The organism is Frisingicoccus sp. (assembly GCF_048388605.1).
GTDB lineage: Bacteria > Bacillota > Clostridia > Lachnospirales > Lachnospiraceae > Frisingicoccus.
Map to the genome: position 1 here is coordinate 1 of NZ_DBGCTU010000024.1, position 57,671 is coordinate 57,671.

Below are 57,671 nucleotides of genomic sequence, written 5' to 3' on the forward strand. Positions count from 1 at the left end.
GACAACTAGCTGTTATCTTCCCGTTTTACTGTTTTGGAGTGCCTTTCGGCACCGTTCATTGAAAATGTTTCTCTTTGAAACTTTTCGGGATTGTTTTATTGTTTAATTGTCAATGTTCATCTTTTTTGATGTTGCTTTTTTCTCTCGTGCAACTTTAATAGGATAACACGCTTTCATGCTTTTGTCAACATCTTTTTTAATTTATTTTGAATATTTCTAAAATATTCAAAGCGGAGAAGGAGGGATTTGAACCCTCGCGCCGCGTTAGCGACCTATACCCTTAGCAGGGGCACCTCTTCGGCCTCTTGAGTACTTCTCCGAATTGTTAAAAATTATGAAATTTTTAACGCACTTTTTCAGTGCTTGTCTATTATAATACATTTTTACCAGTATTGTCAACTTATTTCTCTGATATTTTTTATTTAATTTTTACGATACAAGATATGCCCTTTTTCTCTTTTTTTACATTATATATAGGTGTTAGAATCAAAAATTTCTGACCCTGGCATATATATAGTACTAATTAAATACGACGATACTCTTTTACAACCGTTTCATAAAGGTTATTTCCCTCCGAATCAATAACTACGATCGCCGGAAGATTTTCTACCTCTAATTTCCGTATAGCCTCCGTCCCCAGATCGTCATAAGCAATTACGGTAGATTTTTTTATAGCTTTTGACAACAATGCGCCGGCGCCGCCGACTGCAGCAAAGTAAACCGCCTTATTGCGAATAATGGCCTCTACAACTTCTTTGGAACGTTTTCCCTTTCCGATCATCCCCTTCAATCCGCAATCCATTAATTTAGGCGCATATTTATCCATTCGGCTGCTTGTTGTCGGGCCTGCTGAACCAATCGGCCGTCCCTCCCTGGCCGGTGACGGCCCCATATAATAGATAATATTATTCTCCAGATTCATCGGAATGGCTTCATTGGCCAGCATGGATTCATACATTCTCTTATGCGCCGCATCTCTGGCAGTATAAATTGTGCCGGAAATATAAACATAATCTCCGGATCTTAATTCTTTGATGGTTTCATCCTTTAAGGGTGCATTAATATGTTTTTCCATTCTGCTCTCTCCTTAAATTTTATAATTCACGTGTCACATGTCGATTCACATGACAGCATATATTTATAGCCACCGGAAGACCGGCAATATGTGTCGGATAGGTTTCAATATTTACAGCCATCGCTGTCACTGTACCGCCAAGTCCGCCGGGTCCGATCCCAAGCTGATTGATTTTATCAAGCATTTCTATTTCTAATTCTCTGACATAAGGAATTTCTGAATGTTTACCGGCCTCTCTTGTCAACGCATGCTTGGACATTAAAGCGGATTTTTCAAAATCTCCGCCGATGCCAACGCCGACAACCAACGGCGGGCAGGCATTTGGACCTGCTGCATCTACGGTTTCAAGAATCGCTTTTTTTACACCCTCAATGCCATCCGCCGGTTTAAGCATGCAGATCCGGCTCATATTTTCACTTCCAAATCCTTTTGGCGCCAAAGTTATTTTAAAAATTTCTCCCGGAACTATCTGATAATGAATAACAGCCGGTGTATTATCCTTTGTATTTACACGGTAAATTGGGTCCTCAACCACGGATTTACGCAAAAATCCTTCCGTATATCCCCGCCGGACACCCTCATTGATCGCCTCTTCCAATACGCCGTCCACTATATGTACTTCCTGTCCCATTTCCACAAATAAAACAGCCATCCCTGTATCCTGGCAAATCGGAATCATTTCTTCTCCCGCAATTTTCAGATTATCCTCAAGCTGTTTTAATACCTGCTTACCTAAAGGGGATTTTTCTGTCTCTATCGCATGATTCATTGCCGCCGCCATATCTTCTGATAAAAAATGAGTCGCCTGAATACACATGTCACAGACAGTATCGCAGATTTTATAGCAAGATATATCTCTCATCTCTAAACCTCCATTTATATATATACAGAAAAATTATAATGTACATCTCATTAAAAATCAATGAGGGCTGCCGTATTATTAACAACAACCCTCTCGAATTATGATGGTAAAGGAAGAAAATCACTCAAATATTCTAATAGCCTTTTTTTCCTCCCGGCTGACCATAAGTCATAAATTTTTCAAGCACCTGATTCATATCTTCATCATTTAAAACAACCGGAGTTCCTATACTCATGCTCCGATACTGAAGTTCAGCCACAAATTCCATATTACATGTCAGGCTATACGCTTTTTCCAGATCTGTTCCACAGGTTATAAGCCCATGATTTGCCAGTATAACCGCTTTACTGTCTCCGCATACTTTAATCGCTTCTTCAGCCAATTCCGCAGTTCCAAACAAATGATAAGGTGCACATGGTACTTCAGCCACTCCGGCATCCGCAATTGCATAATGTACTGCTTTTAATGGCTTATTCAAAATTGCAAAAATTGTTGAATAAATCGGATGAGTATGAACAACCGCACGAATATCCGGTTTATTTTTATAAAATACAGTGTGTAATGCCCATTCGCTGGACGGTTTTCTTTGACTGTCCACAATATGATTTTCCAAATCCATGACAACAATATCTTCCGGAGAAATTTCAAAATAATCCATTCCCGACGGAGTAATTGCCATTAATCCCTGTTCCGCATTATATATACTCAGATTTCCACCGGTTCCTGCAGTCAGTTTTTCTCTGCTCATTCTTTTTCCGTATTCTACCAAAAGTTCCCTTTCAGAATGTAATATCATTAAAAAGCCTCCTTTATTATCGTTTTCCTTTATCGAAAAATTCACCTGTTGCCTTTGGAGGATGATTATATTTTGAGAAAAATACAAGCAATACTAAGGTCAATATATATGGTATCGTTTGAAATAAAAACGAATAGTTACTTGATAATCCCATAACCAGACATAATTGATATCCCCCGGCTCTGGCAATACCGAAAAACAGACATACTGCCAATGTTTTCCAGATATCCCAGTTTCCAAAAATCAATGCGGCAATCGCCAGATACCCGTATCCTGAATAAATGCTGGCAGAAAAATTTCCGGCCATGGAGTAAGCAAAAAACATACCGCCGATTCCTGATAATCCGCCGCATATAATAACTGAAATAAAACGTACCTTTGTGACGCTTCCCCCGGCCGCATCCACCGATTGAGGATTCTCTCCACATGCTCTGAGACGCAGTCCGAATTTCGTCTTATACATTAAATAACTCATAATACATGCAACGATCAAAATAATGATTTCATAAGGATAGACATCTTTAAATAATGCGCCGATCACAGGAATCTGAGAAATTCCCGGAACTGTATATTTTTGTGACACACCGATATTAAACAAATTTGAAGGTTTATTAAAAATCACTTCATTGATAATACTTGTTGCAAAGATTGTCACTGCGGAAGCCAGAATATTTACAACAACACCGCTGATGACCTGATTTGCGCGAAGAAAGATACATAAAACCGCATGAATCACAGAAAACAGCATGCCGCCGAGAATCGCCGCCGCCAAAGCAATATAAATAAGCCATGGTGATGAAGCTCCGATACTCTGCTGCGCGATGATCACTGCAAATGCTCCGCAGAAGGCGCCAAAACCCTGAAAGCCTTCAATACATAACATCGTAACGCCGCTTTTTTCTGAATAAATTCCACCAACTGCCATAATAAACAGCGGCAACGCAAAAGATAACCCATTAATAATAATTGTATTTATCATTACATTGCCTCCTTTTCTGAATCATTCCACTTTGCCTTTTGACGTTTTGCGATATAAATTAAAAATCCGCCGCAGGCACTGAAAAGAAGAATAATTCCCGTTATTACCGAAGCAATTTCTTTACTTACTCCAATCGTTGAACTCATATATACACTGCCGGCCTGGAGTATCGTTATAAGAAATGAAGCAAATATACATCCGATCGGATTATTGTTTCCAAGCAATGCAACCGCAATACAATCATAGCCCATGCTGGATAACTCATTCGGATAAATCGTATTATAATATCCAAGATAATAGGTAACTCCGGCAAGACCGGCAAAAGCCCCGGATAATCCCATAGCAACAAGAATACTCCGGTTAACGTTTACACCGGCATATTGGGAACACTCTTTATTCAAACCGACATTTTTTAATTCAAATCCCAGGACTGTTTTCTCCAGGAATATTTTTATACCGATAACAGCAGCAACAGCGATAATAATTCCAAGTGGGATCGATATGGAATATCCCCCAATATTCACGTCCGGCAGCATCAATCTTGCCGCATTGGAACATCTCCTCGTTGTCCGTGTCACCGGATCCGAATAGTAGGAATTGATAAAAAATGCCGTGACCAAACTGATAATATAGTTGATAATAATTGTTGAGACAACTTCATGAATATTAAACTTATATTTTAATACTCCCACAAACATCCCAAGAAGTCCGCCCACAACAATACCTATGATCACGGCAAGCGGTTTTGCAATATAAGGATTTAAATCACTATATCCGACAATCACTGTTGCAATAAATCCCGAAGCCAGCATTTGCCCGGAAACACCGATATTAAAAAGATTCGCCCGCATTGCTATGACAACACCGATAGATGCAATAAGCATCGGCGACATAATACCTAAAAACGAAAAGATATCCGTGATCATACCCTTTCCGCTGGCATAAGATGGTTTTGGCAAAAATCCACATCCTCTGATAAAGCTCGCAAAAGCTTCAATTGGATTTTTTCCAAGGGCAATTAAAAGAATCGCCGCCACGATCAGACTCAAAATAATGCTGACAAATGGTATAGCAATAGAACTTGTTTTATCATTCGATAAAAAATCCCAGAATATCATAAGAATATTTTTCTTTTTCTTCTTTTGTTCTTTCAATGTTCCTTCACTCCCATCATATAACTGCCAACTTCATTTGTCGTCAATTCCGAAGCATCCGCAATTTTTAAAATTTCACCATTATAGATAACCCCTATCGTATCCGCAAGCTGCATAACTTCATCCAGTTCCAGCGAAATGAGTAATATTGCTCTGCCCTTTTCCCGCTCTTCCAATATCTGTTTATGTATATTTTCGATTGCCCCGATATCCAGTCCACGGGTTGGCTGAACAAAAATCATAAACGGCGCTTCCTGTTCAATTTCACGTCCTACGATCGCCTTCTGCTGATTTCCTCCACTCATAGAACGCACAGTTGTTTTTGCTCCCGAACCACTTCGAATATCATACTTATCTATCAATTCAGCAGCATAATCATCAAAAACTTTAAAATTTAAAAATCCGGATTTTGCAAAAGGTTCTTTATAATAATTTTTTATCGCCAGATTATCTCTTAATGTTGCGTCCAATATGACACCATATTTTTGACGGTCCTCCGGAATGTAAGACATTCCGGCCAGAGTTCTGGAACGGATATCCATCTCCGTAATATCCACGCCATTAAGTACAATTTTTCCTTCACTGATCGGAATCAAACCGGCAATAGCATCGGCAAGTTCCGTCTGCCCGTTTCCGGATACGCCCGCAATGGCCAGAATCTCTCCGCCCCGGATATTAAAGCTGACATGCTTAACAACGTCGATTTTATTTTCGTCCTTTACAGACAAATCCCTGACCTCAAGCACTACATCCCTGTAATTCTTGCCCGATTTCGTGATATTAAATAAAACATTCCGGCCAACCATCATATTCGCCATTTCTTTTGTAGAAGTTGTTTTTACATCCAGAATATCAATTAATTTTCCACGTCTTAAAATAGCGCATCTGTCTGCAATCTGCTTGATTTCCTCCAGCTTATGAGTAATCAAAATAATCGTTTTTCCCGAATCCGAAAGCTGACGCATAATCTTTAACAGATATTCAATTTCCTGAGGTGTCAATATGGCTGTCGGCTCATCAAAAATTAATATTTCCGCATCCCGATATAACATTTTCAAAATTTCGACACGCTGCTGTATCGAAACATTGACCTCATCGATTCGCTTTGTCGGATCCACTTCAAGTCCATACTTCATTGAAAGATCCCGAATTTTTTCGTTGGCTGTTTTAATATCCACATATGGAAAAATTCCGAATTTCTTCTTCATCGGTTCAACGCCAAGGACAATATTTTCTGCAATCGTATAATTTGAAACCAGCTTAAAATGCTGATGAACCATTCCTATTTTTAAAGCCGCCGCTTCATTCGAAGAATGAAGTACTGTTTTTTCACCCCGAATATAAATTTCACCCTCATCCGGCTCATACATGCCAAATAACATACTCATCAGTGTGGATTTTCCGGCACCATTTTCGCCTAACAGGGCATAAATCTCACCTTTTCTAATTTTAATTGTCACATCATCATTGGCAACAATTCCGGGAAAGCGTTTTGTTATATGTCTCATTTCAACAACATAATCATTTTCTTTCATACGACCCGCCTCTTTAAAATTGGAAGTGTTTCATAAAAATTTATGAAACACTTCCTTTTTACTCATCAATCAATCGTTTTCCAGGCTGTATCTAATGCAATTTCCATCATCTCATTGAAAGATTCCTGTCTTTCCATAACCGACAACTCCGCACCTGTAAATACATTATCAGAAATTGTCAGCATGCTCAGAGCCTTTTTATGAAGATAAGATGCTGTCCAATATAATCCAGCCGTTTCCATTTCAACACATAACAAATTTAAATCTTTAGCCTTCTGATTCATATTTTCATTGGCATTATAAAATGTATCTGTTGTAAAAACGGAACCAACTTTGACACTTGCTCCTTTTTCCTTGGCTGAGTCCACCGCATAGCTTAACATCTCATAATCGGCAGTCGGCGCCAGAGTTCCCTGAAAGCCAAATTGCGAATCAAAATTTGAATTTGTTGAAGCGCTCATTGCAATAACAACATCTCTCAAATTTACGCCATCCGCAATAGCTCCCGCAGAACCGACACGGATAATTGCTTCCACATCAAAAAATTTGTATAAATCCATCGCGTACAAAGTAATTGAAGGAATACCCATTCCGCTTCCCATTACAGAAATCTTTTTTCCTTTATAGGTACCGGTATATCCAAACATATTTCGTACACTGTTAAATAACACAGGATTTTCAAGGTATGTCTCTGCAATATATTTAGCGCGCAGAGGGTCTCCCGGCATAAGAACAACTTTTGCTACATTTTCTTTTTCAGCCTGAATACAGGCTGTAGGCGTTGTTACCATACAGATTCCTCCCTATTTATTTTATAATTTCAGGATAAAAATATTTTTTTCCCTTTTCTTTTTTCTTTTTATCCCACTCTGTCAAAATACGAATGGCCTCCGCACCAACAAGGCAGGCCCTTTCTTCACCACCGTCTTCTCTGACTTCTCCTGTCACACGCTGCACCACAACGGATGCGCACATACCGGCCCGAAGTCCGAAGAGACGCGATAATGTGAACAAAGCAGCGCCTTCCATATCATAATTTAAAACCTTAGCTGCCTGCAAATCTTTATAATCAGCTTCCGCTTTCTGTTGAATATAGCCGCCAAAGCTCGGTCTCGACTGTCCCGCATAAAATGAAGCCGTCGTACATCCGACACCGACATGATATGTAAACCCGAGATTTTCACAAGCCTGAATTAACGCCATAACCACTTCCGGAGAGGCTGCCGAAGGATATTCATCCCGCACATACTGATGGGAAGTTCCATCCAGGCGGACATTGCAGTCATTGATGATAATATCTCCGATATTGATATTTTCCTGAATAGCCCCCGTCGTACCAACACGTATAAATGTATTTACGCCGGCTGACGCCATCGTTGTCAATGGAAGTTCGAGATTCGGTCCGCCCATACCTGTGGACATGGCTGTAATCTGTGTTCCCTTAAAAGTCCCTGTTGCCGCGCAATACCCGCGATTTAAACTGTACTCTTTAACACTTCCTTCATCCCACTGGCTTGCCATCAAATGAATTCTTCTCGGATTTCCCGGCAAAAGCGCATATTCTCCCATATTCGGAACAGTAAAACCTTCCGTGACAGCGCCTCCTGTTTCAGCCTCGCTCAAATTTCTTCTAGCTTCTTCTACACCTTCTGCCATATATAAAACCCCTTACTTAGTTTAATCCCGGGAAATCATCCGGCAGATATCCGTTAAAGTTAGAAGCCGGAGCGATATCTCCGTTTTTAATGGATTCATAAACTTCATTTAATGTTCCGATCGTTTCTTCAGATAACTGCTGTCTGCCTTCTTCGGTAACGATGCCGATAGAATCCTGAGCTGCACCCAAAACTTCATTCAAGCCTTTAAATTCACCGCTGTTAATAAGAGTCAACTGTTTATAAACGTTGGTATCCATAATCTTCAGAGAAGATGTTAAAATAATATTGGCATCTCCGTTAACACCGTCATCAAACTGGTCAACATCACAACCGATACAGAAAACATCTCCCGCTTCCTTTGCTGCGGTAAATACGCCGTTTCCGCTGGAACCTGCGGCAACATAAATGATATCAACGCCCATATCAATTAAAGCATTTCCTAAAATCTTACCGGTTTCCACATCATCAAAAGCGCCGACATAGTTTCCGCCAACATTAGTACCTGTTACATCTGTACCGGAATAAGAAGCAATTTCAACACACTCTGCTGTTGCTCCAAGATGTTTTACTGCATAATTAACGCCGCTCTCAAAACCATACTGATAATTTACATTTGAAGGATAAGCAACACCGTTAACAACCGCAACCTTTCCTGTCTTTGTTTCAAGTGCAGCGGCAACTCCGGCTAAAAATCCAGGTTCCTGCTCGGAGAATGTCATCGAATAAATATTATCTACAGTCACTTCTTCACCCTCGGAATCTGTCGGAGCAGAGTCTACCAATATAATATGTTTATCCGGATTGGCCGTAGCGATATCTGCACATGCCGCATAGTTAAATCCAGGCAAAACCAAAACATCATAATCTGCGATCGTATCTTCGACAGCCTGAATGGATTTACTCAAATCCGGCTCTTTAATCGCATTCACAGAAGCGCCTTCATTTTCATCAACAAACTTTGTAATACCGTCATAGCAGTTTTCATTAAAAGAACCATCATCCACGCCGGAGGATGTGATGATTGCAACCTTAATACCCGCGGCATCTGCGGCCTGAGTTTCACCCTTTGTTTCGGTTGAGCTGGATGGATTTCCCGCGCAGGCGGCCAGGGATGCAACCATAATTGCTGAAATTAACAACGACAGACATTTTTTTGCTTTTTTCATTTTTTTGATCTCCTTTTCTTTTATTATTTAAATAGATTTGCTAAACTATCCGTATATGGAGGATAGCAAATACCTTTTTCAGTAACAATTCCGGTAATCAATTCATGATCTGTCACATCAAACGCCGGGTTATAACATTTCACTTCTTTTAAAGCCATCGGTTCCGAATAGAACTTTTCTTTGATTTCCTCAGGCTTTCTCAACTCAATTTTAATATCATCTCCTGTTTTGCAATTCATATCGATAGTTGACGTTGGTCCCAATACATAAAATGGAATATGATAATACTTAGCCAGGATCGCCACACCGCTTGTACCGATCTTATTTGCCGTATCGCCGTTTGCCGCAACCCGGTCACAGCCCACAAAACAGGCCTGAACCCAGCCATTCTTCATAACAATACTTGCCATATTGTCACAAATAAGCGTTACATCAATTCCTGCTTTACACAACTCAAAGGATGTCAGACGCGCTCCCTGCAGAAGCGGACGTGTTTCATCGGAAAATACCTTAAAGTTCATGCCCTTTTCTTTTCCCAAAAACAGCGGACCCAACGCTGTTCCATAACGGGATGTCGCCAAAGGTCCCGCATTGCAGTGGGTCAAAATGCCGTCCCCGTCTTTAATCAGAGTTAAACCATACTCGGATATCGCCCTGCACATGGCAATATCTTCTTCATGAATCGCTTTACACTCCTGCTTCAGCAATTCAAGAATCTTTTCTACAGATTGTCCCTTATTCGACAAAACAACCTTTTCCATGCGATTTAATGCCCAGCTTAAATTCACTGCCGTCGGCCGTGACGAATTTAAATACTCTTTCTTTTCATGGAATTCTTTTGCAAAAGTCTCATAATCCTTACTTTCAATCTGCAAAGCCAGACAGTAAATACCATAGCCGGCACAAATGCCAATAGCCGGCGCTCCCCGGACCTGAAGCAGATAAATTGCATCCCATATTTCTTTTGCCGTAGATAATGTGATATATTCCATCCGATTCGGCAGCTGTGTCTGATCGATAATAACGACACTTCTTCCATCTTCACTTAATTTCACATTATCCATGTGAGTAACGTTTCTGATACTTTCGTCCAATATTTTCTCCCCCTGACTTAATATTTTTTATAAAAATTATTTTGCAATAATCAACTTTGTGTGAGTCTGACTTAAAAACTGTTCCCATACATCTCTCTGCTCATCCGTATAAAATCCGTCAATAACTATTTTGTCGATCATCTCAAACCCGCTGATCTTATAAAATTTTTTCAGATTTAATTTTGTTTTATCGATAACGAGAATTTTTTCCGCCGCCTGCCCGATAATACACTTTCTGACACGTCCGTTTTTTTCATTTCCATCTGTTATACCAATATTCATATCCACACCTCTGCAGGATATAAAACATTTATCGACATAATAATTTTTGAGGAAATCCGTCACCTCATCGCCGACAAAACACTGATTTTTTCGGTCGAATTCTCCTCCGGTAAGAATTAATTTTATATTTTCGCATGCTTCCAATATTCGAATAATCTTATAAGAATTTGTAAATACGGTAATTGCTTCAATTGTTTTCAGTTCCCTTGCAATAGCGCAGCATGTTGTACTTTCATCCAGAAAAATCGTATCCCCCGCGCAGATCATAGAGCGGCAGCTTTTTCCGATGGCAGCCTTTTCTTCCGTATATACATTTTCTCTTAAATTTGCATGAACTTCATTTTGTACACCGCCGATAATATAGGCCCCGCCGTAGGCCCTCATGATTTTTCCTTCGTTTTCCAACTCTATTAAATCTTTTCTGACGGTTTCATTTGTAACGTTAAACTTTTTACATAAATCTTTTGATAAAATGCTTTTTTCCTGTAAGATCATTTCCCAAATAAGTTTTTTCCGTTCTTTTGCAAGCATTTTTATTTTCCTCTTTTTAAAAAGTTGTTCTTTATTGGAATTATATCATTCTATTTTGCAGTATTCAACAATTATGTTCTGTTTTTTCAGATATTTTTATTGATTTTTTATATTTTTATGTTGGATTTTATATCTGATTTCCACCAAATTCCAATTTTATTTAAAAAAAGGATTGAATCCCAATTTGAAAATTCAATCCTTTTTAATATATTTTATTTCAAAGTTTTTTTCTTAACCTCTGCTTCCTGCAGTTTCATTGCTCTTCGATTAATAACTTCCGCACTCTTCGGCTGAATATCTCCGGTTTTCTTCAAAGCCCACTTTGTCATCGAAGGGCCGACAAGCTCGTAAACAAGTACAGAGAAAAGAACAATATTCCGAATCATCGCGCCCTCCGCGCCAAATTTCGCGGCAGCGGTAATACACATTCCTAAGGCAACTCCGGCCTGTGGAAAAAGAGTAATTCCAAGATATTTTTGAACGACCGGGTCGCATCCGGCCGCTTTTGCGCTGGACCATGCACCCAGATATTTTCCAATACAGCGGAAAATAATATAAACAACACCGATAACAACAATACTTATATCAGAGAACACACTCAATTCAAGCTCTGCGCCGCTGATCACAAAGAACAATGCGAATAACGGCGCCGTCCACCGGTCCGACTTTTCCATCAGATCCTCAGACAACGGACATATATTACAGAAAATAGTTCCAAGCATCATGCATACTAAAAGAGAGGAAAATGCAATATGAATACCGCCAATGTCAAATTCCAGCATAGAAATTCCGACCGTCAGAAACACAAAGGCAATAGTCAGCGACAAACGATTACTGTTGGAATTAAACAAAGTTTCCAGTTGAGTTAAAAGCCATCCCATAAATGCCCCGACGATCAAAGAGAGAACAATTTCCAGAAGAGGCTCGACCAAAATTGAAGTCATATTAAATGCGCCGTCTTTTAAAGCGGTAGCCACACCAAAGGAAACGGCAAAAACCATTAAGGCAACCGCATCATCCAAAGCAACGACCGGCAGAAGTATATCCGTTAATTTTCCCTTTGCCTTATACTGGCGCACAACCATCAGTGTTGCCGCCGGAGCTGTCGCCGTTGCAATAGCGCCCAATGTGATCGCTGTCGTAATCGGCAGCTTATCTCCAAGAATCATATGTAAAGCCAGCATAGCCACATTGACACATAAAGAAGCAACCAAACCCTCAGCAATTCCGACGATCATCGCCTGACGGCCAATATTTTTCAACTGGGATAAGCGAAATTCATTACCGATAGTAAAGGCAATGAAACCCAATGCCACATTGGAGATCAAGGCATACTGCTCAACATCGGCAGTCGATATAAATCCCACACCCTGTATACTTAAACGTCCCAAAAAATAAGGTCCAATTAAAACACCGGCAATCAAATAAGCCGTAACATCCGGTAATTTTAAAGATTTTAACACACGAGTCATTAATAAACCCATAATTAATGCTACTGAAATTGCTAATATTGCTGTCATTTTTCTTCCTCTTTTCATTTGATGAAAAAATATATTTTAAAACAGTTTTCTATATTATCACTGTATACCCCGTTTGTCAAATAAAAAGAGGATGCCGTAACATCCCCTTTTCATACATTTTACATAAACTTTAAAGTTCAAAAATCTGTCCCTCTGAATCAATTGAAACGATTTTTTCTTTATAATTTTTTGCAGACTCGCCGTCTTTAAATTTTTGAATCAGTTTATAATCTTTCCAGAAGTGCATCGGAAAAACCTTATCCGCTTCAGCTGTCCTCATAAACTCATTCATTCCCCACCAGTAATGTTCCTCCTGACGCGGGTCAAGCACAACAAAAGCCGCGTCAAAATGACGTCCTTTTATTTTACTCATTTCATGCTTATACTCTTTTTCTCTGCGCTCTCTATCTTCTTCGCTTTCTCCCGGCCATGACCACCAATGCAGATCTCCGGCAAAATAGATCGTTTTTCCCGCATACTCAATGATAAATGCTACACCTTCATCTGTGGATTTCAATGTTTCTATCTTTATATCATGAAAACCCGGATCTTTTTTTGAAACTCCCCGGTTATCCACATTCAGATATAATAATTTATCGTTATCCACAAAAATGGTATTTTCTCCACCGGTGCCGAGCCGCACAGCAAAACTCAGACTCTGGCGCACATCATCCGAAACAACATAGGTGACATAAGGATTGTATTCCGCATACTGATAAATAGCCGGATTAAAATGATCGCCATGGGCATGACTCACAAAGAAAATAATCCTTTTATCTTTATCAAACTCCGGCAGTTCTCCCTTATAATAATCAAATACAAAAATACAATCTTCCAGTTCAACAACAAAACAACTGTGATGAATATAGGTTATCTTCATTCTGTCTCTCCGCCCGTCTCTTCAATTTCTTCAGATGCCGTCTCCTCAGGTCCTTTTTCATCTGCTTCCCGGACTTTTGCAATGCTCGCAACTTTAATGTCGTTTTCCACATCAATATCCATAAGTTTGACTCCGGAGGTATATCTTCCTATCTTTGAAATGCCATTGACCGGCATACGGATAATAATTCCGCCGGATGTGATCATCATGATCTCATGACTGTCATTGACGGCTTTTGCTCCGATAACATTGCCTGTTTTTTCCGTAATATTATAGCAAAGAACACCCTTGCCGCCGCGATGCTGACAATTAAATTCAGACAGATCCGTCCGTTTGCCCATACCCTTTTCGGAGGCGATCAACAAGGAATCTCCCTGACTGTCGAGCTGCATGCCGATAATTTCATCATCGCCATCCAGAGTCATGCCGATCACGCCCATGGAAGTCCTTCCTGTCGGACGTACATCATTTTCATTAAAACGGATACATTTTCCATGTTTGGTGATAAGGAAAACATCATTTTCATTATTTGTTGTTTTAACTTCAATCAATTCATCGTCTTCCCTTAAATTAATTGAAATGATACCCGTCTTTCTTATATGATCATACTCTTTAATCGATGTTTTCTTTACGATTCCCTTCTTTGTTGCCATGAACAGATAAACATCATGATCAAAATCCCGAATCGGAATCATCGCCGTAATTTTTTCTCCCGGCTCCAATTGAAGAATATTCACAATAGCCGTTCCCCGGGCTACTCTGGAGGATTCAGGAATCTGATAAGCCTTGATCCGATAAGCCTTACCTTTATTTGTAAAGAACATAATAAAGTGATGAGTGCTTGTCATCAAAAGGTCTTCAATATAATCATCATCCAGAGTGGACATACCTTTGATTCCCTTACCGCCCCGATTCTGGCTGCGGAAATTATCAACCGTCATTCGTTTGATATAACCAAGTTTTGTCATAGCAATAACGGTATTTTCTTTTTTGATCAAATCTTCGATGGTAATTTCATCATCATCAATGCCAATCGATGTTCTCCGGTCATCACCGTATTTATTCCGAATGACCGTGATCTCATCGCGAATGACACCAAGAAGCCGTTTTTCATCGCCGAGAATTGCTTTCAACTCGGCAATTTTTGCTTCCAGATCCGCATATTCCGATTCCAGTTTTTCTCTCTCCAAACCGGTCAGAGCACGCAGACGCATATCGACGATCGCCTGGGCCTGAACATCCGTCAGACCAAAGCTCTGAATTAACTTTTCCTTTGCCTCAGCCACATTTTTAGATGAGCGGATAATATGGATCACTTCATCGATATTATCCAGGGCGATCAGTAACCCCTCCAAAATATGAGCCCGCTCTTCAGCCTTATTCAGTTCATATTTGGAACGCCGTGTGATAACTTCTTCCTGATGTTTTAAGTATAATTCAAGAATCTGTTTCAGATTCAGAATCATCGGTTCATTATTCACCAGCGCAAGAAGAATCACGCCAAATGTATCCTGAAGCTGAGTATGTTTATACAAATGATTCAAAATAATATTCGGATTGGCGTCCTTTTTCAATTCAATAACGACCCGCATACCTTCACGGCTGGATTCATCTCTCAGATCCGAAATGCCGTCAACCCTTTTATCCCTAACCAGTTCTGCAATCTTTTCAATTAATTTTGCCTTGTTGACCATATACGGAAGTTCAGTCACAACAATGCGCTGACGATTATTGCCCATAGGTTCAATTTCCGTCACAGCCCGCACTTTAATTTTGCCGCGGCCGGTTCGATAGGCTTCATTAATGCCATTCTTTCCAAGAATCATAGCGCCGGTTGGAAAATCCGGTCCCTTAACTATATCCAGAAGTTCCTCGATTTCCGTATCCCGGTCATTATTGATCTTATTCTCGATAATCTTTAAAACGCCGTCAATAGTTTCCCGGAGATTATGCGGCGGAATATTTGTCGCCATTCCCACGGCAATCCCCGTTGTTCCATTGACCAGAAGATTCGGAAACCTTGAAGGAAGGACCATCGGCTCCTTCTCAGTCTCATCAAAGTTCGGCCCGAAATCGACGGTATCTTTATTAATATCCGCAAGCATTTCCATGGAAATCTTACTCAATCTTGCCTCTGTATAACGCATGGCCGCCGCGCCGTCTCCATCAACGGAACCGAAATTGCCATGACCGTCCACCAGCGGATATCTGGTCGACCACTCCTGAGCAAGATTAACAAGGGCGCCGTAAATCGAAGAATCGCCATGCGGGTGATATTTACCCATTGTATCACCGACAATACGCGCGCATTTACGATGCGGCTTGTCAGGCCCATTGTTCAGCTCGATCATTGCATAAAGTATACGCCTCTGCACAGGCTTCAAACCGTCTCTTACATCCGGCAATGCTCTGGAGGCGATAACACTCATGGCATATTCGATATAAGATTGCTCCATTGTTTCCTGAAGGTCCACTTCCTGGACCTTGTCAAAAACATTACTTAAATCATCCATTCACTATTTCCTCCATCTGTTAAATATCAAGATTCCGTGCATACTTTGCATGTGTCTCAATAAATTCACGCCGCGGCTCTACCTTATCTCCCATCAAAACATTAAATGTATCATTGAGGGCGGCCAGCTTCGCGTCATCCATAGTTACTTTTAAAAGAATTCTTTTATCCGGATCCATAGTTGTTTCCCACAACTGTTCCGGGTCCATCTCGCCAAGACCTTTATACCGCTGAATCCGGTTATTCTGATCCCGGCCGATCTCCGAAAGAATATTGTTCATCTCAATATCATCATAGGCATACCATACTTTTTTATTTTTCTCTATCTTATATAATGGCGGCTGTGCCAGATATACATATCCCTGTTTGATAAGTTCAGGCATAAAACGATAGAAGAAGGTCAATAATAAAGTTGCAATATGAGCGCCGTCCACATCCGCATCGGTCATAATAATAATCTTATGATAACGAAGTTTTGAAATGTCGAACTCCTCATGAATCCCTGTGCCAAAAGCCGTGATCATTGCCTTAATCTCGTTATTGACCAGAATTTTGTCCAAACGGGATTTCTCCACGTTCAAAATCTTACCTCGCAGCGGCAAGATTGCCTGAGTAGCGCGGGAACGGGCTGTTTTCGCCGAACCTCCGGCAGAATCTCCCTCGACAATATAGATTTCACAGTTGGCCGGATCTTTATCCGAACAATCGGCCAGCTTGCCCGGAAGACTCATTGTCTCCAATGCGGTCTTACGGCGTGTTAAATCTCTGGCTTTTCTGGCGGCATCTCTGGCTCTCTGGGCTAAAACAGCCTTCTCTGCGATCGTTTTTCCAACCGAAGGATTCTGCTCCAGGAAAATCATGAGCCTTTCACTGACAATGCTGTCCACCGCGCCTCTGGCCTCACTGTTTCCAAGCTTCTGCTTCGTCTGCCCTTCAAACTGAGGCTCGCCGATCTTAATACTGATAATTGTTGTCAATCCCTCCCGGATATCCTCACCGGAAAGATTCGGCTCACTGTCCTTAAGTAATTTATTTTTTCTCGCATAATCATTAAATGTTTTCGTCAATGCATTCCGGAAACCGATCAGATGCGTACCGCCCTCCGGAGTGATAATATTATTAACAAAACTATAGCAGCTTTCCGTATAAGAATTGTTATGCTGCATCGCCACTTCCACGTAAACGCCGTCTTTTGTGCCTTCACAGTAAATAATCTCCGGATACAGTACATCATGAGGACGATTCAGATATTCCACATATTCCTTAATACCGCCTTCATAATGGAAGATTCGTTCCACCGGCTCCTCCGCCCGGTCATCAATTAAAATAATCTTTAACCCTTTTGTCAAAAAAGCAGTCTCACGCAAACGTTCTTTTAAAACTTCAAAATCATATACCGTTTCTTCAAAAATCTGCGAATCCGGCTTAAAGGTTACTTTTGTTCCTCTCTTCTCCGTATCACCGAGAACCTGCATATCCGTGACAACTTTTCCACGCTCATACCGTTGTTTATACTTCTTTCCTTCTTTATAAACGACAACCTCCAGCCATTCTGAAAGTGCATTGACAACAGAAGCTCCAACACCATGAAGACCGCCGGAAACCTTATATCCGCCGCCGCCGAACTTTCCGCCGGCGTGAAGAATGGTAAAAACGACTTCCAAAGCAGGTCTTCCGGCCTTTTCCTGAATATCTACAGGGATTCCGCGGCCATTATCAACAACAGTCACTGAATTATCTTTATTCACAGTCACTGTAATTGTATCACAGTAGCCGGCCAAAGCCTCATCAACTGAATTATCAACAATTTCATAAACAAGGTGATGGAGGCCTTTTGAGGAAGTGCTTCCAATATACATACCCGGTCTTTTTCGAACTGCCTCCAGGCCCTCTAAAATCTGAATTTGATCCGCACTGTAATTATCACTCATCTTTAACCTCCCGCTGCTGGTTTTCAACTATTCCATCTTTTACTTTAAAAATTTTGTCTATATTAAATCGATTTTGTATAAATTCATCCAATCCTGTGCATGTGATCACTGTCTGGATCTGACGGATGCTCTCCAATAAATAGTTTTGCCGAAAACTGTCCAGTTCAGACAAAACATCATCCAATAATAAAATCGGTGTATCTTTGATAAGTAATTTGACCAAATCAATTTCCGCCAATTTTAAGGAAAGAGCTGCCGTTCTCTGCTGTCCCTGAGAACCGAATTTCCGAACATTGATATCATTGATATAAAAACCCATATCATCTCTGTGAGGACCGACGGTGGTTGTTTTTAATTTCAGATCATTTTCACGGCGCAAAAATAATTCTTCCTCAAAACCCAATTCATCAACACTCGGTTCATACCGGATACGCAGATTTTCCCTGTTTCCACTCAACTTTCTGTGAATCGGACAGATCAATTCATTCAGAGTCTCAATAAATTTCTCCCGTTCTCTGATCACCTTCATGCCGTAACGCACCAGCTGTTCATCCCAAACATCCAGCGTCTCCTTCAGAGATTCCTGATAATAAGCCTGTTTCAAAAGATTGTTTCTCTGATTTACGACTTTATTATAATTCGATATATCATGGAGATATACTTTATTCAGCTGGCACAATTCCATATCCATAAAACGCCGGCGCTCCGCAGGACCGTTCTTAATGATTGCCAGATCCTCCGGTGAAAAAAAGACAACATTGACCATCCCCATAAGTTCACTGGATTTTTTGATGGGAATACAGTCAATGGCAGCCCCCTTCGTCTTATTTCTCTTCAAATGAATGTCTATCCTGTGTTCAATTTCATTTTTCTCAATATACAAACGGATATGGGAATCCTCTTTGTCAAAGCGAATCATCTCTTTATCTTTGCTTCCACGATGAGACTTTGTCGTCGCACATACATAGATGGATTCCAATATATTTGTCTTTCCCTGAGCATTTTCGCCATAAAGAATATTGATTCCTTTATCAAAATTCATTTGAAGACTTTCATAATTTCGATAATCGAGTAATTCAAGAGATTTTATAATCATTATTTTTCAATCTTTATTGTTTCGCCGTCAAAGGTGACTATATCGCCTTCATGGAGTTTCTTTCCTCTCTGATATTCCACTTCACCATTAACGCAAACCTGTCCTTCTTTAATTACAATTTTAGCTTCCAGGCCGGAATCCACACATCCGGCGGCTTTCAGTGCCTGACCAAGCTTTATAAACTCATCTTTTAATTTAATAACTTCCATAATCTCTCCTATATTCCCGGATTAAAGTTTACCGGAAGAATCAGATAGATATACTTCTTTTCTTCATCTCTGATAAAGCATGGCGCCTTAGGGTTGATCATATAAATGTCGATCATTTCATCATCAATCACCCGAAGAGCATCAAGAATAAACTTCGGATTAAAACCAATCATTAAATCCCTGCCTGTCTTCACGATATCGATGTCCTCATTCATAGAACCGATGAAGGAATTAATTTTTAATTCCATGGAATCATCCAGGATATTCATGATGATCGGTTTTTTATCACCTTCTTTGACAAGAAGAGACGCGCGCTCAATACAGCTTTGAAGCTCTTTTTTATTGATAGAAATTTTTGTTTCATAATCGCTGGAAAGCATCTGCTCAATTCGGAAATACTCTCCCTCAATAAGCCTTGAAACAACAACTGTATCATCAAATTCAAATACAATATGTCTTCCGGTGAAGAAGATATGTACGTCATCCTCAATGCCGCCGGTAAGAATTTTACTGACTTCATTCAGCGTTTTTCCCGGAACAACAACTTTAATATGATTATATTCTTCCTTAAGTTCAATCTTACGGATGGATATCCGATGACCGTCCAGAGATACGACTTTTAATTCATTCCCATTGATCTCAAAAAGTTCTCCCGTCATTAAACGGTTATTTTCATTATCCGCAATTGAAAAGATCGTTTGACGGATAATTTCTTTTAATGAAAACTGAGATAAAACAACCATCTGATTTTTCTCTATTTCCGGCAGATAAGAAAAATCTTCCCCGGATTTTCCGGCGATATTAAATTTGGCTTTTTCACATTTTATGAAAGCGCGGAAATTATCATCCGTTTGAATAGTTACTTCACTCTCGGGAAGTTTACGAACAATCTCCGAAAATAACTTGGCTTCCAGGGCAATCTTTCCTTTATCGAGAATATCGCCGTTGATTTTTGTTTCAATACCGAGTTCCATATCATTTGCGGTTAATTTGATCTGACCTTCGGTTGTGTCAATAAGAATACATTCCAAAATAGGCATTGTTGTTTTCGCAGGAACCGCTTTAAGGACAGTGTTGACGCCTTTCAGAAGTTCGGATTTGCTACAAATAATTTTCATGTTAAAAATCAACCTTTCTCAGTCTGCATGGAAATTGTGAATAACTTCCGGGCAGCCGCATATAAATATATAAATAATAATTTTATAGTAGTTGTAGTAGTAGGGGAGGTGGATATGTGGATATGCCATGTTCCCCCTGATTTTTACTGAATTTTTCCGTTGGATAAGTCTGTTAAAATGGATTGAACAGGCTATGAATAACTTAAAAATTATCCACAGTATAAAATTCATTAAATTTATTTTTTATTTTTCGGATAAAATTTATCCCCTTGTAACCCACTGTTGAATCACCGTTCATCCACATAGAAAAAGACATTTATCCACAATCAGGCCGGAGGGTTTATCTTCTTTATTAATATGTCGATGGTATTTTTCAGATTTTCATCGTGTTTTAGATCATCGGATATTTTTTTCTCTCCATGAATAATGGTTGTATGGTCTTTCTTTCCGAGAGAATTTCCAACAGCCTGCAGGGAATCGGCGGTCATCTTGCGGCATAGGTACATACAGATTTGCCGCGGATAGGCGATTTCTTTATTTCTTTTGCTGCTTTTTATATCATCCGGAGAGATATGATAATGTTCGGCCACCGTTTCAATAATTAATTCACAGGTAACAGGGCGCCGTTCTTCCGGAGAAATAATATTTTCGAGGGCTTCTTTCGTTAATTCGAAATTGATCATTTTTTTGCGAAGTCTTGAAAAATTATAAATCTGCTTCAGGGCGCCTTCCAACTCACGGATACTGGATTTTATATTTGTGGCGATATAATTTAAGGATTCATCATCCACCTGAATATTATCCAGTTCAGCCCGCTTTTTTAAAATAGCCATACGGGTTTCATAGTTTGGAGGCTGCACATCGACGGTTAATCCGGCTTTAAATCGCGTGATCAGACGGTCTTCCAAACCGTTGATATCCTTTGGCGGTTTATCGGATGAAATAACAATCTGTTTTTTGCTTTCATATAAAGTAGTAAATGTGTGGAAGAATTCTTCCTGAGTACTTTCTTTATTTACAATAAACTGAATATCATCGATGAGGAGCATATCAATATTCCTGTATTTATTTTTAAAATTCTCTATCTGCTTATGCTGGATAGAATGGACGAGTTCATTGGTAAACTCTTCGGATGTTACATATATAATGCGGTAATCCGGATGATTGCCGAGAACATAGTGGGCGATGGAATGGAGTAAATGAGTTTTTCCAAGACCGGCGCCACCATAGATAAATAACGGGTTTCCATAGATACCGGGATCCTCGGCGACAGCCAGAGCGGTTGCATGGGCAATATCGTTATTTTTTCCAACGACAAAGGTTTCAAATGTATATCTCGGATTCAAATGAGCATTCACCAATGATTTTGAATCTGTTTTCCTGTTTTCTTCATCAATATGTTTTTTTTCAGATAAATCAGGAATAATAAACTGAACATCGAATTCGGTTTCAAGTACTTCAGCAATCGTGATAATTAAAGGCATACGATATTTTTTTGAAAACCAGCTGGAATCCAGGACAAGGTTTTCTTTTTCTATAGAAACAGTGATCATATTGCCTTCAACCCGATAAGGTTTAAAATATTTGACCCAGGTAGTAAAAGCGACTTCGCTTATATCGTTTTCAATTTTCATTTGTTCGAGAATATCATTCCATTTTTCTTTTATTAAAGATAACACAGCATAAAATCCCCCTGAGCATAAATTCACATATATATTTTATTACAAAAATCAAGAGATATCAACATTAAAATTGTGGATAACCCTGTGGATAAATTTTGTTGACAACTTAACATAAAGTGTTTTTTATTTGAATTTATTATGTTAATGTTGACAGGATAATTGGATTTTAATCACACTATCAACACGTGATTTTTTGCGAAAATACTGGATTTTGCTGAGTTTAAGAGGATTTATGAACACTTATCCACAAGTTATTCACATTATGTGGATAGATTTATGTAAATGTGGGGATAATTGTGTTGATAATCAAGTTATCCACAATTGCAAAAAAATAATCAGGTTTTGCTTGACGAGGTTTGGTGAAATGACTATAATATAGTAGATATTTTATCTCATTTTTAAAGAGGGAGGTGTTTATAAATGAAGATGACATTTCAGCCTAAAAAGAGACAGAGAAGTAAAGTTCATGGTTTCAGAAAGAGAATGAGCACTGCTAACGGCAGAAAAGTTTTAGCAGCAAGAAGAGCTAAAGGTAGAAATAAATTATCAGCTTAGGCCGCAAATTTGTGGCCTTTTTCTTTAGGAAGAATAGGATGAGATTTTCGGAATCATTGAAGAAGAATCAACAGTTCAGAGCCGTTTATGAGAAGGGAATATCCTGTGCCGGTCGGCATTTGGTTGTATATAAGTTGGAAAACGGCCTGAAAAGGAATCGTTTGGGGATTTCTGTCAGTAAGAAGGTAGGGAACAGCGTTGTAAGACATCATCTGGCAAGGCTCATTCGTGAAAATTATCGTTTGAGTGAGGAACTATATAAAGAAGGATACGACATTGTCGTTATTGCCAGAGTTGCTGCAAAAAAAGCGGATTATCACGTTATTGGAAAAAATCTCAGTCAGTTATCAAAAAAACTGGATTTATTAAAGGACAGCGATATATAATGAAAAAAGTTTTGATAGGATGCGTTCGTTTTTACAGAAAATATATTTCGCCATTAAAGCGGCCATGCTGCATTTATGTGCCGACATGCTCACAGTATGCGATCGAAGCACTGGAAAAGTACGGCGCTGTCAAGGGAAGTTATTTGGCTATAAGAAGAATACTGAGATGCCATCCGTTTCATGAGGGTGGTTATGATCCGGTTCCCTGAATTAAGGAGGAAATAGAACATGGATGTAATTGTTCTTACAAAAGTTGGAGGTATCCTAGGACCATTCGCATTGATTTTTGGTCTAGTCATGAATGCGATTTATGAGCTTCTTGATTTGGTGGGGATACCAAATGTTGCGTTGACGATCATTTTATTTACATTGATCGCAAATATTTTAATGCTGCCGCTGACGATCAAACAGCAGCGTTATTCAAGAGTATCTGCTCTTGTCACACCTGAAATTCAGAAAATAAACAAGAAATATAAAGGAAAGACCGATGAGGTTTCTCAGCGCCGTATGCAGGCTGAAACAATGGAAGTCTATAAAAAATACGGTGCGAGCCCATCTTCCGGCTGTCTTCCGTTATTAATTTCTTTTCCGATTTTGTTAGCATTGTATCGGATTATTTATAATATTCCGTCCTATGTTAATTCGATCCATGATCTGTTTATGACCATTGCCGAGCCGATTCAGACGACCACGAATGGTGCGGCGATCATGGAAACTCTGATGGATGAGCTGAACATCGTTGTCAGCAAATTTGACTTTGAGAATGTTGAGAAGATTATTGATGCGTTAAATGGTGTAAAGACCACCGGATGGGATACGGTAGCCAATGCTTTTGCATCTAATCCGGATGTGGTTCAGGCCATTGATAAAGTGAAAGATACGATCATCAGTATTAACTCTATGCCGGGCGGATTGAATGTCATGGATGCGCCGGTACATTTTTCTCAGGGTGTTGCCGGAATCTTTCCGGGAATCCTGATTCCGATCCTGGCCGGAGTGACTCAGTATGTCAGCGTTAAGATTACAACGCCGAAAACAAATAATACGGCTCAGGAGAATGACATGGGTCAGTCCATGAAGATGATGAATAACATTATGCCGTTGATTTCTGTGTGGATCTGTTTCACGCTGCCGGTCGGTGTCGGACTTTACTGGGTATGCAACTCCGTATTCCGTACATTGATGGTTGTGATCGTCAATCGTTTCTTTAATAATAAAGATATTGATGAGCTGGTAAAGGAAAATGCGGAAAAAGTGGCGGAACGCAAGGGCAAACCGACATTCACTGAAAAGCTTATGGCGAGCAGCGCTTCGGCCGCTCAGCAGGAAGAAACAAAGAAATATCAGTCGATGAGCGATATAGCCAAGGCAAACCGTTCCAAAAAAGATTATACGCCAAAGAACTATAAGCCGGTGGATAAAGATGCACCTGTAAATACAGACAGTATTTCATCGATTGCCCATATGTTGGACAGAAATAAAAATGATGATTAATTTGCTGTTTTTATTGGAGGAATAAAAGATGGATTATATAGAAGTTACAGGGAAAACAGTGGATGATGCGATTACGAATGCGTTAATTCAGTTAGAAACAACCAGTGATAAGATTGAATATGAAATTATTGAAAAGGGAAGCAATGGTTTTCTCGGATTGATCGGCAAACAAGATGCAGTGATTAAAGTTCGTAAAAAAAGTAATCTTATAGATGATACATACGAATTTTTAAATAAACTGTTTGCCGCAATGAATATGGAAGTTAAATCAGAAATTGATTATAATGAAGAGAATCGGACAATGAATATTGATTTTTCCGGTGATGAGATGGGGATTTTGATTGGAAAAAGAGGACAGACTCTGGATTCTCTTCAGTATTTGATCAGCCTTGTAGTCAATAAAGAGAGCGACGCTTATATTAAAGTAAAGGTGGATACCGAAGATTATAGAGAGCGCCGTAAACAGACACTTGAAAATCTGGCAAAGAACCTGTCTTATAAGGTAAAAAGGACGCGTCGGCCGGTGACATTGGAACCGATGAATCCTTATGAGCGCCGGATTATTCATTCCGCTCTGCAGAATGACCGTTATGTGGAGACCCACAGCGAGGGTGACGAGCCTTACCGCAAGGTAGTCATTACATTGAAACGGCGGGAAAACAGAGAGTATCGTAAGGACTACAATAAAAATTATAAAGAGAAAAACGATTAATACGGATTGCCCCCTTCTTTGAATGAAAGACGGGGGCAATTTTTGGAAAGGAGTTTATCATGGTTGCAGATACCATAGCTGCAATATCTTCGGGAATGACCCCTTCAGGTATCGGGAAGGTGCGTTTGAGCGGAGATTCCGCGATTGAAATTGCAGATCGTATTTATAAAAGTCCAAAGGGAAAAAAATCATTGAAAAATGTACCGTCCCACACGATACATTATGGATATATATATGATGGCGGTCAAATGATTGACGAGGTACTTGTTTTGATCATGAAGGCTCCAAATAGTTATACAAGGGAAGATGTCGTTGAAATTGACTGTCATGGCGGCGTTGTGGTTATGAAAAAAATTTTGGAAACAGCCATAAAATACGGCGCCCGTCCGGCGGAACCGGGCGAATTTACAAAGCGGGCCTTTTTAAACGGACGTATTGATTTATCACAGGCAGAAGCTGTTATTGATATTATTAATTCAAAAAATGAGTATGCTTTGAACAGTTCAGTTCATCAGCTTCAGGGTAATCTGTTAAATCAGATTAAAGAAGTGAGGAAAAGTATCATCGGGAGCATTGCTTTTATTGAAGCGGCCCTGGATGATCCGGAGCATATCAATGCAGATGATTATGGGATAACATTAAAAAAACAAATTGATGTTCATATTGACGTTTTGCAGAAGTTATTGAAATCCTGCGATGATGGCCGTCTTTTAAAAGAGGGTATAAAAACGGTTATTTTAGGAAAGCCAAATGCAGGAAAGTCTTCTCTGTTGAATTATCTTTCCGGCGAAGAGAGAGCTATCGTTACAGAGATTGCCGGGACAACGAGGGATGTTCTTGAGGAAACTGTGCAGGTGGACGGTATATTGCTTAATGTGATCGATACGGCAGGAATAAGGGATACAGAGGACAGGGTAGAAAAAATTGGCGTTGAGAAGGCAAAGAAATATGCCGCCGAAGCCGATTTGATCATCTATATTGTGGATGGTTCTACAATAATAGATGAAAACGACCTGGAAATTCTGGAATTGATTCGTGACAGAAAGACAATTATACTGTTAAATAAAATTGACCTGGATTTAAAAACGACAAAATCAGCCATTGAGAAAGTGACTGATCATCCGATTGTGGAAGTATCCGTTAAAAACAGACAGGGATTGGAAGATTTTTCTGAACTCATTCGTCAAATGTTTTTTGACGGTAAGCTGACATTTAATGATCAGATATATATAACGAATGTCCGGCATAAAGCGGCGATTCAGGAAGCTGTGGACAGTTTGAATATGGTGCTTCAAAGTATTGAAGACGGCATGCCGGAGGATTTCTTCTCTATTGATTTAATGAATGCTTATGAAGCTCTTGGAAAAATTATCGGGGAATCTGTTGGGGAAGATTTGATAAATACCATATTCAGTGATTTCTGTATGGGAAAATAGGAGGCTTTTTATGTCTTATACTTATGAAGATTATGATGTTGCAGTGATCGGCGCCGGACATGCCGGCTGCGAGGCAGCTTTGGCCTGCGCGCGTCTTGGATTAAAAACCATTGTATTTACGGTAAGCGTTGAAAGTATTGCCTTGATGCCGTGTAATCCAAATATCGGCGGAAGTTCAAAGGGACATCTTGTGCGTGAGATCGATGCTCTCGGCGGTCAGATGGGAAAGACGATTGATCAGACTTTTATACAATCGAAAATGCTTAATAAATCAAAAGGACCTGCGGTTCATTCTTTGCGAGCTCAGGCAGATAAGCAGGATTATACAGCCTTCATGCGCCGTACACTGGAAAATCAGGAGAATTTGACGGTGAAACAGGCGGAGATTATTGATATTCTGACAGAGGATGGGCATGTGTCCGGCGTAGTAACACATACAGGAGGAATTTATCCGTGCAGAGCGGTAATTCTTGCTACTGGTGTTTATTTAAAAGCAAGATGCCTTTGCGGTGAATCTATTACTTATACCGGCCCGAACGGGCTTCAGGCGGCGACTCATCTTTCAGAAAGTTTAAAACGTCTCGGCATCGAACTTGTGCGGTTTAAGACGGGAACTCCGGCACGTATTGATAAACGGAGTATTGATTTTAGTAAAATGGAAGAACAGTTTGGTGATGAAACAGTTGTACCATTTTCCTTTACAACCAATCCTGAGGATGTTCAGAAGGAACAGGTATCCTGCTGGCTGACTTATACAAATGAGAAGACGCATGAAATTATCCGTTCAAATCTGGATCGTTCGCCGATTTATGCGGGAGTGATCGAGGGAGTTGGACCGCGATACTGTCCTTCTATTGAAGATAAGGTGGTTAAATTTGCGGATAAAAACCGGCATCAGGTGTTTATTGAGCCGGAAGGAAATTATACAAATGAAATGTATATCGGCGGCATGTCTAGTTCTCTCCCTGAAGATGTTCAGTATCGGATGTATCGAACGGTGCCGGGCCTTGAAAATGCCCGGATCGTGCGGAATGCTTATGCCATTGAATATGATTGTATTCCGGCGACACAGCTTAAATCCACATTGGAATTTAAGCAGGTGGAAGGACTTTTTTCCGGCGGTCAGTTTAATGGCAGTTCGGGCTATGAGGAGGCTGCAGCTCAGGGATTGATGGCCGGAATCAACGCATCCATGAAGCTTCTCGGAAAAGAGCAGATTGTATTAAAACGTTCAGAAGCTTATATCGGTGTTCTGATCGATGATTTAGTGACAAAAGAAACCCATGAACCTTATCGAATGATGACTTCAAGGGCCGAATACAGGCTGCTTCTGCGCCAGGATAATGCAGATATGCGGTTAACGCCGATCGGACATCAGGTTGGATTGATTTCGGATGAACGATATGAAGCTCTTTTGAGTAAGAAAGCAATGATTGAGAAAGAAATAGAACGGGTGAATCATGTGATGATCGGAGGTTCAAAAGAGGTACAGGAATTCCTTGAGGAACATCACAGTACAGCCTTAAAGACCGCCCTTTCTCTGGCTGAATTGATTCGGCGGCCGGAACTTTCTTATGAGATTTTGGAGCCTTTGGATAAGGAGAGAAAACCTTTGCCTGCAGGAGTTATTGAACAGGTAAATATTAATGTTAAGTATGAGGGATATATCACCCGGCAACTGAGACAAGTGGAACAGTTTAAAAAAATGGAAGTTAAATTAATCCCGGAGGCGTTGGATTATAATGATATCAGCGGTTTAAGAATTGAAGCCCGGCAGAAATTATCTGCTGTACGTCCTCATTCAGTGGGTCAGGCTTCCCGTATTTCCGGTGTTACCCCAGCGGATATCTCCGTGTTATTAATTTACATGGAACAGTTTAATCGGTCTCATCGAAAGGATTCCATATGAATAAATTTGAAAAATCATTAGAAAAATTAAATATTCATCTTAATGAGAAACAAATGTATCAATTTATGCAATATTATGAAATGCTGATTGAAACAAATAAAGTAATGAATCTGACAGCGATTACAGAGTATGATGAAGTTGTTGATAAGCACTTTGTTGATAGTCTTTCTCTGATTCAGGCTATTGATCTGAATCAGCCATTAAAAGTTATTGATGTGGGTACCGGGGCAGGATTTCCCGGAATACCTTTAAAAATTGCTTTTCCTCAATTAAAGATTGTTTTGCTGGATTCTTTGAATAAGAGGATCAATTTTCTCAATCGGGTTATAGAGACTTTGAAATTGACAGATATGGAGACAATTCATGGACGGGCCGAAGATTTTGGCAGAAATCCACGGTATAGAGAACAGTTTGATCTGTGTGTATCACGGGCGGTAGCTAATTTATCCACATTATCCGAATATTGTCTTCCATTTGTTCAGATCGGCGGACGCTTTATTTCATATAAATCAGGAAGGATAAAGGAAGAGATGGAAGCTTCACAGAAAGCCGTGACTCTGCTTGGCGGCCATATCGACCAATGTTTGTCTTACACTCTGGCCGATACAGATATAGAAAGATCTCTTGTGATTATTGAAAAAGTGAAGCTTACAAAAAAGGCTTACCCACGAAAAGCGGGTAAGCCTTCGAAAGAGCCTTTATAAATTATTGTTTTCATTAATCATGGCAGCTTTCATAATTTCCACAGGAGCATCCAATCCTGTCCAAAGTTTAAAGCTGACTGCAGCCTGATTAATCAGCATGGAAAATCCATCAAGTGTTTTACATCCGCAGGCCTGTGCTCTGGCCATAAACCGTGTGTGCAGTGGATTTGGAATGATGTCGCAGACAACGGTACTGGATTTTAATGTATAATAATTAATATCTGGTACATTTGTATCAGGATATAAACCGATGGATGTACAATTAACAAGAATATCTGTATCTTCATCGACATCATAACAGCCTTCCCAGAGTGCAAATTCTGCGTGGGCTGTTGTTTTTTCATTGATCAAGCGAACCAGAGTTTCTCCGCGGGATTTTGTCCGATTAACGATAATAATCTTTTCTGCTCCTGCCAGGGCCAGTTCTACTGCGATAGCTCTTGCTGCTCCGCCGGCGCCAAGTATTACGGCTTTTTTTCCGGAAATTTCAATGTGATCATCTATGAGAGATTTGATAAATCCCTTTCCATCCGTATTTTCTCCGATCATTTTTCCATGGTCTTCATACACAGTGTTTACAGCGCCAATAAGAGCTGCCGTATCCGTTAAGCGGTCAAGATATGGAATAACGGCTACTTTATGGGGAATTGTAATATGGGTTCCTTTCATATGAAGCGCCTTCAGTGCTTTTACGGCTGTTTCCAAATCTTCAGGATATACAAGTATTGTATTATACCTATAATTTAATCCGAGTGCCTTAAAAGCTGCTTCAATGATAACAACTGTTGGATTTTCATCCACCGGGCAGCCAAAGAGACCGATTAATTCACTTCGATAGCATTTTTCAGACATTTTCAGACTCCTTTCAGGATAAATAAATGGAACAAAGGGAAGCGAAAGATTCAGTTTGTTCAATATGAGGATATTGTTTACAATTATCGATTAATTCTGCTTCGATTGAAGGATTAAATGTTATATAATCATGCAGTGTATTTTCAATATCTTTTAAATCTTTTCCTCCGATAATATATATTGAGTGATTTAATTTTTTTAATGCGTGGAGCATATTAATATTGGTAAAATGGCTGCGTTCGCTGGCAAAGAAATATCTGGCCGACGGGCCGCCAAGATGGCTGGCTTCATACATTGTATCCACATCCTTTTGCATGTGGATATCCGGATAAAGTATTTTATTCTTATAATCCTTAAATATTCGGCCATAGGATGTAACCATATTGTAAATAGTTGTTCCAATCAGCGGAAGTTCAATTAAATATTTGAGCGTTTTCTGATTAGTTTTTGGATATTTGGCCATTTCTTTCATCGAAGAAGGATTTACCATTATTATACGATGGTACAGATCCGGTTCGCTATAGCATCCCATAATGGCGATATTTGATGATGAACCGCTTGTAATTACATCTGTTTTGGCGCCAATAACATCTTTAATGAAATTATTAACCAACTGGACATAGATATAATTTGTATATGTCATTTTAGGTTTTTCCGAACGGCCGCAGCCGATCAGATCAAGGGCATAAACCGTATGATTTTTGGATAAATGATTGATTAAAAACTTCCATTCGGCGGCGGAGGCAGTACATTTTAATTCATGAATTAAAAGAATAGGTGATCCGCAGCCTTTTTTTGTATAGAAAATATTTCCGAATCTCCAGGAATATTGATATTTGTTTTCGCAGAACAGCATATCCTTCATTCCGGCCCGGAGAAAAGTAATTTTATTAATACCCCATGTTGTAAGAAGTACGGTGGAGGAAATTATTCCTGCATTCAGGAGTTTTTTATATTTTTTCATGTCATTAAATCTCCTTTAAATAAATGTTTTGGTTACTTACTATTATAAAGTAAATATTATGCATATACAAATATTTTTTAATGGATATTTTTCCAAATATGTTGTACAATATTTGTATCTGTCTAAAATAGCAGGAAAAATACTTATTTCCTTTATATTTTTTAATGTTAGAATAATATAACAAAAGGGGTAAATTATAAAATGAAAACTAAAATCGTTGAATTGCTCAATGCTCAGATTGAGTGTATGGATAGTGAGGAGATTAATAGCCTTTTAGAAATCCCTCCAAAAGTTGAAATGGGTGATTTCGCTTTTCCTTGTTTTAAACTTGCAAAGGTATTTCGAAAAGCGCCGCCAATGATCGCAGCGGACTTGAAAGATAAAATCGGATGTCCTGATTTTTTGAGTAAAGTAGAATGTCTTGGTGGATATTTAAACTTTTTTGTGGATAAATCCATGTATGCAAAACAAATTGTGGATAATTATCTTTCGAATGAAAATTATGGCGGTTCGGATGAAGGAAAGGGAAAGACAATTTGTATTGATTATTCCTCGCCGAATGTGGCTAAAAATTTTCATGTCGGACATCTTCGTACAACTATTATCGGTAATTCTTTAAATAAAATATTTACAAAACTGGGATATCATGTAGAGCGAATTAATCATTTAGGCGATTGGGGCACCCAGTTTGGCAAATTAATTGTTGCTTATAAAAATTGGGGAAGCAAGGAAGCTGTTGAGGAGAAAGGCATTGAGGAATTAATGCGGATTTATGTGAAATTCCATGAAGAAGCTGAAAAGGATGATTCTTTAAATGATGAGGCCAGAGCCTGGTTCACAAAGATGGAACATGGAGATGAAGAAGCTTTAAGTATTTGGAAGTGGTTTCGGGAAATCAGCTTAAATGAATTTATGCGTGTTTATAAACTTCTTGGCATGGAATTTGATTCTTTCGCCGGTGAAAGCTTTTATAATGATAAGATGCAGCCGGTTATTGATGAATTAAAACAAAAAGGATTGATTAAGGTCAGCGACGGTGCGCAGATTGTTGATTTGGAAGAATATAATATGCCTCCGTGTCTGATTACAAAAAAGGATGGAAGTTCTCTTTATGCGACAAGAGATATTGCGGCAGCTATGTATCGTAAGAAAACCTATGATTTTTCAAAATGTATTTATGTTACCGGTCTGGAACAAAAACTCCATTTTGCTCAGTGGTTTAAGGTTATTGAGTTAATGGGATACGATTGGTCAAAAAATTTAATGCATGTTCCATATGGGTTGGTTAGCTTAAAAGGCGGTAAATTATCTACGCGTAAAGGCCACGTTATTTATGCGGAGGATATTCTTCATGAGGCTATTCAAAAAACACGCAGTATTATTGAAGAGAAGAATCCTGATATTCCAAACAAAGAGGAAGTTGCAAAGCAGGTTGGTATCGGTGCAATTCTTTTCAATGATTTATATAACCAGAGAATTAAAGATGTTATCTTTGATTGGGAAAAACTTTTGAATTTTGATGGTGAGACAGGTCCTTATGTGCAATATACTTATGCAAGAGCGGCCAGTGTTTTGCGTAAGATTGGCGATGTACCGGCAGTATATGATTATTCTGTTTTATCGGATGAAGTTTCTATGGCATTACTCAAAGAAATCGCTCGTTATCCGCAAGTGGTTTCTGATGCGGCAGATAAGCTGGAACCATTCATGATTTCCAGATATGCCATTGCATTGGCACAGGCTTTTAATAAGTTTTATCATGAATGTCAAATTAATGTTGCAGATGAGAATATTAAGTATACCAGGGCAAATGTTGTGATTATTACGAAGTCTATATTAAAAGACGCGTTGAGTTTACTTGGTATTCAGTGTCCGGAGCAGATGTAGACGATGTGTTTCATAGAAATGTTTCACGTGAAACATTGATAGATAATATGAAAGAATAGTGAGGGATGTTTCACGTGAAACATCCCTCATTTTACAGAATTTTCATATTTCTTTCTCTGGATTAACTCAGTATGAAGTGGTATACTGTATAGAGCAGTATATTGTTTATTGTTCGTGCGAATACTTCGTAAGGATATCCATCGGGCATCCCGTATGTTAGATGCTGCGCATGGGTGCGCTCCGTCAGGCTTCGCGCGATAAGGTATGAGAAGGGGAATGATATGGGTCGGATAATAGCAGTCGCAAATCAAAAAGGTGGTGTAGGAAAAACAACAACATCAATTAATTTATCGGCCAGTTTGGCAGAATCAGGACAAAAGGTTTTAACAATCGATATGGATCCGCAGGGAAATACAACAAGCGGGTTGGGAATCGATAAGAACCGGGTGGAAAATACAGTTTATGAATTGATTTTAGGGGAAACATCTTTAGAAGAATGTATAAATTCATCAGTTATGGAAGGATTGGACGTTATTGCATCAAATATAAATTTATCAGGAGCTGAGGTAGAATTAATTGCCATTGAAAATAAAGAATTTTTATTAAAAGAAAAAATTGATGAAATAAGAGAAAAATATGATTATATTATTATTGATTGTCCGCCTTCATTAAATCTTTTGACAATTAATGCAATGACTACATCAGATACAGTATTAGTGCCGATCCAATGTGAATATTATGCCCTGGAAGGTTTGTCCCAATTAATACATACAATTGATTTAATTAGAGAACGATTAAATCCGAAATTAGAAATAGAAGGCGTTGTATTTACGATGTTTGATGGTCGGACAAATTTATCATTGCAGGTTGTGGAGAATGTAAAAGAAAATTTGGACAGAAATATATATAAGACAATCATTCCAAGAAATGTTCGACTTGCAGAAGCTCCGAGTTATGGAATGCCTATTAATATGTATGATACACGTTCATCGGGAGCGGAAGCATACCGTTTGCTTGCAGAGGAAGTTATTCAGTATCAAAAAGATAAGTAAGTGAAAGGAATAGAAAAATATGGCAGCAAGAAAAAAAGGCGGTCTTGGAAAGGGAATCGATGCCTTGATTTCGCCTACGGTTAAAAAAGAAGTTGAGAAAGAAAGAGTCGTTGAAAAGGTTATAGAAAAACCGGTTGAAAAGATTGTTGAAAAAATTATCGAGGTTGAAAAGCCTATAGAACTCCATTTAAAAATTGACGAAATCGAACCAAATCGTTTACAGCCAAGAAAAAATTTTGATGAAGATGCATTGCAGGAATTATCGGAATCTATAAAACAGTTTGGTTTAATACAGCCGATTATTGTAAAAAAGAGAGAAAACTTTTATGAGATCATAGCCGGCGAACGCCGATGGAGAGCTGCAAGGATTGCAGGACTAAAAGAAGTACCGGTAATTGTAAAGGAATATGATGATCGGGAATCTATGGAGATAGCTATTGTAGAGAACCTTCAGAGAGAGGATTTGAATCCAATTGAAGAAGCCCAAGCATATCGGCGATTAATTGAAGAATTCGGTTTGAAACAAGATGAGGCTGCTCAGAGAGTATCTAAAAGCCGTACTGCAGTAACTAATGCAATGAGACTTTTAAAACTGGATGAAAGAGTTCAGCAAATGGTTATTGACGATATGATTAGCGGCGGTCATGCAAGAACTCTTTTAGCGATAGAAGATAAAGAAGAGCAGTATGCAATGGCAATGATTGTTTTTGATAATAAGATGAGTGTCCGGGAAACGGAAAAACTGGTGAGAAATTATTTAAAAAAAGAAAAAGAAAAAAGCGCATCAGACAAAAAAGAGGATTTTTCTCAGATGGAAACGATTTATCATCAATTGGAAGAGCGGATGAAATCGGTTATAGGTTCGAAAGTTGCTATTCACAGCAAAAATTATAAAAAAGGAAAAATTGAAATTGAATATTATTCAAATGATGAACTGGAAAGGATTATCGATTTAATTGAATCGATAAAACAGGTGGGATAGTATGGATAGTAAAATTTTAGCAGGATTAAGTTTTGACCCGGGTATTTTAATCATTGGTATGTTTCTTCTTATACTTTTAATGCTTATATACATATATACCCTGCATAGAAAGCAGAATCAGCTTGATAAAAAATACAGAGCTTTTATGCGGGGCGGCCGAGGTGCAAAATCTTTGGATGAAGCATTGGAGAATAAACTGGAATCATTAAATAATATCAAGGATGTAAATGACGCATTAAATGAGAGAATAACCCGCCTTGAAAAAAGTATGGGACGTTCCTATCAAAAGATGGGTATTGTTAAATATGACGCTTTTAAGGAAATGGGTGGAAAACTCAGTTTTGCATGTGCATTGTTGAATGACAGAAATGATGGTTTTGTGCTTAATTCGATTCACAGTAAAGATGGATGTTATAATTATATTAAAGAGATCATTAAAGGTGAATCTTATCTGCCTTTGGGTGATGAGGAAGCAGAAGCGCTGGAACAGGCGAAACAATATGGTATGGGAAATGAATAGATAAAGCAGAAAAGAACAGATGTTCTCAGAGTGATAAATGACTTTGAAATATCTGTTCTTTTAAATTATGTCAACTAATATATTTAATAATAAAGCATACCCATACGGGATGCCCGAATGGGTATACCTTATCGTGCGGAGCTTGACGAAGCACGCCTATGCGCAGCATCTGACATACGGGATGCCCGAATGGGTATGAATTTTTAGAAAATATTCGGTATATTAACTTGTAAAAAGGATATGGATATTATATAATATCATTTAGTTTTGTTCACAACAAAAAAGGATATAAGTATTGGAGGTCGGAATGCACGATTATTTGCGGGCAATAGGCTTTAGTAATTTAAAAAAGAATAAAGATGTCCGGGATATCTTAAATCTGGTGGTGCTCCGGCCGACTTCAGAGTATGTTTCTTCGGCAGAAGATGAGGATACTGCTTTTGGTGAAAAGGTTAAAGAATTTGCAAGCCGTATGGGGATAAGTGTCCGCGGAGAGTATGATGAAAACGGACAATTTCATGTTGCCTACTATTTTCCATATTTTAAAGCAAAAAACTGTACATTAAAGGATGAGGTAACCATTGAAAAACAATCTGACAGGGATGCTTATGCAGGAATTTGTGATAATGTGAAGGTTGGAGTTTCTCTGATTTTTCAGCTGCTAAACATGTCAGATTATATTGATTATACAGAATTTCATAAAGGGTCATTCTTTTATGCGCCGATTTATTTGTCCGGTTTGTCTGTTTCGGGAAAAATCATTCTTCCTCTGATGAAAACGGAAGCAGATGTCCGGCGCAAAAGAGACGAAAGCATCAATCGGGATCAGATGATCGCCGCGGCCCGGGAGGGGGACCAGGAGGCTATAGAAAGTCTCACACTGGAAGATATTGATATGTATGCAACAATCAGCCGCCGGGCTAAAAAGGAAGATGTTTTAACGATTGTGGAATCCTATTTTATGCCCTATGGTATTGCCTGTGATCAATATTCCATTATGGGGGATATTTTGGGAATAGAAACTGTACAGAATTCTTTAACAGAAGAGTTTATTTATATTCTTACATTGGAATGTAATAACCTGATATTCGATGTTTGTATTAATCAGGAAGATTTAGTGGGAGAACCACTTCCGGGGCGCCGTTTCCGGGGAACTGTTTGGATTCAGGGAACAGTTGACTTTATGGGCATGTAAGTGATATAGTAAGGTATACTCATTCGAGCATCCCGTATGTCAGATGCTACGCATGGGCGCGCTACGTCAGGCTCCGCGCGAAAAAGTATACCCATAGGGATGCCGAATGGGTATAGTTAAAATGTCGCTATAGCTCAGTTGGATAGAGCGACCGCCTCCTAAGCGGTAGGCCGGAGGTTCAAATCCTCTTAGCGACGCTTTAGAAATGCCGAAAATACTGGATTTCCAGAATTTTCGGCATTTTTTCTCATCTAAGTTTGCTAGTCAAAATAGCAGTTCTGCTAGTTTTACCAAAAGTTTTGTCATGTCAGTTATTGTTTCTGTTTGCTTTTTACGTAAATAAAAAGGAGAACCAGACGCATCCGATTCCCCCAAGTACGCTCCATAGAGACGCACCGCTATTCACATTTATAGTATACAAGAAAGAGATAGAAAATGCAAGGATTTTCACGACTTAACAAATTTTTTTAATTTGGTAAGTTTAGCATTATTATCTGTATGGATAATTTGGTTGAAAATGCTTATTGGAATATTGCTGCGTAGTTTTTCTACAATATCTTCAAATCCCGATATAACTCGCTTCATTTCTGTTTTAGATATATGGAGAAGTTTCAATTGGTAAATTACCAAAACTAAATAGTCCGTGATAGTTTCAAAAGTTAATCCTTTAACGCCGGTAGCATTAGAAATAGCATTTCCTACTTGTTTATCAATGTTTCCGGTTCGGAAACGTGTATCAAAAATTACATCGTTATGTGCAATGGCATTTCGAAGATCTTTCGTGGCATAAATCAGACGTTGAGGCATCATGGCATTTGAATCATCGGAATGTCGTATTCCAAGTTTTTTTGAAATATCTGCTCTGCAATTTTGATTTAAACATGAAACAAAATGACCAAATTCACCTAAACTGAGCAATTCGAAGGTTGCCCATATTGGGAGGTTGGCATCTTTACGAAGATAGTGATCTGCAATTTTATTTCCATTTCCATAAGCATCAGTTTGAACTTTATAGATACGATTACGCAAATCTAACCGTCTTTTTAATTCTCGTTTGAATTTTTCCTCTGCCTTTTGTCGGTCGTATGTATTTTCATATGTTTTGCCTTTGGTGGAAAACATTTTATAGTTATCCAACAATTGATTATAGATGTTGATAAAATTTCCAGAATTTGTTGAAGCCACTAAAATATCCAGAACATAATTTTTGATAGCTGTTTCTATTAGCATTACGTTAGGATAAAATAAAGATTTTAATTGGGTATCAAAGTCATAGACCGCAACCAATTCTTCAAATTTCGTATAAGAGATATGATTTGAAGGTGTGTTTATGTAACGATACCCTTTATATCCATAAAGACCATCCGGGAACTGCTGGAGGAATATGTCTCCATTTATGGAGTGAATACCTGGGCGCTTTCCACCTATGAGGGGCGCAGGGGGCTGATCGATAACTATATCAATCCGATTATCGGGGATATGAAGCTGGATGAAGTGACACCCCGCGTGATAGACCGGTATTACAGGAACCTGCTCACTGTGAAATCGAAACAGCGGCCTTACCAGACGTCGCAGAACGAGTTCCTTTCACCTAGGACAGTAAAGGAAATCCATAAGCTGCTCCGTAATGCGTTCAACCAGGCGGTGAAGTGGGAGCTGATGTCAAGAAATCCGGTAGTGAACGCTACGTTGCCGAAAAGCGAGGCGAAGCCCCGTGATATCTGGACGGCGGATATCCTGTTCCATGCTATTGAGCTTTGTGAGGACGATATCCTGAAGCTGGCGCTGAACCTTGCTTTTTCCTGTTCCCTGCGGATGGGTGAAATGCTTGCCCTTACCTGGGACTGTATCGACATAACACAGGAGAGCATAGAAGGCGGACGGGCCAGCATTTATGTCAATAAAGAGTTGCAACGGGTGCAGAGGGAATCCCTGCAGGCGCTGGATGGAAAAGGCGTTATAAAAACCTTCCCGGCGCGGCTGGCATCTCGGCATACGTCGCTGGTGCTGAAGAAGCCGAAAACAAAGACCAGTGTGCGGCGTGTGTTCCTGCCAAAGACGATAGCGGAGATGCTCCAGGAAAGATACAAAGAGATTGCGGAGATGAAAGAGCTGTTTGGGGATGAATATAGCGATTACGACCTTGTGTTCTGTTCCCCGATGGGGACGCCGATTGAAGGGCAGGTAATTAACCGTGCGCTGAATAAGCTGATTACAGATAATGACCTTCCGAAGGTCGTATTCCATAGCCTCCGCCACAGCAGCATTACATACAAGCTGAAACTGAACGGCGGCGATGCTGAAAACGCTGGTGCAGGCGATATGATATCGAGAGAAAGAGCAGGGCAGAGAAAAGCTTTGCTTTTTCTTTAATAAAAATTTTTAAAATAATAAAGATAGGAAAGTAAGACAATAATAAAACATATGATGAAAGGGAAAAATTTAGTTATGAGAACAGAAAGGAATTGCAACTTGACGCAATCAATGTTACAATATTTAGAACTAATCACAATCTAAGAAAAACGGAGGGGTATGTAAAATGTGTTTTTATATTGGAATAGAAGATTTGGCAGCCAATGCGCTCATTGAAGCGATGAAAAAGGGAAAAAAGCGTTTTCTAACATATAATGAAATAGAAAGTTATGGAGCTGAGGTTGTTCAGATTTTACATGAGAATGGTGAAAAAGCGGTCTTGGTTCTTTCGCGTGACAATACAGATGCACTTTTTAGAAATTATTCTGAATTTTTTGAGGAAAGTGAAGAAGATGGGAAAAAAGGTATCTTATTACGTTCCGGAAAGGAAATTGAAGATTTGGTTCATCAGTTTAGAGGTTATTTAGCATTAGATGTCTTGTTGGCATTTATGAACCAGAGGTCTATTCAGGCGTTGGGAGTATAGGTATGAAAGACTACAAAAGAATTAAAGACCCCATATATGGATATATACAAATACCGGTAAGGTATATGACAGATATTGTTGACACAGCACCGTTTCAAAGATTGCGGAGAATAATACAAACAAGTTATTCTCCGCTTTACTCTTCTGCGGTACACAATCGTTTTGTTCATTCAATGGGCGTTTATTATCTGGGAGAATTGGCAGCTGATCAGTTGACTAGAGAAGCAACAGTTAAAATAGATAATACAATTAATTTTTCTATGTATGGTGAAGTTTTCAAGCTTGCATGTCTTTTACATGATGTAGGCCATGCTCCCTTTTCTCATACGGGAGAGAGTTTTTATCTTGGTGAAGATCATGATTATACAAAGTTGCACGAAAAGTTAATTGAAGTTATTGGAAGTACAGAATTTGAAAGGGACATTCCGCAGGATAAAAGCTTAGCAGCTGCACCACATGAGATTATGAGTGCGATAATAGGTGTTTTAAAATATAGAACTTTTTTTGATACTGTAGAGAAAAAAGAGCTTTTTGTTCGTTGTATTACGGGGTATAAATATTCTGTAAGAACGACAGAAAACAGTATAAAGAATTGTTTTATTTCAATGCTTAATTCTAAGGTAATTGATGTTGATAAGTTGGATTATCTAATCAGGGATGCATACATTACAGGATTTGATACAGTAAATATTGACTTTGAAAGATTACTTTCTTCACTTACACTTTCAAAGAATAATGGAATGTATGAGATTGCATATAATAAAAACGCAATTAGTGTTATTGAAAATGTAGTTTATGCTCATGATGCAGAAAAGAAATGGATTCAAACACACCCTGTAGTTCTTTATGAGGCTTACATACTTCAGCATGTTTTTTCGCATTTAAGTGAAAATATGGATAATGAAGGTAAAAAATTATTTTCTTTGGAATCATTAAGCGTAGAGGGGCAGCAATTTAATGACAATATATCTATTGCCTTATTATGTGATGATGATATAATTTTTTTGATGAAAAATGTATATCCCAATGAAATTAGTAAAGAATTTTTTGAGCGTAGAGAAAGGCGTCACCCTGTATGGAAGTCAGAGGCCGAATATAAAGCTTTTGTTTTAAATTTGGCGAGAGGTGGCGAACTTTTGCAGGAGTTTGAAACCGCCATGAGTGTTACTGCAAAATATCTCATTAAAAGTACTGATTCATGGGTTATAGATGATGCGCTCATTGATAAGCTTGAAAAAGAAAAAGTGGTTCTTGAAGGAATGGATATAGATCCTGAGACAAAAGAAGTGCAGTTAGGAAATAAGATAAAAATTTTAAAGGTAATGCATTCTTTACAGAGTTATGCAAAAGAAAAAGGAATTGAATGCAATTTTGTGATTTTGATGGCTTCGCAGTTTAACAGTGGATTTGGAAAATCAGACTTTTCTGCGACAAAAGTAGTGTTCCAAACGAAGGATGAGGACAAAGTTGCTAAGGTTGGTGATATTGTATCTTCATTGCAAGCAAAGGAGAAGGAAAGAGATAATTTCTTTTACCTATTTTATAAGAGAAAAGAAGATATGAGCATAGATGATATAGAGATAGATAATCAAGAGATATGTAAAAGATTATTTAAAGAAGTTGTTTTTGAGGATTAGATTGGTTTTACGGTAAAACCATATAGAATCTATACCAGCAATCACCATCTTATACAGGCGTTACACCAGATTGCACGAGATTATACGTGCTTGCAAATGTGACGATTGCCCTTTTTCAGGGGGTCTGCTAATGGCTTGCTAATGGAACCACTTAAAACCAGCTTATATCAGCTTAATCGTGCCTGTACTGGCTTGACAGTGAAATGTGAAAAAAGCTTGATTTTGCTTGACTTTTCTTATACCAACTTACTTCTGCCTGACACCTTTGGGGCGAACTCCTAAGCGAGGGGTCAGAGGTTCAAATCCTCCCGGAGACGGCTGCTAAAAGCGGGAATTATTAGCCGGAAAGGTTGAATAATTGTCCGCTTTTTTCTTTGAATAAGAGGTGTTTGTTTTGATGTACCCCTGTGTTTAGACAGGTAAATCAGAGGAAAGCTCGGATAAGGGATTTGATAAGCAATATAAATGTATCAGTTCAGGCCGTGCCATTCGTAAAACCGCACTACGTGCTAACCGCGGCTGTCGCCGCTGTTTTACTCATATTCGGGCGCTCAGCACATCTGAATATCAGTCGCCGGATTTTTATGCGAGCATAAATCCGTCGCCTGACATCAGATGGCTGAACTGATATATATAAATTACATGAAGTGTCAAACGAGAAGCTCGTTTGGATCGGATTTACAAAATCCGGTCTGAACGGGCTTTTTCTGTTTCAGAAAAGAGAGGAGGCAGAGATGTGGAAGAAAGAGAGAAAGTGAAAGAGTATTGCGGAGTACGGTATCCTGGATGATGATCGAAAGAAAAATGCGGAGCTGTTTGAGAAAGCATACCGGAATGAAATACAACACTTTACATTTATGCTTAAAAATAATATAATATAAGAAAAAATGTAAAGAAGAGAGATATATATGACTAAAACAATGCTTTTAGAACAATTAATTGAAAAAAACCATGGGTATCTTCTTACTGCCCTTGCAGAAAAGAACCAGATTTCCAGAACATACGTAATGAAATATGTGAAAGCACATTCTATGGAGAAGGTTGCGCAAGGGATTTATATAGCTGATGATGTGTGGCCGGATGAATTATTTATCCTTCAGATCAGAAATCCTTCGGTTATTTTTTCTGGCGAAACTGCTCTTTATCTGCATGGCTTAATTGACAGAGAATATACAGAAGTCTGTATTACAGTACCGAATGGATATAATGCCACTCGTTTGAAAAGAGATAATGTCCGGGTGAAATATGTTCCAAAAGAAATTCACAGTATGGGAGTTTGCGACGTTCCTTCCATCAGTGGGAATATAGTCAGAGCTTATGACAAAGAAAGATGTATCTGTGAATTGATAAAAGACAGAAAAAAATATGAAATACAGAATTTTCAGACAGCAGTAAAAGATTATATGTCAAGGAAAGAGAAAAATTTATCCAGATTGCTTGAATATGCAGAAAAACTGAAAATCAGGGATGAAGTGATGAAATATGTGGAGGTACTTGTATGATTCATACATCAAAACAGCTAAAAGACAAAGTGCGTAACCTTTCAAAAGGAGATAATGACATTGCGAAGGCACTGATCCGGACATTTATGATGGAACGATTCCTTGAAAGGGTTTCTTTATCGAAATATAGAGAAAATCTTATTTTAAAAGGCGGAATGCTTGTAGCATCTATAGTGGGAACGAACTTAAGAGCAACAATGGACATTGATACAACAGTTAAAGCGCTTCCTTTAAATAAAACTGAGGCAGAAAAAATAGTGGATGAAATAGCTGCAGTACCTGTTGAGGATGGCGTGACCTTTCAAATTAAGTCTATCACAACGATTATGGATGATTTCGACTATCCGGGTGTCAGGATTATGCTTGAAGCTATATTAGAAAAATTGAGGCAGAGTATAAAGCTTGATATATCTACAGATGATGTTATGGCTCAGATGTGGGAACGGTTTCGCAAGAAAAATTATTTTGTCGGTGAACTTCAATGGGAGGAGGTGTCCGGAAAAGTTATTCAAAATATACAAGAGATTGTAGTCGAAAAGTCGTAGACAAACCGACCATATCACGGTATTATATATATGTAAATCCGATTAATTTAATACTGTTTATCATTCCTGCACAACGGGAAATGGTAATCGATTCTAAAGCAGGCCATGAACAGTAATGCATTGTCCTAATATTTCATCTTTAACTCGGCATTACAGAGGCTTACAGTAATTAACCGGATTCGATTGATAAATCAAGAAATAACGTTGTTTTCTTATCATAAAAGGGAATCGGCTTGACAGGCATGATTTGAACTCCTAAGCGCTAGCTGTGGGTTCGATTCCCGCAGGGGACGGTTGCAAACAAAGCGGTAATGATTAGCAGAAAATGCTATGTCATGAAACGCTTTTTTGTTTTCATCAAATAAAAAAAGCAAGTGGGATACCGTCATAATCCATAAACAGCCTCATGCCGACAAGAGGAAGTAGTTGGTACAGTCATAGTAAAGGATATCCCTGTGCCGTTCAAGAATTTTTTGACTGTTTTTGTAAAGTTCCGCCTGAATAAAATCATTTTCCTCGGCGAGTACGGAAAGGGCACGGTAAATGTCATTCAGGTCATATTATAAGGGTTAGAAGGTATTTATTTGATAGAAAAACGAGATCAGACTGTCAAACTTCCGGATTCTTTTATTCACTAAAAAAGAATTGTAATTTATGTATAATTTTCGTATAATAATAAAGAGACTATGAAGGGGTCTTTTCTGCACTTATGGTTATGGAACTCTACGGATTCACTTATTTTCTGAATTTTTATTCTGTTCCGTGACGGAATTGTCCGGAATATGCGCCGGTTGTCATGGAATATTCGGTCATGGCAGAGGAAACCACTGGAAAGATTCTTGCAGAGATGAAATGACAGATAGTATCTGATTGCAGCTGTACCAAACAGTTCATATATATATGGCTCAGAAAGTATGCGTGAGGGCACGATTTTGTTACGGTATCTTTGATATAATAAAATATATTTTACATAAAATGAGCTGCCCGACAAATGGTGAGCCTGCAGATTTTTTCGCACTTTGTGCTTTCAAAATCTGCAAAATAAAATAAGATGTTTGTATATAAGATTACTTGAAAAGGGGGATCGAATCTTGAAAAAGACGGAAAATACAGAGGTTCGAAAACATTCATGGAGGCATATGTTTCTAACTATTCTGGGGACTGTTCTATGTATCATTCTGATTCCGATTTTAATAATGAATATTTCGCTTATTGTGAAGAGCTATACAAATAGTGATAAAGTTCCGAGTGTTGGTGGTTATCTGCCTCTGATCGTGCTGACAGATTCTATGTATCCGGAAATACACAGCGGAGATTTGATTATTTGCCATACGATAAATCCGGAGGAGGTTGCGACAGGTGATGTGATTGCCTTTTTTGATCCGGCAGGAAATGGGACAAGCGTTGTGACACACCGGGTGGTTGAGATAACCAGGGAGAACGGGGAACTTGCATTTATCACAAAAGGTGATGCCAATAATGCGGAGGATCAGATGCCGGTGCCAGCGGGGAGTTTGGTGGGACAGTACCGCACCCGTATTGCCGGAGCGGGTAATATCGCAATGTTTATGCAGACCACCACGGGACTGATTGTTTGTGTGGGTGTTCCGTTGGTTCTTCTGATCGGATATGACGTTTTGCGCCGGAGACGCTATGAGAAGAGCAGGAAGGCGGATACAGATGCGCTGCTGCGGGAATTGGAGGAGCTGCGATCCCAACAAAAAAATGAAAAAGGTCATTCGGAGGATGACAAATAGACAGGAAGAATGGACTGTCTGTGAAAATGGTATTCCATCCATGAAGGCCACGCTGTGGATTGAATATAGATGAAATACGGAAGAAAGGAGAATTTCGCTATGGAGAAAAATAGAATGATGCGTTTGGCTTCTGCTCTGCTGATATTGACGCTTTTGACTACATGCATGATCAGCGGAACCTTTGCGAAGTATACCACGAAAGCAGAAGGAAGCGATACGGCACGGGTTGCAAAGTGGGGAGTGACTGTTACGGCAAATGGCAGCACTTTTGCAACAGAATATAATACAGATGATGGAATGGTATCAGGTACTATTGCAAAGTCTGTTGTAGCAGCGACATCGGCTAGTGGAACACAAGATAATCTTGTTGCTCCGGGGACCAAGGGAGAGATGACAAAGATGGCATTGAGCGGCACACCGGAAGTTGCAGTTAAGGTGAGCTATGTAGGACAGTTTGATATCAGCGATAATTGGAAGGTTAATGGAATATTTTATTGCCCATTAGTTATCAAAGTGAAATCTGAAACTGGTACAACAGAAATTAAGGGCTTAACGTATACAACGGCTACTGATTTTGAAAATGCTGTCAATAATGCGATTGCTGATTATAGTACAAACTATGATGCCAATACTAATCTTTCCTCCAAGTCGGATGATTTTTTGTCCGTAGAATGGGAATGGCCGTTTAGTATTACGAATGATGATAATACGACTAATGATGAAAAGGATACATTTCTTGGTGGACAGGCAGCAAGTAATAATCCGGCTACGGTTACCCTTACAGTAACAACAACCGTAACCCAGATCGACTGATTCCAGGCGAATGAAATCGTATGATTGATTACATAAGACCACACCCGTTCCGACGTGGCCGGGCGGGTGTTTCGTCTTTTGTTTTCGCCAGAATCCATGGGATGTCTCATGGATTTTCGCGAAAGCAAAAGAGAGGATGTAAAAAAATAATCTGTGAAAGGAGGCTCCCGGAGGATGGAAGAGAAAAGCGGCAGAAAAGAGAAAATGAAAAGTGGGAATGAGAAAAGAGAGTTGCTTTTTGTATTTCTTTTTCTTTTCATCTGTGTGGCTTTGACCAGTATTTTGTTGGCTGAACGCCTGAGTGCCCTTGCGGCATCCGAGAGCAATATCATTGCACTGGCTCCGTCCGAAGAAAAAATAGAAGCAATAGAAGCTCCGGGGACTTTGACAAAGGAAAGCAACTACTCAAAGTCCGAAACAGTGAGAGCTGCTGCAGCTTCCACACGGATGGATGGGCAGTCTGAAATTTCACAGGGAGAGGCTCCGGAATATCAGGCAGGAGATGGAACCGGGACATGGACAACGGATACGAGAGTAGATCTCTTTCGTGTGCAATATGAAAATGATCAGAAGGTCGTAACGGTCTGCGGAAATGACGGAGATGAAGTGATCGCTCCGGGAACGGAAAATGACTATACCTTCTGGCTGAAAAATACGAGCAATGGGACGGCAGATTATGAGATGTCAGTGGAGGCCTATATGACGTCCGGGGAGGCGGAGATCCCCGTGAAGGCGAGAATGAAAAATGATGGGGGAGATTACCTGCTCGGCAGTGAAGAACAGTGGGATGAGGTTTTGGCATTAAATGGAGTTTCTGACAAGGCGACCCTGGGGGCCAACCGGTATGCCCGTTATACGCTGGAATGGCAATGGCCCTTTGAATCCGGAGACGATGAATCAGATACGGCTCTGGGAAATCAAACAGAGGGAAAGGATATAGCACTTACTGTCGTTATCAAAACAGTCACTTCGGCAAATACAGATCCTGATTTGTCCGAAGGTCTCTCGCAGCCGGGAAGATTGGGTGTTCTGCCAAAAACAGGTGATGAGACACACATTATGTTTTATCTGCTTCTTCTTGCGGGCTCAGGAACCCTGATTGTGATCATGCTGGTGAAAAGACGGAGAGAAAAAGCTTCCAGATGAGGAGGATACAGATGCGCAGGAGTCGGACGGAAGGAAATGCGGAAAGCCGGATAAAAGAAAAACATGAGCATGGTCTTTTGAGAAGATGCCTTTTAATAGCGGCAGGACTGATTCTGGGAGTGAATGTCTATCTCTGGAATGCCCGCAGCCTGGGGGGAAATCAGATGCCAATGCCTTTTGGATGCGGCATGTCCGTGGTACTGTCCGGCAGTATGGAACCCACATTGAAGGTCAATGATCTGCTTCTTGTGCGGGAGAAAGATCAGTATGAAGTGGGCGATATCGTGGTATATCAGTCCGGATATGAATTGATCGTTCATCGGATTGTTTTCATGGATGAAAATGAAGTTGTGACACAGGGGGATGCAAACAGCGTGGCAGACCCACCGATTGACCGGGAGGCAGTAAAAGGTGTTGTCAGAGCCCGGATTCCCTATGTGGGAAAACTGGTAGGTTTGCTGAAAAGGCCTGTGGGAATTTTGCTGGTTTTGATATGTGCCTTTCTTTTAATTGAACTATCTTTCTGGAGAGAGAAAAGAATAGACGATGAGAATCTGGATGCGATCAGGGAAGAAATCCGACGACTGAAGAAGGAACAGGAGAATGACCAGTGACAGAAGGAGGGATGGCGGATGAATGAGACAAAAGAATATCGGCCAAACCGGGTATTTCGAGCGGCATTGGCGCTGCTATGTGTGGTACTGGTATCTGTGGGGATGATGTCAGGACTTTTGGCGAGATATACGGCCGGAGGCACCGGATCAGATGAGGCAAGAGTGGCGTCCTTTGACGTGACAGCAGATCTACAGAATTTTGAAAAGGAATTTCCTGTGCAGCTGCAGCCGGGGAATTCTGTTACATGCAGTTTTGATATCACAAATTCCAGCGAGACAGCGGTAAATATGCAGGCAGTTTTGGAGACGGAGGGAAATCTCCCGTTAATGATAGAATATAAAAAAGGAAGTACGAATACAGGCAGTTGGGTTTCTCTTGCAAAGAATATTCAGGATGTTGAGGAAGGCTCATGCAAGTTTTCCGATGCAATGGCAGCTGGAAATAAGGAAAAACAGACCTATCAGATTCGAGTATCATGGCCTGAAGACAGAAACGGCTATCAGTATGCCAATGGAGTGGAGGCAGTGAAATTGTCCGTCACTGCCAGCCAGATCGATTAAGGAGGAGACGAGGATGAAAAGTCAACACAAATTTCATAGAAAACGAACCATTTTAGTGCTGGCTGTCATTCTGATTTTGAGCGTTACAGTAGTCGTAATGGCGAAGTATCTCCGTTCTTTTGAACCGGTCAGCGGTATTATGACCTCAGATAAATTTTATTTTACAACGGATCTGCTGGGGGACAGTACCATGGTAGACAGCAGCGGGGAAAATCCGGGAAGCGGGTACGTATATGAGGACGTACAGGAGGGAACCTGGAACCTGTATGGCGGCGGCGCACATGAGATTACCTTTGAATTGCGCAATTATTATGATGATCTGAGAATCACACAGGGGCAGATTCCGTATACAGTCAGCGTGGAGGCAAAGACACCGGCGGATGAAAGCGGAAGCAGCAATCCGATTCAGGGATTGGCGACAATTTCCGATAATTCGGCTGATCCTGACGGTACTACCGGTTCTGAAATATCCGGAGCTCTGGGGAGTGCAGGATCGGAAGGAAAGGCCGTGCAGGAGATTACATTGTCGATAGCGGATGAACAGACAGTTTCCTATGTTGATGGAACTGAGGTGATCGTTACGATACAAAGCACGTCCCCGTATAAGAAAATAATGAAGCTGCATTTTCTTTTGTATCAGGTGGATACTTATCTGAGTTATGAGATTCAGGATTCTGTCGGAAGTCCTTATGCAGAATTGATTCTGATGGCGAATTCGGTTGGCACAGAGTCAACGGGCAGTGTACAGCCGTATTTGACATGGCCGAAGGATTTATCAATCGATAATACAAACGGGCTGACTTATACTTATGAGACTGATTTTGAACAACAGAGTGGAATGACAGATAGAAAAAACATGCAGATATCCCGGGCACTGCGGGCAAAAGAAAGTGAGTCGATTTATTTTTTCAAGGCGGATGTGTCGAAAAATTATTCGAAGCAGCGCACGATCGTGAATAAGAATGATGAAAACAATTATGAGATCTTGATAGGGCAGCTATCAGATTAATTGCAGATAAAAAAGTACCGGTGAATAAAGAGGGCAGACAAATATGAGAAAGAAAAAAAGAGTATTAGCTGCTGTGTTTGCGGCGGTTTTGATTATATGTACGGTATTTGCGGAAGCGGATGTTACTGTTGCTGCAACAAGCATAGATACAAGTACATCAACAGATGCGGTTGTTCAGGAAACAGATGCGATGGTTCAGGAATCAGAGGAACAGATCGTTGATGAAACGGAAACAGATGCGACGGTTCCGGAGACAGAAGACCAGATCGCTGATGAAACGGTGGATAACGTTCAGGAGACAATAGAGAGTGAGAGTGAAACGGAAACTCAGGAGATAATTTCGGAAGAAACTGAGGAAGAAACTGAGGAGAAAACGCAAGAGGTAATTGCTTCGTATCCATGGTCTGATCTGGATGACGAGGCTTTTTGTGCATGGGTGACAGGCGGTGAGCATGATGAGAAACTCAAGGCCATGGATGAAGAACATGGTCAGGAGTATGAGGCCTTTCAGCAGCGTCTGGAAGAGATCACTGCGCAGGATGTTCTGCAGCGCATCATGCAATATATAATGAATTTGAATGGATCAAACGAGAGCATAGCAACAATGAATATAGAAACAGAAGCATTTAATTCCATGTGTCAATCTATATTTGGAGTGGATTACGCTGGATTTAAAAGCAATACCAATTATGCTGAAGTTTATGTCGGACAGAACGCCGGCGGAGAACAAACCGGTGATCTCGGCACGCAAACAAAGCCATATAATACGGTTAATGCGGCGTATTCTTCTCTATCCTCCAAATCAGGAGTGATCATCCACCTTTTGGAGAGTTATGGAAGTGTGTCTGAGCCTATAACGACTTGGCCTGATAATCCGATTCCTGCCATCATTGTCAGTGATGCATATGGAACAGCAGTTTTGAATATGTCAGGCTTGAAATGGAACTTTCCTGCCAATACAGGCTTTTACAATGTGAAGATTAACCTTGCATATTCAGACAATACGACTGCAGCGATATTTGCCAATGGGCATCATGTTGTATTTGGCGGTAAAGAAGAAAATAATTTTGCATTCATAAACAATAATGAAACGAATCGATATTATCCGACCCTGTTCGGCGCTTCAGAACAAGGTACAGGGACACAGAGCTCACACAGCTCTGTTGAAAATACACATCTGGAGGTTTATGGGGGAACATGGAGTCAGATTTTTGGCGGCGGTGAGTACTATTCTGATGTAGACGGTACGGCAACAGTCATTGTGAATGGTTCCTATAGGGAGGACGGCACTCTTAAACCGGGGGCAGTTACATTTGCGGATACCGGGTTGTCCTATATGGAGGGCAGTAGCCATATCTATGGCGGCGGTGCAGGTGTTTACACTTTATTGTCCAAAGAAAATTACAGTAATGTTCAAAATACGGATGTTACGATCAGCTATATTACAACGAGTAAATATCTTACGCCCTGCGGGGGAAGTGTCACCGCCTCTGCAAAAATAAGTTTAGATTATGTCAATGCGATGGGCGTGAACGCCAGAAGCGAGGGTTCCAGTGCAAGTAAAGTATCTATTGTCATCCAGAACAGCACCATCAGCGAAGATGTTGGCGCATTAGGAGGCGGTGACGGCGGCGCGAAGCAGGCATATAAGATGGTATCTGATATCAATGACTTTGATATCACAATAAAGAATTCTACTGTTAGGACTCTGTATGTAAAATCAAGAGCTCTTGCAGATGGCACATATAACAATTCTGTGACCGGTGTTGACTTATGTCTGGAAGACAGTACGTTTAATGAAATAACTCTGGCCAGGCTTCCCGCAAATTACGAAAGCGGTACCGTTAATCGGCTGCGTTTAAAAAATGTAAGCTGCAATCGGTATCACGCGGAGGCAAATTTCAGAGAAATCAAACAAATCGAGCTCATCGGGATCGGTACTGAGGCCGCGCCATTCAAGTGGGAGAACTATACATTTGGCAGCACGAATTACGGAAATGTAAATTCGGTCTCAGAGTCACTGCTGATTGAAAACAGCTATGTAAACTTTGGGATTAACTATTCCACACAGAGTCTTGCGCTGAAAGGAAACAGCAGGGTCAGGCTGAAACAAAATCTTTCAATGGAAACGGGTGATTTTGAGGGTGATGCTGCAAGTCAGATCACGCTGGAAGACGGCAGCACCGTCAATATCAGCGGTGATGTTACCGGAACGGGAATAACGGTAGATCCTGTGTTTTCACCAGAAAATGCTTCGGCACAAATCCTGTGGAGCAGAGGAAGCAATCCAACGAACCTGTCCTATGTAAGCTCTGATAAAGCGGATTATCGGTTCACGAAGGATTATACGGCAAGAATGGATATATGGAAGTGGTATAATTATGACCCTCCTGTATCAGAGTATTCTTATGTATATGTAGACGGTGGGCTTGGATATGATACTGCAGAGGAATACAATTCTGACCAGTGTACGGACGCAAATCTGGGGTATGATAAATTATATCCTGTGAAAACGTTTGCAAAGGCTTATTCGTTGTGTAAGGATTCAAATTACGTTATTGTTCTGTGCGGCGAATATGATCTGACCGTTGGCGAGACACCGGTAAGTCTGTTAGGGGATGCAGAAGCGAAGGATTTTCCGGTAAGAGTGCAGAGCACAGATGACAGAAATGACTATCGCAGCGTGGCAAAGCTGCGTTTTGCAGGAAGCACCGGAAATGTTACGTTATCGGCGCCGCTGATTTTTGACAATATGAATCTGGAGTCATCGGTTGCCAATGGCAACGTCCGTATATTCAGTAATGGCAACAAAACCGAATATGGAGCCGGTGTGACCGTTATAAGAGTTGGAGATAAGTGCTCCGTTGAGGTATATGGCGGTGCAGACGGGGATAATGTTGCGTCTGCCGACCTTACCGTAAAGGCAGCATATTTTGATAAGATAGGTGCAGTCGGTAAAGATGATACAGCATCTGTGGGTGATGAAAATAATATTGTACAAACTGATATTGCGAAGCTCACGGTGAGTGAAAACAGCCAGGGTGTATCATCTGTGTGTTACTATGGAACCACATATGGAAGCGTACATACGGAGCTTTCCTATGCGGTTGGCAGTAAAAACATATATAATGCTAATAGTAGTAACGGTACTGTGTATGGTGATTTTTATACAGAAGTTTCCAGCGGTAATGACAATAAGAAAAATGCCAGTGTTGTGCCCGATGGTCTGACGGTTAAGGGGAAAGTATCTTTTGTTGACCGGTCAGGAAAAACTTACTATGATTCTCTGAGTCTGAAAAAAGGTAATTTTAATGAGGTGTATATATATCTGTCTGTTAAAGGTATAGGATCCATTGAACGTGGAAAATACGTTTCGCTTTTCGATTCGAACACAAAGGCGGATCATATAAGCTGGAATATATCAGGAAAGGTACCAAGAATTTTCGGAGCCAATGATAATGCGGGTATCAAGGCCGGAACCATGGCTGTGGATGTCGTCTTGAATAATACTGCGACAACCATCGTCAAAGCGTGTCCGGAAGCTGCCGGTAATACGGTAGACAGTGGATATCCGGAAAACGATAAGATAACGGTTACTCTGAAGGATTTTGCGGAAGGAAGCTATCTGGATGAGCTTTGGGGATTTGGCTCTATCGCATTTGATAACAGCAAGATTTTGGTAAACGCAGAAATCTCTGCGAAGAATGTTACTGTTGACCAGGGAAGCGTGGTTGTTTTTGCGAATCATGCGGCAATTGGATCTGCACCGGGTACGGGTAAGCTGACATTACAAAATGGTGGCAGTCTGGAAGTGCGAAATCAAATCGCTGTCAATGGCGATATGTGCGGCGGAGAATCGGCCGACGCTGCCGGAACGCTGATCGATAACTGGGCAGACGCAAACGACGAGACAGTAAGGATAACCGTTACCGGGAAGTCAACCGGGTATACCTATTTCTCCACGGACTATGCAAGTGCAGAAATCCAGGTAATGGGAGATACATTGGGCCATGAGTATATGGCGCCAAAGCTGCCCCCGGAGCTGCCGCCGATGAAGATTACCTGTACTCCGGCAGCTGCGGCTTCTCCGGCCAAGGAGCGTATCTGGACAGTCGAGAATCCGGTGAGCAAAAAATACATTTTTGTGAATGGAACCATTGACTCCTCTGCATCTGACTATACATCACACAATGGCTCCACTCCGGAGCTGGCCCTTGCGACACTGGAAGAAGCCTATGATACGGTACTGAATAACGGATATATTGTCCTGTGCGGAGATATTTCCCTTTCTTCATGGCCATTGAATGGTACAAAATCAGTAACGCTGACAAGCAAAGTAACCATTGGAACCGGAGAAACTGCACGTACCTATGATTTCTTTTCTGCAGCTGCAGCGCAGCCCAGTTTTCTGGTTATAACGGATAATCTTGAGTTAAAGGGAGTGACGACCTTTGAGTATTTGAATATCAAGGCGGATAAAAATTATGTTCTGGGGGCCTGCGGGCATAAGCTTGTAATGGGACGTCAAGGCGATCCTGATTCTCTTAAGATGACAAATTTTCCGATTAGTGTTGGAGGCGGCGGATATAATCATGCGTATTCAAATATAAACAGTGATCTGACCATTCATGCGGGAATCTATAATATTGTTTCCGGCGGCAATAGTAGTGATATTATTAATGTATATAATAAATACAGCAGCGTGAATATTACGATTGATGGCGGAACATTTCAGTCGGTCTATGCAAAATATAATTTATATGATGATTTTTCTGCTGCCAATGAAATATCTCTGTCAATCTGCAAGGCAAAGGTCGAAAATACGATTTCTGCAATTAAAACCAATTATACGATGGGCAACGCTTATCAGGTAAATATTGGCGAAAACATGAAATTTGGTGAAGCGTGTTATATCAGAACCAGTGCCACAACCATCAATTACACTCCCAATCCAGCCCCCAATATAACTTTCAAAATTGATGGCGGAACAGGGACCCGGTATAGAATTCCGACCATTTATGGCGGGCCAGGTGTTTATAACGGGAATAACACCATGAATGAAACAGTGACCGTGGATTTAAAGAATGTTGAAGTGGGCACTTTTATTTGTGGATCCTCGAATCAAACTCTGCAGAAAAAGTCTAACGGTTCTATGGAATTGGTTTTAAATGAAAATGTTCATGTTTCCAAACTGTATTTGGGCGGTTCCATGCTAGCCGGCGCCAGTGCAAAGGTTTTTGTCAAATCGGATCAGGCAACCATTGATAAACTGCGTTCAGGCTCTGAGTTTTCAGCGTCAACGCCTGTAACATGCGAATTAACATATTCCACTGTGGGGACAGATTCAGAACATCCATATGTACTGAGCGGAGACGTTTGTCTGGATGGGCTGACAAAGTTAATCCTGAAAAATGCTGTGGTTGATTTTTCACAGGCAGGAAATTCAATCACGGTGGGAGAGATTAACGCCTCTGAGGGCGGCAGTATCATCCATAAGGGAAGGAACCTGACGCTGAATGCAGATTACACAGCCGGAACAAGTGACGAACCAACCATGTGGTATGGACAGAATGCCCCGCGCATTGTCATCAATGGTACGGTGAGCGGTACGACACACCTGCAGTCTTTGAGCGCTGACCCTTCGGCTGAAGATGGCAGTGTTACCGGTAAGTTCTATAATGGTATTTCCGTTACGGCGTCTCACAGTGATACTCATTCGGCAAATAATTTCTTTGGACTTCAGTCCTCCGAAGGCGCAAAGCCTGAGTGGAAGGAACTTAAATTTACAGCGGGGACAGATACAGATACATGGAAAAAATCAGATGAAGGAGATACTGATGCCAGAATACAGGTGTATGTATCCTCCGAAGGGTCCGACAGCAATTCAGGCGCATTCCCGACGCCTGTCAAAACGCTGGCGCAGGCATATAAAAACGCGGATAGGCTTCATAAAGATGCTCCTTCCAAAACAAAGATTGAAATTATTTTGCTGGATGATATTGTGCATAATGGTGAGCTTCCGGCTTCGGCAGAATTGTCCAACGGTTTTTCTGTCCTGGTGAAGTCTTATGATGCCGCGTCTGCTTCCACGTTGACGATTGACAGTGACCCGGAGCTTCCGGTGGATACGACATTGGATAATATCATCATCAAAAGTACGGTTACGACAGGTTCTTGTGCGATTTTTGCAAACGGGAATACGCTGACTTGTACAGAGAATTTAAAGGTGGAGGCCGTCAATGGGCACTATCCTGTCATTTACGGCGGAACGAAGGATGCGACTGTCCTGGATCAGACGAACCTGCAGATATTTGGCGGAACCTGGAGCCGGATATTCGGAGGAAGTAAAACTGCATCTGTAACGACTGCAAATCTTTCGGTTGGAGGAAATGTTGATACTAAGAATGTCGGCAGCATAGCGGAAAATGATACGGGCGTTTTCGGCGGAGGAGAGAATGGAACTGTTGGTACGGTGAACCTGAGCATTGATGGAGGTTCGTTCTATCGTGTGCTCGGCGGAGGTCTGAATCCAGCCGCTGTTGTGCAGGGGAATATAACTGTTGATTTCAATCATGGGACAATTGACAGATTGTACGGCGGAGGACAATGGGCCCAAACTAACGGCAATATTACAGTGAACATTGGCGGATCAAATGCTGAAGCAATGATTACGTCGATATTCCGCGGCAGCGGTCTGTATGCGGGTGTTGCCGAAGGCCAAAAAGCTACTACGAATGTTATGGACGGTGCAATCATCAAGGAAGGAGTACAATTTGCAGCGGGCGGATATTCCGGCAACCTCGATGAAACAGAATTGAACATTTCCGGAGGAAGTATCAACTGTAACGTTTTTGCAGGCGGCTGGGGCGAAGGTACGAATGGCGCCTATGGAATTGTAGGCGAGAAGGCAGCTGTTACTATCACAGGCGGAACGATTACAGGGAATGTGTACGGCGGCGGCAATCTTGCTTTGGTGCATAACAATGCTGACAATGCTGCTGCCCTTGTAACCGTAAAAGGCGGCGCTATTACGGGAAACGTATATGGCGGCGGCTATTCCGCAGGCGTTGATAATACCAATGTGACGATTCGGTCAAATGTCAAAGGCAGTGTGTTTGGCGGTGGATATGATATTACAGCGGATAAGCTTCAGGTGCAGAAGAGCAGTACTGTTACATTAGAAAGAGGTACGGTTGAAGAATCCGTTTTTGGCGGGAGTGATACGGCGGGACTTATCTCAGACTCCGTATCTGTGACGATTGCCGGAGATGTAACAGTCAAGAATGGTGTCTTTGGCGGTGGAAGCAAGGCGGCGCTTCAGATTACACCTGATGTGAAAGTAAATAAAAACAAAACACTTACCGGTAGTATTTATGGCGGCGGCAAAGGCGCGGTGAACGGAGCTGTAGGAGCGATACAGAATGGAATGATGTCCTTTTTCGCGCTATTTAGTGCAGAGAAAAGTTATACGATCGACGGTCTGACCGATGCGAATGTGCCTTCCACAAATGTTATAATCGAAGGTACCGTGACGGGCGATGTCTTCGGCGGCGGAGAGATGGCTACCGTTGGAAAAGAAGACAGTACAACATGGAATAAGACTGTTACGAATGTAACATTGGAGAATGGCGCTTCTGTGGATGGAAATATCTATGGAGGCGGGAAAGGCCAGAGCGAAAAAGACTATGCCGTTGTATATGGTTGTACCAGCGTCAGCTTAAATGGCGGTACGGTTAAAGCTGATCAAGATGACGAGAAGGCTGTTGCCGGGGCGGTTTTTGGGGGCGGTCAGATTGCCCCTGTGGCAGGCAGTACAAATGTCATAGTGAACGGGGGAACAATCAGTAATATCTTCGGCGGTAATGATGTTGAGGGCGAAGTCAATCAAACGACCAATGTGACGGTACCTGAAAACAGTACAGCAACGGTTACTCACATTTATGGCGGAGGCCGTAATGCAGCGCATAATCGGAATTCCGAATCTGATAAAGCGAACAACGTAACAATCAATGGTGGTAGCATTACACAGATTTATGGCGGTGGTTATGGTGCTGCAGCGGTTTCCGGTGATACAGATGTAACGATTGCAGGTGGCATTGTGACAGAGGTGTTCGGCGGCGGTAATGCAGCCAAAACGAAGAAAGCATCCGTGACGATCACAGGCGGAAGGATTGATACAGCCTATGCAGGCGGAAATGCCGCAACTGTGACAGGTACAGATGAAGGGGCCGCAACTCTGACGGTGAATACAACAGACGATGTTCAACATGTAAACACTGTATTTGCCGGAAACAATCAGGAACCAATGGACATTCAGCCGGTTCTTGTTCTGACTGACGGTAAAATCGGAACCGTTTATTGTGGCGGAAATGCCGGAATTATGAGAAAAGCAGATGGCCTGACTTATGATTTTGACTATCCGAATATTGAAGTTGGTACAGTCTATGCCGGATGCAACAA

46 protein-coding genes, 2 tRNA genes and 2 pseudogenes (1 of these 50 running past the window's edge) are annotated in these 57,671 nt (G+C 40.4%); 26 read left to right on the forward strand and 24 right to left on the reverse strand.

The features are described 5' to 3' along the window. Nucleotides 1-231 precede the first annotated feature (231 nt). The 20 genes from ACMN7X_RS04940 to dnaA form a co-directional block, all read right to left on the reverse strand. Nucleotides 232-319 (reverse strand) — tRNA-Ser (locus tag ACMN7X_RS04940). Between the two features lie 204 nt (nucleotides 320-523). Continuing rightward, nucleotides 524-1,075, reverse strand: coding sequence for a Fe-S-containing hydro-lyase (locus ACMN7X_RS04945; protein WP_418746386.1), 552 nt, complete (start codon nucleotides 1,073-1,075; stop codon nucleotides 524-526). A gap of 19 nt (nucleotides 1,076-1,094) precedes the next feature. Further along, nucleotides 1,095-1,937 (reverse strand): fumarate hydratase, encoded by an 843-nt coding sequence (locus ACMN7X_RS04950; RefSeq protein ID WP_418746387.1) that lies wholly within the window; start codon nucleotides 1,935-1,937, stop codon nucleotides 1,095-1,097. A gap of 133 nt (nucleotides 1,938-2,070) precedes the next feature. Further along, nucleotides 2,071-2,733, reverse strand: a complete 663-nt coding sequence (locus tag ACMN7X_RS04955; RefSeq protein WP_418746388.1) for an L-fuculose-phosphate aldolase — start codon at nucleotides 2,731-2,733, stop codon at nucleotides 2,071-2,073. Nucleotides 2,734-2,749: 16 nt separating this feature from the next. Further along, entirely contained in the window at nucleotides 2,750-3,712 is a 963-nt protein-coding gene (locus tag ACMN7X_RS04960; protein ID WP_418746389.1) for an ABC transporter permease, read from the reverse strand. After that, a complete protein-coding gene (locus tag ACMN7X_RS04965) occupies nucleotides 3,712-4,866 on the reverse strand; it encodes an ABC transporter permease (RefSeq protein ID WP_418746390.1) in 1,155 nt (384 codons plus the stop codon). Before ACMN7X_RS04965 ends, ACMN7X_RS04960 begins: the two co-directional genes overlap by 1 nt. Continuing rightward, nucleotides 4,863-6,401, reverse strand: a complete 1,539-nt coding sequence (locus tag ACMN7X_RS04970) for an ABC transporter ATP-binding protein (RefSeq protein ID WP_418746391.1) — start codon at nucleotides 6,399-6,401, stop codon at nucleotides 4,863-4,865. Before ACMN7X_RS04970 ends, ACMN7X_RS04965 begins: the two co-directional genes overlap by 4 nt. Nucleotides 6,402-6,466: 65 nt before the next feature. Beyond that, nucleotides 6,467-7,192: a purine-nucleoside phosphorylase gene (gene deoD, locus ACMN7X_RS04975; protein ID WP_418746392.1), complete on the reverse strand. Its 726-nt coding sequence runs from the start codon at nucleotides 7,190-7,192 to the stop codon at nucleotides 6,467-6,469. Nucleotides 7,193-7,208: 16 nt separating this feature from the next. Further along, nucleotides 7,209-8,057, reverse strand: a complete 849-nt coding sequence (locus ACMN7X_RS04980) for a nucleoside phosphorylase (protein ID WP_418746393.1) — start codon at nucleotides 8,055-8,057, stop codon at nucleotides 7,209-7,211. A gap of 16 nt (nucleotides 8,058-8,073) precedes the next feature. Further along, the gene (locus tag ACMN7X_RS04985) at nucleotides 8,074-9,225 is read right to left on the reverse strand and encodes a BMP family lipoprotein (protein WP_418746394.1); all 1,152 of its coding nucleotides are present in this window, start codon (nucleotides 9,223-9,225) and stop codon (nucleotides 8,074-8,076) included. 23 nt (nucleotides 9,226-9,248) lie between these two features. Beyond that, the gene (gene mtnA / locus ACMN7X_RS04990; protein WP_418746434.1) at nucleotides 9,249-10,289 is read right to left on the reverse strand and encodes an S-methyl-5-thioribose-1-phosphate isomerase; all 1,041 of its coding nucleotides are present in this window, start codon (nucleotides 10,287-10,289) and stop codon (nucleotides 9,249-9,251) included. Between the two features lie 66 nt (nucleotides 10,290-10,355). Continuing rightward, nucleotides 10,356-11,132 carry a DeoR/GlpR family DNA-binding transcription regulator gene (locus ACMN7X_RS04995; protein WP_418746395.1) on the reverse strand — a complete coding sequence of 259 codons (777 nt, stop codon included), beginning with the start codon at nucleotides 11,130-11,132 and terminating at the stop codon, nucleotides 10,356-10,358. A gap of 212 nt (nucleotides 11,133-11,344) precedes the next feature. Continuing rightward, entirely contained in the window at nucleotides 11,345-12,652 is a 1,308-nt protein-coding gene (locus tag ACMN7X_RS05000; protein ID WP_418746396.1) for a cation:proton antiporter, read from the reverse strand. Nucleotides 12,653-12,782: 130 nt separating this feature from the next. Beyond that, the gene (locus ACMN7X_RS05005) at nucleotides 12,783-13,532 is read right to left on the reverse strand and encodes an MBL fold metallo-hydrolase (RefSeq protein WP_418746397.1); all 750 of its coding nucleotides are present in this window, start codon (nucleotides 13,530-13,532) and stop codon (nucleotides 12,783-12,785) included. Continuing rightward, nucleotides 13,529-16,045 carry a DNA gyrase subunit A gene (gene gyrA, locus ACMN7X_RS05010; protein ID WP_418746398.1) on the reverse strand — a complete coding sequence of 839 codons (2,517 nt, stop codon included), beginning with the start codon at nucleotides 16,043-16,045 and terminating at the stop codon, nucleotides 13,529-13,531. The genes ACMN7X_RS05005 and gyrA overlap by 4 nt, the downstream gene beginning before the upstream one ends. 19 nt (nucleotides 16,046-16,064) lie before the next feature. Beyond that, nucleotides 16,065-17,975: a DNA topoisomerase (ATP-hydrolyzing) subunit B gene (gene gyrB, locus ACMN7X_RS05015; RefSeq protein WP_418746399.1), complete on the reverse strand. Its 1,911-nt coding sequence runs from the start codon at nucleotides 17,973-17,975 to the stop codon at nucleotides 16,065-16,067. Continuing rightward, nucleotides 17,968-19,071, reverse strand: a complete 1,104-nt coding sequence (gene recF / locus ACMN7X_RS05020) for a DNA replication/repair protein RecF (RefSeq protein WP_418746400.1) — start codon at nucleotides 19,069-19,071, stop codon at nucleotides 17,968-17,970. The genes gyrB and recF overlap by 8 nt, the downstream gene beginning before the upstream one ends. Next, nucleotides 19,071-19,280 carry an RNA-binding S4 domain-containing protein gene (locus tag ACMN7X_RS05025; RefSeq protein ID WP_418746401.1) on the reverse strand — a complete coding sequence of 70 codons (210 nt, stop codon included), beginning with the start codon at nucleotides 19,278-19,280 and terminating at the stop codon, nucleotides 19,071-19,073. Before ACMN7X_RS05025 ends, recF begins: the two co-directional genes overlap by 1 nt. An 8-nt stretch (nucleotides 19,281-19,288) precedes the next feature. Beyond that, nucleotides 19,289-20,398, reverse strand: coding sequence for a DNA polymerase III subunit beta (gene dnaN / locus ACMN7X_RS05030; protein ID WP_418746402.1), 1,110 nt, complete (start codon nucleotides 20,396-20,398; stop codon nucleotides 19,289-19,291). Nucleotides 20,399-20,724: 326 nt separating this feature from the next. Beyond that, nucleotides 20,725-22,077, reverse strand: a complete 1,353-nt coding sequence (gene dnaA / locus ACMN7X_RS05035; protein ID WP_418746403.1) for a chromosomal replication initiator protein DnaA — start codon at nucleotides 22,075-22,077, stop codon at nucleotides 20,725-20,727. Between the two features lie 423 nt (nucleotides 22,078-22,500). Here dnaA and rpmH point away from each other — a divergent pair, with 423 nt between their 5' ends. Genes rpmH through rsmG form a run of 8 tightly spaced genes read left to right on the forward strand, consistent with a single transcriptional unit; the run spans nucleotide 22,501 to nucleotide 29,276 of the window. Continuing rightward, the gene (gene rpmH / locus ACMN7X_RS05040) at nucleotides 22,501-22,635 is read left to right on the forward strand and encodes a 50S ribosomal protein L34 (protein WP_132090626.1); all 135 of its coding nucleotides are present in this window, start codon (nucleotides 22,501-22,503) and stop codon (nucleotides 22,633-22,635) included. Nucleotides 22,636-22,673: 38 nt separating this feature from the next. Then, on the forward strand, nucleotides 22,674-23,021 hold the full coding sequence (gene rnpA / locus ACMN7X_RS05045) for a ribonuclease P protein component (protein ID WP_418746404.1): 348 nt from the start codon (nucleotides 22,674-22,676) through the stop codon (nucleotides 23,019-23,021). Continuing rightward, complete coding sequence (gene yidD, locus ACMN7X_RS05050; RefSeq protein ID WP_418463471.1) at nucleotides 23,021-23,230, forward strand: membrane protein insertion efficiency factor YidD; 210 nt, start codon at nucleotides 23,021-23,023, stop codon at nucleotides 23,228-23,230. The genes rnpA and yidD overlap by 1 nt, the downstream gene beginning before the upstream one ends. A 19-nt stretch (nucleotides 23,231-23,249) precedes the next feature. Then, a complete protein-coding gene (locus ACMN7X_RS05055; protein ID WP_418746405.1) occupies nucleotides 23,250-24,515 on the forward strand; it encodes a YidC/Oxa1 family membrane protein insertase in 1,266 nt (421 codons plus the stop codon). Nucleotides 24,516-24,543: 28 nt separating this feature from the next. Further along, nucleotides 24,544-25,227 carry an RNA-binding cell elongation regulator Jag/EloR gene (gene jag, locus ACMN7X_RS05060; protein ID WP_418746406.1) on the forward strand — a complete coding sequence of 228 codons (684 nt, stop codon included), beginning with the start codon at nucleotides 24,544-24,546 and terminating at the stop codon, nucleotides 25,225-25,227. A 59-nt stretch (nucleotides 25,228-25,286) separates the two neighbouring features. Further along, nucleotides 25,287-26,663 (forward strand): tRNA uridine-5-carboxymethylaminomethyl(34) synthesis GTPase MnmE, encoded by a 1,377-nt coding sequence (gene mnmE / locus ACMN7X_RS05065; RefSeq protein ID WP_418746407.1) that lies wholly within the window; start codon nucleotides 25,287-25,289, stop codon nucleotides 26,661-26,663. A gap of 10 nt (nucleotides 26,664-26,673) precedes the next feature. Then, the gene (mnmG, locus tag ACMN7X_RS05070; RefSeq protein WP_418746408.1) at nucleotides 26,674-28,572 is read left to right on the forward strand and encodes a tRNA uridine-5-carboxymethylaminomethyl(34) synthesis enzyme MnmG; all 1,899 of its coding nucleotides are present in this window, start codon (nucleotides 26,674-26,676) and stop codon (nucleotides 28,570-28,572) included. Then, entirely contained in the window at nucleotides 28,569-29,276 is a 708-nt protein-coding gene (gene rsmG, locus ACMN7X_RS05075; protein WP_418746409.1) for a 16S rRNA (guanine(527)-N(7))-methyltransferase RsmG, read from the forward strand. Before mnmG ends, rsmG begins: the two co-directional genes overlap by 4 nt. Here the strand turns inward: rsmG and aroE are convergent. Both aroE and ACMN7X_RS05085 read right to left on the reverse strand, forming a co-directional pair. Then, nucleotides 29,271-30,128 (reverse strand): shikimate dehydrogenase, encoded by an 858-nt coding sequence (gene aroE / locus ACMN7X_RS05080; protein ID WP_418746410.1) that lies wholly within the window; start codon nucleotides 30,126-30,128, stop codon nucleotides 29,271-29,273. The genes rsmG and aroE overlap by 6 nt on opposite strands. A 13-nt stretch (nucleotides 30,129-30,141) precedes the next feature. Further along, nucleotides 30,142-31,092 (reverse strand): alpha/beta fold hydrolase, encoded by a 951-nt coding sequence (locus tag ACMN7X_RS05085; protein WP_418746411.1) that lies wholly within the window; start codon nucleotides 31,090-31,092, stop codon nucleotides 30,142-30,144. 201 nt (nucleotides 31,093-31,293) lie between these two features. On the opposite strand from ACMN7X_RS05085, the gene argS reads away from it, so the two are divergent. The 6 genes from argS (at nucleotide 31,294) to ACMN7X_RS05115 (ending at nucleotide 36,925) form a co-directional block, all read left to right on the forward strand. Then, entirely contained in the window at nucleotides 31,294-32,979 is a 1,686-nt protein-coding gene (gene argS, locus ACMN7X_RS05090) for an arginine--tRNA ligase (protein ID WP_418746412.1), read from the forward strand. Between the two features lie 281 nt (nucleotides 32,980-33,260). Continuing rightward, nucleotides 33,261-34,031, forward strand: a complete 771-nt coding sequence (locus ACMN7X_RS05095; protein ID WP_418746413.1) for a ParA family protein — start codon at nucleotides 33,261-33,263, stop codon at nucleotides 34,029-34,031. A gap of 19 nt (nucleotides 34,032-34,050) precedes the next feature. Then, nucleotides 34,051-35,013 carry a ParB/RepB/Spo0J family partition protein gene (locus ACMN7X_RS05100; protein WP_418746414.1) on the forward strand — a complete coding sequence of 321 codons (963 nt, stop codon included), beginning with the start codon at nucleotides 34,051-34,053 and terminating at the stop codon, nucleotides 35,011-35,013. A 1-nt stretch (nucleotide 35,014) separates the two neighbouring features. Next, complete coding sequence (locus tag ACMN7X_RS05105; RefSeq protein ID WP_418746415.1) at nucleotides 35,015-35,533, forward strand: DUF4446 family protein; 519 nt, start codon at nucleotides 35,015-35,017, stop codon at nucleotides 35,531-35,533. Nucleotides 35,534-35,840: 307 nt separating this feature from the next. Then, on the forward strand, nucleotides 35,841-36,728 hold the full coding sequence (locus ACMN7X_RS05110) for a DUF3881 family protein (protein WP_418746416.1): 888 nt from the start codon (nucleotides 35,841-35,843) through the stop codon (nucleotides 36,726-36,728). Nucleotides 36,729-36,851: 123 nt separating this feature from the next. Beyond that, nucleotides 36,852-36,925 (forward strand) — tRNA-Arg (locus tag ACMN7X_RS05115). Nucleotides 36,926-37,175: 250 nt separating this feature from the next. Here the strand turns inward: ACMN7X_RS05115 and ACMN7X_RS05120 are convergent. Further along, nucleotides 37,176-38,192, reverse strand: a complete 1,017-nt coding sequence (locus ACMN7X_RS05120; RefSeq protein ID WP_418746435.1) for an Abi family protein — start codon at nucleotides 38,190-38,192, stop codon at nucleotides 37,176-37,178. Here ACMN7X_RS05120 and ACMN7X_RS05125 point away from each other — a divergent pair. The 5 genes and pseudogenes from ACMN7X_RS05125 to ACMN7X_RS05145 form a co-directional block, all read left to right on the forward strand. Further along, a pseudogene (locus tag ACMN7X_RS05125) lies at nucleotides 38,085-39,035 on the forward strand (site-specific integrase); the annotation flags it as partial. The gene ACMN7X_RS05120 and the pseudogene ACMN7X_RS05125 sit on opposite strands and share 108 nt — an antisense overlap. A gap of 232 nt (nucleotides 39,036-39,267) precedes the next feature. Continuing rightward, on the forward strand, nucleotides 39,268-39,627 hold the full coding sequence (locus tag ACMN7X_RS05130) for a hypothetical protein (RefSeq protein ID WP_418746417.1): 360 nt from the start codon (nucleotides 39,268-39,270) through the stop codon (nucleotides 39,625-39,627). Nucleotides 39,628-39,629: 2 nt separating this feature from the next. Beyond that, nucleotides 39,630-41,264: an HD domain-containing protein gene (locus tag ACMN7X_RS05135; protein ID WP_418746418.1), complete on the forward strand. Its 1,635-nt coding sequence runs from the start codon at nucleotides 39,630-39,632 to the stop codon at nucleotides 41,262-41,264. Nucleotides 41,265-42,172: 908 nt separating this feature from the next. Continuing rightward, on the forward strand, nucleotides 42,173-42,766 hold the full coding sequence (locus tag ACMN7X_RS05140) for a type IV toxin-antitoxin system AbiEi family antitoxin domain-containing protein (protein WP_418746419.1): 594 nt from the start codon (nucleotides 42,173-42,175) through the stop codon (nucleotides 42,764-42,766). Then, nucleotides 42,763-43,311: a nucleotidyl transferase AbiEii/AbiGii toxin family protein gene (locus ACMN7X_RS05145; protein WP_418746420.1), complete on the forward strand. Its 549-nt coding sequence runs from the start codon at nucleotides 42,763-42,765 to the stop codon at nucleotides 43,309-43,311. Before ACMN7X_RS05140 ends, ACMN7X_RS05145 begins: the two co-directional genes overlap by 4 nt. A 366-nt stretch (nucleotides 43,312-43,677) precedes the next feature. On the opposite strand, the pseudogene ACMN7X_RS05150 reads toward ACMN7X_RS05145, so the two are convergent. Continuing rightward, a pseudogene (locus tag ACMN7X_RS05150) lies at nucleotides 43,678-43,871 on the reverse strand (transposase); the annotation flags it as partial. A 531-nt stretch (nucleotides 43,872-44,402) separates the two neighbouring features. Between ACMN7X_RS05150 and ACMN7X_RS05155 the strand changes: the two are divergent. The 7 genes from ACMN7X_RS05155 to ACMN7X_RS05185 form a co-directional block, all read left to right on the forward strand. Continuing rightward, entirely contained in the window at nucleotides 44,403-45,068 is a 666-nt protein-coding gene (locus ACMN7X_RS05155) for a signal peptidase I (RefSeq protein ID WP_418746421.1), read from the forward strand. 99 nt (nucleotides 45,069-45,167) lie between these two features. After that, the gene (locus tag ACMN7X_RS05160) at nucleotides 45,168-45,881 is read left to right on the forward strand and encodes a hypothetical protein (RefSeq protein WP_418746422.1); all 714 of its coding nucleotides are present in this window, start codon (nucleotides 45,168-45,170) and stop codon (nucleotides 45,879-45,881) included. Between the two features lie 174 nt (nucleotides 45,882-46,055). Then, nucleotides 46,056-47,027, forward strand: a complete 972-nt coding sequence (locus tag ACMN7X_RS05165; protein WP_418746423.1) for an LPXTG cell wall anchor domain-containing protein — start codon at nucleotides 46,056-46,058, stop codon at nucleotides 47,025-47,027. An 11-nt stretch (nucleotides 47,028-47,038) separates the two neighbouring features. After that, nucleotides 47,039-47,641 carry a signal peptidase I gene (locus ACMN7X_RS05170; protein WP_418746424.1) on the forward strand — a complete coding sequence of 201 codons (603 nt, stop codon included), beginning with the start codon at nucleotides 47,039-47,041 and terminating at the stop codon, nucleotides 47,639-47,641. Between the two features lie 18 nt (nucleotides 47,642-47,659). Then, nucleotides 47,660-48,202 carry a hypothetical protein gene (locus ACMN7X_RS05175; protein WP_418746425.1) on the forward strand — a complete coding sequence of 181 codons (543 nt, stop codon included), beginning with the start codon at nucleotides 47,660-47,662 and terminating at the stop codon, nucleotides 48,200-48,202. Nucleotides 48,203-48,215: 13 nt separating this feature from the next. Continuing rightward, the gene (locus tag ACMN7X_RS05180) at nucleotides 48,216-49,211 is read left to right on the forward strand and encodes a hypothetical protein (protein ID WP_418746426.1); all 996 of its coding nucleotides are present in this window, start codon (nucleotides 48,216-48,218) and stop codon (nucleotides 49,209-49,211) included. Nucleotides 49,212-49,254: 43 nt separating this feature from the next. Then, nucleotides 49,255-57,671: the 5' portion of a beta strand repeat-containing protein gene (locus ACMN7X_RS05185; protein ID WP_418746427.1), read on the forward strand. 4,723 nt of this gene lie beyond the right edge of the window; 8,417 of the gene's 13,140 nt are visible here — the first part of the coding sequence; it begins with the start codon at nucleotides 49,255-49,257; its stop codon lies beyond the right edge, outside the window.

Bases quoted from the DNA above. Each gene is read 5' to 3' on its own strand.
- ACMN7X_RS04995 (WP_418746395.1), bottom strand. From the start codon at position 11,132: ATGCTTGCAAAAGAACGGAAAAAACTTATTTGGGAAATGATCTTACAG.
- mnmE (WP_418746407.1), top strand. From the start codon at position 25,287: ATGGTTGCAGATACCATAGCTGCAATATCTTCGGGAATGACCCCTTCA.
- ACMN7X_RS04945 (WP_418746386.1), bottom strand. From the start codon at position 1,075: ATGGAAAAACATATTAATGCACCCTTAAAGGATGAAACCATCAAAGAA.
- ACMN7X_RS04970 (WP_418746391.1), bottom strand. From the start codon at position 6,401: ATGAAAGAAAATGATTATGTTGTTGAAATGAGACATATAACAAAACGC.
- jag (WP_418746406.1), top strand. From the start codon at position 24,544: ATGGATTATATAGAAGTTACAGGGAAAACAGTGGATGATGCGATTACG.
- ACMN7X_RS05095 (WP_418746413.1), top strand. From the start codon at position 33,261: ATGGGTCGGATAATAGCAGTCGCAAATCAAAAAGGTGGTGTAGGAAAA.
- ACMN7X_RS05025 (WP_418746401.1), bottom strand. From the start codon at position 19,280: ATGGAAGTTATTAAATTAAAAGATGAGTTTATAAAGCTTGGTCAGGCA.
- ACMN7X_RS05175 (WP_418746425.1), top strand. From the start codon at position 47,660: ATGAATGAGACAAAAGAATATCGGCCAAACCGGGTATTTCGAGCGGCA.
- mnmG (WP_418746408.1), top strand. From the start codon at position 26,674: ATGTCTTATACTTATGAAGATTATGATGTTGCAGTGATCGGCGCCGGA.
- gyrB (WP_418746399.1), bottom strand. From the start codon at position 17,975: ATGAGTGATAATTACAGTGCGGATCAAATTCAGATTTTAGAGGGCCTG.
- recF (WP_418746400.1), bottom strand. From the start codon at position 19,071: ATGATTATAAAATCTCTTGAATTACTCGATTATCGAAATTATGAAAGT.
- mtnA (WP_418746434.1), bottom strand. From the start codon at position 10,289: ATGGATAATGTGAAATTAAGTGAAGATGGAAGAAGTGTCGTTATTATC.
- ACMN7X_RS05160 (WP_418746422.1), top strand. From the start codon at position 45,168: ATGGAGAAAAATAGAATGATGCGTTTGGCTTCTGCTCTGCTGATATTG.
- ACMN7X_RS05085 (WP_418746411.1), bottom strand. From the start codon at position 31,092: ATGAAAAAATATAAAAAACTCCTGAATGCAGGAATAATTTCCTCCACC.
- dnaN (WP_418746402.1), bottom strand. From the start codon at position 20,398: ATGAAAATTATTTGTAGCAAATCCGAACTTCTGAAAGGCGTCAACACT.
- ACMN7X_RS05180 (WP_418746426.1), top strand. From the start codon at position 48,216: ATGAAAAGTCAACACAAATTTCATAGAAAACGAACCATTTTAGTGCTG.
- ACMN7X_RS05055 (WP_418746405.1), top strand. From the start codon at position 23,250: ATGGATGTAATTGTTCTTACAAAAGTTGGAGGTATCCTAGGACCATTC.
- ACMN7X_RS05135 (WP_418746418.1), top strand. From the start codon at position 39,630: ATGAAAGACTACAAAAGAATTAAAGACCCCATATATGGATATATACAA.
- ACMN7X_RS05165 (WP_418746423.1), top strand. From the start codon at position 46,056: ATGGAAGAGAAAAGCGGCAGAAAAGAGAAAATGAAAAGTGGGAATGAG.
- rsmG (WP_418746409.1), top strand. From the start codon at position 28,569: ATGAATAAATTTGAAAAATCATTAGAAAAATTAAATATTCATCTTAAT.
- argS (WP_418746412.1), top strand. From the start codon at position 31,294: ATGAAAACTAAAATCGTTGAATTGCTCAATGCTCAGATTGAGTGTATG.
- yidD (WP_418463471.1), top strand. From the start codon at position 23,021: ATGAAAAAAGTTTTGATAGGATGCGTTCGTTTTTACAGAAAATATATT.
- ACMN7X_RS04985 (WP_418746394.1), bottom strand. From the start codon at position 9,225: ATGAAAAAAGCAAAAAAATGTCTGTCGTTGTTAATTTCAGCAATTATG.
- ACMN7X_RS05170 (WP_418746424.1), top strand. From the start codon at position 47,039: ATGCGCAGGAGTCGGACGGAAGGAAATGCGGAAAGCCGGATAAAAGAA.
- ACMN7X_RS04950 (WP_418746387.1), bottom strand. From the start codon at position 1,937: ATGAGAGATATATCTTGCTATAAAATCTGCGATACTGTCTGTGACATG.
- rnpA (WP_418746404.1), top strand. From the start codon at position 22,674: ATGAGATTTTCGGAATCATTGAAGAAGAATCAACAGTTCAGAGCCGTT.
- ACMN7X_RS04955 (WP_418746388.1), bottom strand. From the start codon at position 2,733: ATGATATTACATTCTGAAAGGGAACTTTTGGTAGAATACGGAAAAAGA.
- ACMN7X_RS05100 (WP_418746414.1), top strand. From the start codon at position 34,051: ATGGCAGCAAGAAAAAAAGGCGGTCTTGGAAAGGGAATCGATGCCTTG.
- ACMN7X_RS05140 (WP_418746419.1), top strand. From the start codon at position 42,173: ATGACTAAAACAATGCTTTTAGAACAATTAATTGAAAAAAACCATGGG.
- ACMN7X_RS05005 (WP_418746397.1), bottom strand. From the start codon at position 13,532: ATGAAGATAACCTATATTCATCACAGTTGTTTTGTTGTTGAACTGGAA.
- ACMN7X_RS04980 (WP_418746393.1), bottom strand. From the start codon at position 8,057: ATGGCAGAAGGTGTAGAAGAAGCTAGAAGAAATTTGAGCGAGGCTGAA.
- ACMN7X_RS05130 (WP_418746417.1), top strand. From the start codon at position 39,268: ATGTGTTTTTATATTGGAATAGAAGATTTGGCAGCCAATGCGCTCATT.
- rpmH (WP_132090626.1), top strand. From the start codon at position 22,501: ATGAAGATGACATTTCAGCCTAAAAAGAGACAGAGAAGTAAAGTTCAT.
- ACMN7X_RS05000 (WP_418746396.1), bottom strand. From the start codon at position 12,652: ATGACAGCAATATTAGCAATTTCAGTAGCATTAATTATGGGTTTATTA.
- ACMN7X_RS05105 (WP_418746415.1), top strand. From the start codon at position 35,015: ATGGATAGTAAAATTTTAGCAGGATTAAGTTTTGACCCGGGTATTTTA.
- aroE (WP_418746410.1), bottom strand. From the start codon at position 30,128: ATGTCTGAAAAATGCTATCGAAGTGAATTAATCGGTCTCTTTGGCTGC.
- gyrA (WP_418746398.1), bottom strand. From the start codon at position 16,045: ATGGATGATTTAAGTAATGTTTTTGACAAGGTCCAGGAAGTGGACCTT.
- ACMN7X_RS05145 (WP_418746420.1), top strand. From the start codon at position 42,763: ATGATTCATACATCAAAACAGCTAAAAGACAAAGTGCGTAACCTTTCA.
- ACMN7X_RS04960 (WP_418746389.1), bottom strand. From the start codon at position 3,712: ATGATAAATACAATTATTATTAATGGGTTATCTTTTGCGTTGCCGCTG.
- ACMN7X_RS05110 (WP_418746416.1), top strand. From the start codon at position 35,841: ATGCACGATTATTTGCGGGCAATAGGCTTTAGTAATTTAAAAAAGAAT.
- deoD (WP_418746392.1), bottom strand. From the start codon at position 7,192: ATGGTAACAACGCCTACAGCCTGTATTCAGGCTGAAAAAGAAAATGTA.